Genomic DNA, 57,671 nt, shown 5'->3' with positions numbered 1-57,671 from the left:
CATATCATAAGCATAGGCCACATTGACGTCGGCCGGGTAGTTGTATGTCGTCCTGAAGCGGTCGGCGATCGGTCCGGTTTCGCGCGAATCGAGCGTGGCGATATATGCCCCCTCAAACAGCGGATCCATGGGGTGCTCCAGCCAACGGTTGGTTCCGACGACAGAAATTGCCTTTCCCGGAATGCCCTTTGATTTGAGGGCGGCAAGGATAGGCGATGGACTGCCATCGCCGCTGGCAACGATCACGGCGTCGGGCGTGTCGACGAGCGAGCCCATTTCGTCGACTGCCTTCGCACCACCGTCGCCGGCCGAATAAGGGACAGTGACCGCCAGAGTCGCGCCATAGATGCTGAGGCCGTTCGCGACCCGCTTCTCCACGGCGCTGGCGTTCGAGCCTTCCGCGACGAGCAGGACGAACTTCTTTTTGCCTTTGGCGGCGAGTCCCGCGGCGCCCGCCGCGGCACTGTCCGCTTCGCTGAGCAGCACGGCATAAACCCCGGCGCCGCCTGCGAAATTGTCGGCGAGCGCCAGAACCGGCGGACGCGTCGATCCCGACAGCGTGGCAATATGCTGGGCTGCCGGCAGTTCGGTCGGGCCGATGACGACTTTCGACCCCGTCGTTATCGCACTTACCGCCAATTTGCTGGCCTGTGCGCTGTCGCCCTTCGTGTCCTCCACCGTCAGCGTGAGCAATCCATTGCCGATATCCGTCATCGCCAGTTTGGCGGCGTCGAACATCTTCCTGCCGTTTTCCCCCGCCGTTCCGGGAGCGGACAACGGCAGCAACATCGTGATTTTTGTCGAACCGGTGCCCAGCGACTGGGTCGCCTGGGCCGGACCGGCACCAACGCCGCCTTTCTGACCGGCAGGCGCGGCAATCGCCGCCGGATCGAGCACTTCGGAAACGCCGCCCTTCGACTGGCAGCCTGACAATGTAACGGCGAGCGCAAGGGCGATTGCCCACGTCCGCGGACAGTGGACCTGTCGGCCAGCTTCCATGATTGCTCCAACCCAATGTGCCGCCGGGTATTCTTCCCGGTCTGGTCTTCAACCCATGTTACGGCGGACTTGCCGTGCCGTCTGTAGTTTCTTTAGCCATCGAACAGCCTGGCTCTGAGCGCCTTGATCTGTCTTGCTTGCCCCGCCGTCCGATAGTCGGCGCATTTCATGTATCGTGGCCCGGGCACGAACACGCGGCGCACGCAAACGCCTTTTCCCTGGGCTGGAGACCCATCCCCTACGCCTGTCGAAAAAGCAGCAAAGCCGAATGTCGCCACCGGCAACGGCCCGGTCACGTCAATCCCCTGCCTTGCCAGGATTGCCCGCGCGCGCTGGCAGTAGCGGACCGAAAGTGCCGAGAACCGGCTTTCATTGTGCCCGGCGCGATACTTCATGACGGTAGTGCACAGATCGCCCGCAGCCAGCTTGTTGGCCTGGGCAAGATATTTGACCCCAAGCGCGATGTTGGTCGCCGGTGCGCTCAGATCGTCGAGGGAGCCTCGAAAGCCAAGCATTCGCGCCGTCGCCGGCATCACCTGCATCAGGCCGACTTCGCCGTCGGCGCCCTGCACGTCAGGATCGAAACCGCTTTCGATCTCCATCACGGCATGTGCCAGCACCGGCTCGAGGCCATAGATAGATGCCTGACAGCTCGCAAACGCCTTCAAGGTCTGCCGGGTCCACTCAGTAGCCGCGTCGCAGTGCGTCGGCCGCGTCAAGTCGGATGCCTGCCGTCGTTCCACGGCAGGTCGTTCCAGCCAGTTGGCACAGGCCAACATGACAGTCTGGCCAAAGCCAACCAACGCGATCGCTCCGGCGATCGCCCTCAGAAAAGATCCGTCGGCTATCATGATGGCCAACAGGCGTGGGATACGCTTATCCCCTCAGTGCATGTACTCGACCATGCGATCGTGAAAACACTCGCATTTGTTGAGGGTATCTTCGTCGCGATAGTTCGTCTTCAGGTAGCCATAGGCCATGCCGCAGGCGACCTTGGCTTCCGATGCCCAGACGAAAACCGGCCGGGACGAGTTGATCCACTCCGAGCTGTTGGCGGCGGCAACCGATTCGTCCATCAGCTTGACCACCTGCTCCTTGAGGTCGACGATGTTGTCGGTCAGCACCAGGTTGGACGTCCCCACGACGCGACAATAGTCGGCCGAAGGGCCTTCGATGATGTCGGCGGCGTAGCCCGTCGACCCGACTGCCAGCAACAGCGTCGCAGCGGAAACCAGCAGTCTTGCAGAACGTTTCATAGTGAGCTCCCCTCGATATTAGCGATGTATAACATAGTCCTGTGACAGAGCGCCATGCCGTTAAACAAGGTTTGCCGTTGTCGTATGCTGGGTTACGCCGTCGTCGTAGAGCAGGGTGATGGTGTTGGCGACGGGGTGGTTCGTCAGCTGGGCCACTTCGACGAAATTGGCCGGATTTCCCGAACCACTGGTATCGACACTGAGCGTGCCCGTCCCCGCGTCGTAGTTCACGAAGTTGCCGACATTCGCAGGAGTCGAGTCGAACAGCGACGTCAGATCGATCTTGTCGCCCTGACCGCCATTGTAGTCGGTGATGAGATCCTTGATGTCCAGACTGTCGAGCTTGAACGTATCGGCTCCAGTGCCGCCGGTCATCGTATCCTGGCCTGCACCGCCGATCAGGATGTCGTTGCCCGCGCCGCCGATCAGCGTGTCATTACCTGCGCCACCATTGAGGGTGTCGTTGCCACCGCCGCCGGCAAGATAGTTTGCTCCCAGGTTTCCGAACAAATAGTCATCGCCAGAGCCGCCGATCAGGCCCTCGATGCCTGTAAGGATATCGCCAGTGGCATCGCCGCCGCCGATGGTGCCAAGTGCCGGGTCGATGAATGTCCCCGGTGCCCCGGCTGCATGTCCGTCATCGGCCAGATGGATCGAAACGGCTGCCACGCTGCCGGTGTAGTCGACTATGTCGGTTCCTGCGCCGCCTGAGATCGTGTCGGTGTGCGTGCTCCCTGCGATCACATCGTTGGCAGCCGTCCCGGCAAGAGCGAAGTTGCCCGATCCATCTCCCGCGACGACGTGAATGGCGAGCGGCTGCGTGCCGGTGGTATCGCCATCCTTGTCAGTCGCCGAGACTGTAAAGGCCAAGTTCTGATCGTGAGGCAAAACGTTATGCGTGAGCGAGACGTTCGAGAACTGAGCGCCTTGCCCTGAGACGTTGACCGCGCTGACCTGCAATTGGTTGAAGCTGATAGACGGATCGATGACGAATGTTCCGGTTGCCGTGATGAATATGTTACCGGACGTGGATGTATTGGTGAGAGTGTTGGTCGCAACCCAGTGGTAGGTTCCCCCCGCACCGTTCAGCGAATTGACCACCAAACTCACGGAGTCGTTCAACTCGGCATTGGTGCTGGCCGGATTATCAGTGCCGACTCCAGTTCCGGAAGTGTGGAACTCCATTGTGAAGCTTTCATTCCCGCCTACGAAGGTGTTTGAGACGCCAAATCCGTTATTGTTGGAGTTGATTCCGCCGGGGCTTGAAAACTCGATATGGCCATCGGTGGTTTCGCGCCAGTTCGGTCCGCCAGCGGGAAGGTTCTGAAGCGAATAGGTTATTGTCGTGCCAGCATCGGGCTGCAGGAGGTCGAACTGGTACGTTCCATCCGGCCTTACCGTGAGATCAAACACCTCGGTTGCACCGGCATTCGCATGGAGGGTCGTAGCGCCATCCGCCGCGGTCGTTGTGCTGTAGACGATGCCCGCGATCGCGGGACCCGTGATGCTGAAATGGTCGATGCCGTCAGCACCCGGCACCAGCGAGAACAAGCCAGCGACAGATCCCACCTCGTTCGGGATCGTGCCCGAGGTAAAGGAGCCTAGCGAGGGCCCGTCGTCATGGAAGGAGGCCTTGGAGCCGAGGTCGATCGACTGCGAGGCCGTGTCACCGTCACTGTCCGTCACCGTTGCCGTCAGCGTTACCAGGCCCGAGGTCAGGTTGATGCCTTCCGAGCTGTCGGTCGGGTTGTCGACGGTGTTCTGGTGCACCGCACGGTCCTGTGTCAGCGTTACCGCGCCGGTCGCCGTGTTGGTGCTCAGCGTGAACACCAGGAAGGCCACATCACCGCTGTGCCCGGATACATAGCCGGACACGGTGTTGCCGCTCTGCGTCAGCACCACCGCCGTGTTGGTGGCGCTGTCGATCAAGTTGGTGGCCACGCCCGGAGCCGAGATGCTCAGGCCATAGCTGGTGGTGGCACCGTCAGCGCCCTGCACAACCGTGAACACACCGGCAAAGTTCTGCGTGTCCGTGGTCGATCCCGCCGGGCCGACGCCCGAACCGGCAATGCCGTTGGTCCCCGCGGCCAGATAGCTCTCGTCGACGTTTAGCGCCGGCGCCGTGCCCGTGATCGTGATCGACGGGCCGTCATCCAGGAAGGTCACTGCGCCGCCGACGTTGATCACGCCCGTGCTCGCCGTGTCGCCGTCCGCGTCCGTCACCGTCGCCGTCACGCCGATCTTGCCGGCAAGGGTCAGCGCATCGTTGTAGGCCGCCGCCGTCGAACCGTCGACCAGGTGCTCAAGCGCGACATTCTGCACAACCGTCAGCTTGCCGTCCGAGCCGATCGACACCGTGAACGCCGTGTGCGTCGCGCCGTCGTTGTACTGGCCCTCGATCGTGCTTCCGACCTGCACCAGCGTGATCGCATGATCGCCCTGTGCCGTCGCAAGTCCGGAGTTCGCCTGTGTCACCGACAGGGCGTAGGTCGTCGTTCCGGCGCCGTCGGCGCCATAGCTCGACGAAACCGTCACGATCGCCGCAGCGCTCGTTGCCGTCATCAGCGCCGGGGTCAGCACGCCGTCCGTCGTCGGGCCGTTGTTCGTCTCGTCAAGCGTCACCGAACTGCCGACCACCGCGTTGGTGATCGACGGGCCGTCATCCAGGAAGGTCACCGCGCCACCGACGTTGATCACGCCCGTGCTCGCCGTGTCGCCGTCCGCGTCCGTCACCGTCGCCGTCACGCCGATCTTGCCGGCAAGGGTCAGCGCATCGTTGTAGGCCGCCGCCGTCGAACCATCGACCAGGTGCTCAAGCGCGACATTCTGCACAACCGTCAGCTTGCCGTCCGAGCCGATCGACACCGTGAACGCCGTGTGCGTCGCGCCGTCGTTGTACTGGCCCTCGATCGTGCTTCCGACCTGCACCAGCGTGATCGCATGATCGCCCTGTGCCGTCGCAAGTCCGGAGTTCGCCTGTGTCACCGACAGGGCATAGGTCGTCGTTCCGGCGCCGTCGGCGCCATAGCTCGACGAAACCGTCACGATCGCCGCAGCGCTCGTTGCCGTCATCAGCGCCGGGGTCAGCACGCCGTCCGTCGTCGGGCCGTTGTTCGTCTCGTCAAGCGTCACCGAACTGCCGACCACCACGTTGGTGATCGACGGGCCGTCATCCAGGAAGGTCACCGCGCCACCGACGTTGATCACGCCCGTGCTCGCCGTGTCGCCGTCCGCGTCCGTCACCGTCGCCGTCACGCCGATCTTGCCGGCAAGGGTCAGCGCATCGTTGTAGGCCGCCGCCGTCGAACCATCGACCAGGTGCTCAAGCGCGACATTCTGCACAACCGTCAGCTTGCCGTCCGAGCCGATCGACACCGTGAACGCCGTGTGCGTCGCGCCGTCGTTGTACTGGCCCTCGATCGTGCTTCCGACCTGCACCAGCGTGATCGCATGATCGCCCTGTGCCGTCGCAAGTCCGGAGTTCGCCTGTGTCACCGACAGGGCATAGGTCGTCGTTCCGGCGCCGTCGGCGCCATAGCTCGACGAAACCGTCACGATCGCCGCAGCGCTCGTTGCCGTCATCAGCGCCGGGGTCAGCACGCCGTCCGTCGTCGGGCCGTTGTTCGTCTCGTCAAGCGTCACCGAACTGCCGACCACCGCGTTGGTGATCGACGGGCCGTCATCCAGGAAGGTCACCGCGCCACCGACGTTGATCACGCCCGTGCTCGCCGTGTCGCCGTCCGCGTCCGTCACCGTCGCCGTCACGCCGATCTTGCCGGCAAGGGTCAGCGCATCGTTGTAGGCCGCCGCCGTCGAACCATCGACCAGGTGCTCAAGCGCGACATTCTGCACAACCGTCAGCTTGCCGTCCGAGCCGATCGACACCGTGAACGCCGTGTGCGTCGCGCCGTCGTTGTACTGGCCCTCGATCGTGCTTCCGACCTGCACCAGCGTGATCGCATGATCGCCCTGTGCCGTCGCAAGTCCGGAGTTCGCCTGTGTCACCGACAGGGCGTAGGTCGTCGTTCCGGCGCCGTCGGCGCCATAGCTCGACGAAACCGTCACGATCGCCGCAGCGCTCGTTGCCGTCATCAGCGCCGGGGTCAGCACGCCGTCCGTCGTCGGGCCGTTGTTCGTCTCGTCAAGCGTCACCGAACTGCCGACCACCGCGTTGGTGATCGACGGGCCGTCATCCAGGAAGGTCACCGCGCCACCGACGTTGATCACGCCCGTGCTCGCCGTGTCGCCGTCCGCGTCCGTCACCGTCGCCGTCACGCCGATCTTGCCGGCAAGGGTCAGCGCATCGTTGTAGGCCGCCGCCGTCGAACCGTCGACCAGGTGCTCAAGCGCGACATTCTGCACAACCGTCAGCTTGCCGTCCGAGCCGATCGACACCGTGAACGCCGTGTGCGTCGCGCCGTCGTTGTACTGGCCCTCGATCGTGCTTCCGACCTGCACCAGCGTGATCGCATGATCGCCCTGTGCCGTCGCAAGTCCGGAGTTCGCCTGTGTCACCGACAGGGCATAGGTCGTCGTTCCGGCGCCGTCGGCGCCATAGCTCGACGAAACCGTCACGATCGCCGCAGCGCTCGTTGCCGTCATCAGCGCCGGGGTCAGCACGCCGTCCGTCGTCGGGCCGTTGTTCGTCTCGTCAAGCGTCACCGAACTGCCGACCACCACGTTGGTGATCGACGGGCCGTCATCCAGGAAGGTCACCGCGCCACCGACGTTGATCACGCCCGTGCTCGCCGTGTCGCCGTCCGCGTCCGTCACCGTCGCCGTCACGCCGATCTTGCCGGCAAGGGTCAGCGCATCGTTGTAGGCCGCCGCCGTCGAACCATCGACCAGGTGCTCAAGCGCGACATTCTGCACAACCGTCAGCTTGCCGTCCGAGCCGATCGACACCGTGAACGCCGTGTGCGTCGCGCCGTCGTTGTACTGGCCCTCGATCGTGCTTCCGACCTGCACCAGCGTGATCGCATGATCGCCCTGTGCCGTCGCAAGTCCGGAGTTCGCCTGTGTCACCGACAGGGCATAGGTCGTCGTTCCGGCGCCGTCGGCGCCATAGCTCGACGAAACCGTCACGATCGCCGCAGCGCTCGTTGCCGTCATCAGCGCCGGGGTCAGCACGCCGTCCGTCGTCGGGCCGTTGTTCGTCTCGTCAAGCGTCACCGAACTGCCGACCACCACGTTGGTGATCGACGGGCCGTCATCCAGGAAGGTCACCGCGCCACCGACGTTGATCACGCCCGTGCTCGCCGTGTCGCCGTCCGCGTCCGTCACCGTCGCCGTCACGCCGATCTTGCCGGCAAGGGTCAGCGCATCGTTGTAGGCCGCCGCCGTCGAACCATCGACCAGGTGCTCAAGCGCGACATTCTGCACAACCGTCAGCTTGCCGTCCGAGCCGATCGACACCGTGAACGCCGTGTGCGTCGCGCCGTCGTTGTACTGGCCCTCGATCGTGCTTCCGACCTGCACCAGCGTGATCGCATGATCGCCCTGTGCCGTCGCAAGTCCGGAGTTCGCCTGTGTCACCGACAGGGCATAGGTCGTCGTTCCGGCGCCGTCGGCGCCATAGCTCGACGAAACCGTCACGATCGCCGCAGCGCTCGTTGCCGTCATCAGCGCCGGGGTCAGCACGCCGTCCGTCGTCGGGCCGTTGTTCGTCTCGTCAAGCGTCACCGAACTGCCGACCACCGCGTTGGTGATCGACGGGCCGTCATCCAGGAAGGTCACCGCGCCACCGACGTTGATCACGCCCGTGCTCGCCGTGTCGCCGTCCGCGTCCGTCACCGTCGCCGTCACGCCGATCTTGCCGGCAAGGGTCAGCGCATCGTTGTAGGCCGCCGCCGTCGAACCATCGACCAGGTGCTCAAGCGCGACATTCTGCACAACCGTCAGCTTGCCGTCCGAGCCGATCGACACCGTGAACGCCGTGTGCGTCGCGCCGTCGTTGTACTGGCCCTCGATCGTGCTTCCGACCTGCACCAGCGTGATCGCATGATCGCCCTGTGCCGTCGCAAGTCCGGAGTTCGCCTGTGTCACCGACAGGGCGTAGGTCGTCGTTCCGGCGCCGTCGGCGCCATAGCTCGACGAAACCGTCACGATCGCCGCAGCGCTCGTTGCCGTCATCAGCGCCGGGGTCAGCACGCCGTCCGTCGTCGGGCCGTTGTTCGTCTCGTCAAGCGTCACCGAACTGCCGACCACCGCGTTGGTGATCGACGGGCCGTCATCCAGGAAGGTCACCGCGCCACCGACGTTGATCACGCCCGTGCTCGCCGTGTCGCCGTCCGCGTCCGTCACCGTCGCCGTCACGCCGATCTTGCCGGCAAGGGTCAGCGCATCGTTGTAGGCCGCCGCCGTCGAACCGTCGACCAGGTGCTCAAGCGCGACATTCTGCACAACCGTCAGCTTGCCGTCCGAGCCGATCGACACCGTGAACGCCGTGTGCGTCGCGCCGTCGTTGTACTGGCCCTCGATCGTGCTTCCGACCTGCACCAGCGTGATCGCATGATCGCCCTGTGCCGTCGCAAGTCCGGAGTTCGCCTGTGTCACCGACAGGGCATAGGTCGTCGTTCCGGCGCCGTCGGCGCCATAGCTCGACGAAACCGTCACGATCGCCGCAGCGCTCGTTGCCGTCATCAGCGCCGGGGTCAGCACGCCGTCCGTCGTCGGGCCGTTGTTCGTCTCGTCAAGCGTCACCGAACTGCCGACCACCGCGTTGGTGATCGACGGGCCGTCATCCAGGAAGGTCACCGCGCCACCGACGTTGATCACGCCCGTGCTCGCCGTGTCGCCGTCCGCGTCCGTCACCGTCGCCGTCACGCCGATCTTGCCGGCAAGGGTCAGCGCATCGTTGTAGGCCGCCGCCGTCGAACCATCGACCAGGTGCTCAAGCGCGACATTCTGCACAACCGTCAGCTTGCCGTCCGAGCCGATCGACACCGTGAACGCCGTGTGCGTCGCGCCGTCGTTGTACTGGCCCTCGATCGTGCTTCCGACCTGCACCAGCGTGATCGCATGATCGCCCTGTGCCGTCGCAAGTCCGGAGTTCGCCTGTGTCACCGACAGGGCATAGGTCGTCGTTCCGGCGCCGTCGGCGCCATAGCTCGACGAAACCGTCACGATCGCCGCAGCGCTCGTTGCCGTCATCAGCGCCGGGGTCAGCACGCCGTCCGTCGTCGGACCATTGTTCGTCTCGTCAAGCGTCACCGAGCTGCCGACCACCGCGTTGGTGATCGACGGAGCATCATCGTTGAAGGTTATGGTCAGCGTGCCCGGTGCCGTCGAGCCGTCGGCATCGGTGATCACATAGCCGAGGTTGACGGTCGCATTGTTCTCGTCGTTCGGACCCTGGGCCTGAAGCACGTTTTCGAGCAGCGTCACCGTGTAGGCGCCAGTGGCCGGATCGGTCACATGCACCGTGAACAGTTCGCCGCGTGGACCCGTCGCCGTCAGCGTGTCGTTGCCGGCGTTCCAGCTGTAGGTGACGTTCTCCTGGCCGACCGTCCCGTTGGTGCCGTCCAGCGCCGCGAACGAGAAGCCGTTGGAACCGGCGCCGTCGCCGCCGACGCTGCCGCCCAGCGTGCCGTTGTAGGTCGCTTCGCTGGCGCTGAGCGGAACTTCGCCCGCGTTGGCGTCGATGTCGCCCGCCGTGCTTGCCGCATTGCCGCCAGCAAGCCCGTCGTCATCGACCGCCGCCGCCGCCGTGCCGGCCGTCGGATGGTTGGCATCCGTCACCGCAAAGCTGATGCCGGCCGTCGCCTTGTCGCCATCGCCGTCCGTCACAGTATAGGTCGCCGAGGCCGCACCGGCCCCAATGACCGGACTGTTGGCCGTAAATGAATAGCTGCCGTCAGCCTTGACCTTGATGAAGCCGTCGCCGATGTCGATCGCCTGCGAGTAGCCGTCTTGGCCGAACACCAGCGCCGTGGCGCCGATATGCGTCACCGTGGCGCCGTCGGCGCCGGCAGCGAAGTCCAGCGTGCCGGTGATCGTCGCACCCTCAAGAACATTCTGCGAAGCCTCGGCCGTAGCCGTCGGCACGTCGTCGACGATGTTGACCGACAGCGTGCCGTTGACGCTCTGCGCGTCCTGGTCGGTGAGCGTGACGGTGAAGTTCTCGAACAGGCTGTTGGTGCCCTGAACGGGCGCATGCGCCTCGTTGTCGACGAGTGTGTAGGTATAGCTCACCACACCGGTGCCGGCATTGTAGCCGGTCACCGTCAGTGTGTTGCCGAGCGCGGTGGTGAAGGAGCCGGCCGTGAACACGCCATTGGTGATGAAGGCATGATTCTCGATCGCCAGCGAGGCGATGCCGTCGGGCGACGAGATGGTGAACGTGCCGCCCTGGGTGGTGCTCTCCTTTGAACTGTCCGATCCAGCCGATTCGCCCTGTCCGCGGCTGGCCAGGAGATCGTCCTCGTTGACGGTCACGTCGCCGCCACCGGCTGCCGGCGACAAGTCACCGATCGTCGGTGTCGAATTACCGATCGAAATCGTCAATGTCGTGTGCGACAGATCTCCGTCGCCGTCCTTGATCGTGTAGGTGAACACATCCTTGACGCCGCCGGGCGTCCCGGCATCGCGCACATAGCTGTAGGAGCCATCCGCCTGCAGTGTCAGCGTGCCGTAGGTGCCGTGGATCGGCGCGTTCAGTGTGACGCCGCTGTCCAGATCCGCATTCGTCGTGCCGGCGGCCACGCCCGCAACCGTCGCGTCATCGGCACCCTTGGTGTCGGCGCCCGCCGCATTGCCGTCGCTGCCGGCGCCGCTGATCACATTGCCGTCGACCGGCGCGTGCGAACCCGCCGCCACCGCATCGGTGTCGGCAACTGCCGTCGGTGCGTCGTCGATGATATTGATGACAAGATTGCCGTTCGGTGCCGGGTCGCCATTTGCATCCGTAACCGCAACCGGGAAGCTCACATTGGTGGCGTTGCCAGCAGTGTTGTCGAGAAGCGTGTAGGTGTAGTGGATGGTGCCGATGCCGGTCGCCGCATCGTAGACATAACTCGCCGTCAGCGAGCCGGTCGCATCGGTGAAGGTCTGATCCACACCACTCAACGCATGACCGCCGAGCGAAACCACCTGCACGCCGTCCGGCGAGGTGAAGCCGATGTTGCCCGAGGTCGTCTCCGAAGACGCAGCCTCGTTCGAGCCGGCAGGCTCGCCGCCACGCGCCGGCAAGCCGGCCTCGCTGACTGTTGCCGAGCCTATGAGGTCGATCGAGGGGGTGGAATTTTCTTCTTTTTCCGCAACGCCGATTGTCAGTTCGCGCCGTTCCAACAACCCGAACTGCAAGTCTGTCGGGGGCAACAAGGCCGAAAGGCCAAACCCGTCGCCGATACCGCCGGCGGGGATTTCGAAATTCCCGCCTGCGCTGGGGGGCGAACCGCCTGGGCCGGCCGACATGGAACCGTCGGCGCCGAAAGCAACGTCGACATGGCTTGCCTCGAGAGCTGCCAGCAAGGCAACGCGGGGCACCTCGACGTCGCCAATGACGAAGGTCGGCACGTTCAAGGCGCCATCCTTGATCACGATCACCGAGCCGTCGGCCTGTTCGAGCACAAGGTTGTGGCCGTCGACCTTGATGTTGTCGATGGAAACGTTGGACGGTAGCTTTACGATGTTGCTGGCGTCAGCCACATATTCATGCGGTGCCGTCGCTGCCGGTGCGTTTGCTGTCGCCGGCGCTGCCGGCTTGACAGGCGCTCCGCTGCCAACATCGACCGGCACCGGTTCGGCCGCTGCCGGTGCGGGCTGCTGCGCCGAAGTTGCCTGTGCAACCAGGATCTCTCCCGGCGATGCCTGACCGTTATGTTCGCTGGACGCGGAATGCTCGTCCAAGGAACCCGAAAAACTGTCCAACTCGTTATTGTTGATCATTGCTGAAACCCCTCCGGCATTTCCCGGAAGAGACATTGGCCGCTTCTGCTTTGCAACAGTCCCGCAATCCATTTCATATATTCTGATATGCTTAGTTTGGCATTTTTTACACGTGGTAAACTGTGACAATATAACCTGATATATGTCGGCTTCGGTGCGACTTGCTTGGCTGAGGCAAGTCGAAGTTTCTTGGTGAATAGAAGTATAAAATTGAATAAAATTTTATAGAAAATAGACAAAGCCATTTGCGACTAAGTTATCCACCTTCATTTCCAATAATTTGAGACAAGATTGGTAGCGTCCACAGTCAAAAGGTGGGCGTTATGAAAAAAGAAAAATCAGCCCCGGGAAAAACCGGGTTCAAGGTGCTCTTGCTGGCAATCGGTCTCGTCGGCCTGGCAGGACCCTCATTCGCGAATGCCGTTTCCGGGGAGGTCGCCGCTGCCGGCACGCCCCTGGAAAAGCTCCAGGCGCCGCCCTGTCTCGGTGGAGTTTCGCTGTCGAGGCCTCAGCCCTGGCAGCCTGCGGCCCCGTACCGGGTCGGTATGGTTTTCGGCAGTTATGGCCCGGCAGTCCCGGCGGTTGCTGATCGCGGGGATGGCTCGTCAGTGGCGCGAAGCGATGCCGGGATAGATCCGCTGCAGACGGCGTCGATTCTTCCCGGCGTATTCGGGTCGGTAGCCTTGTCGATGCGCAATTTTCCCGTCTCGGCTCGCTGGGCACCCGTCTACCGGGCAATCACCAGCTGCTCGGCAGGCAGCGCCTGCGAGCGCAAGAGTGCACCGTTTGCCAGCATGGTCTCAGCCGCTCAGGGCAAGGGGTTCAGCGAGAAGCTATCCTTCGTCAACAGCAGCGTAAACCGCCTGATCGCCTACCGGAAAGACAGTGTTGTCTACGGCAAACTCGACTATTGGGCAAAGCCGTCGGAAATTCTCGAACGGCGAGCCGGCGACTGCGAGGATTTTGCCATTCTCAAGATGACGGCTCTGCTGAGGGCTGGCATTCCAGCGCAAAGCATGGCGCTCGTTGTTCTTCAGGACCGCAAGAGAGGCTTCTTTCACGCAGTGCTGTCGGTGAGCACAGGCAGCGGCACCTTCATTCTCGACAGCCTCAGCAACACCGTCGTGCGCGATAGCGATCTTCCGGACTACGTTCCGCTCTATTCGTTCAGCACGGACCGCGCCTGGATCCACGGCTCAAGACCGGGCGCAGCCCAGATGGCTGACATCAAAGGCGGCTTCGCGACCGTCGCACCGGGCGAAGGTTTTCAGCCATAGGCCTTCCGGCACGATCGTGCGGTGCGTTCAGGTGAAGGGTGGGACGTCTACCCGTGAATGCTGACGCCAAAAGTGCGCAGCGGCTTTGGGACAACGACCTGCATAAAACAAAAGGCGTGAAGCCGTCGATTGGATCCGTTTCAGCGCGACACGCCTTAGCCGCCGAAGACGAACGCCATCAGCAGCTCCGGCTCGAGTACCGGGGCCCGCACCGCATTCAACTGACCTCGGTATCGACGTTCACCGGCGCCGATGACAAAGCCGGTAGCCACCGGCGCTTCGCCATTGGCGTCAAGCCGCGCGAATATGTCGGCAACATTGAGGTCGAGCGCCAGCTTGAGGTCATGGCGCGCTTCGTCGTTTGGGGCTATTGGCAATTGACGCTTGACCAGTTGCTGGAACGGCGCGTTGAACGTCAGGATCTTCTTCGACGATGCCAGGGCAAAGGCTGGTGACGGACAGGCGACCAGTATGGCGTTGATGGTGTTGATCGACGCTAGCCTTCGCAGGGTCAGGTTTTCGTTCCCCAATCCACGCATGCAGGCCACCCTGATCGCAGATGTCAGGTTACCTGTCTGTGCCTGACTTTCGGCGATCTCATCGATGAGCATGCCGATCGTGCACTTCCGGCTTTCGGCCATCTGCTTCAGTGACGCCCAGAAAGCCCGTTCCAAACGGATGCCGCGTCGTATGCCGCCACGCGCCACAACCCGGAATTCCAGCCCAAAATCCTCGGGCGCTACCGGAGGCAGCAACCGCCCGTGACCGGCAGAGTCAGCGCTAGCGCTCACTCATTGCCTCCTGACGCGCCTTGTTGATCGGCTTCAAGAGATAGTTCAGGATCGTCTTGCGTCCGGTCTTGATGTCGACTGAACAGATCATGCCCGGAATGATCGAATAGGCCTTGCCGTCTCTCTCAAGTGTCGATTTATCCGTCGACACGCGCACTTGGTAATAGGGCTCCCCTGTCTTCTGATCGACCAGGCTGTCGGCTGTAATATTGGAGACCTTGCCTTCGATGCCGCCAAAGATCGAGAAATCATAGGCAGTGACTTTGATAAGCGCGTCCTGGTCGGGGCGGATGAACGCGACATCCCGGGGAGACACCCGCGCCTCGACGAGCAACGTTTCCGAGGTTGGCACGATGCCGGCCACGACGGCGCCGGGTTGGACGAAGGCACCGACCGTGTTCAGCTCCAGCGTGTTGACAATCCCGTCCACCGGCGACCGGATATCAGTGCGTGCGACCTTGTCGGTCGCCCCCCTTATGGTTTCGTCCACCACCGAGAGATCGGCCAGCGCCTCCGTCAGGTCGCTCAACGCCTCCTGCTGCAACTGCAGGCCGAGTTCGTTGACCTGAAGCTGGGCTTCCGTGATAGCCCCCTTGGTTTTCTTGATGGTTTCGCCGGCGAGGTTCAACTGCCCCTGCAGTTCGGTCTGCTCGCGCTCGACGCGGATCTGCTCGGTCCTCGCCATCAGCCCCTTCTTGACCATGGAATCGACCAGCGCCTTTTCCTGGTCGCTAACGGCCAGATTCTTGGTCAGGCGATCGAGATTGGCGGTGGCTTCGTCCAATTCATTCTCGCGCTGATCGAGGCGCGACTTGAGAACCGACAGCTTGACTTCGAAGTTTTCGCGGCGCGCAACGAGCAGCTTCTGCTCGTTTTCGCAGATTTCCGGCGCCGTCTTCTGGATCTCGGGGGGACAGGGAAATGACCCTTCGAGATTGCCGCTCTGCTCGAATTGCAGCCGCGCAATGCGCGCCTGCAAGGCCCGCGCCTTGGCCTGCTGCTCGCCAAGGCTGGACGTGTTGAGCGTGTTGTCGAGGCGAATGATGAGATCATTCTTCTTCACGACCTGGCCAATCGTCACTGCGATTTCCTGGACGACACCAGCTTCACTGGCCTGAATGATCTGGGTCTTGGAAGCGGGTATCACCTTGCCGTCGCCCCGTGCGATCTCATCGACTTCGGCAAAGGACGCCCAGGCGACAAAAACGACGAAGAGCGCTCCTATTATGAATATGGACGCCGACGCAAAGAGCGGCGGTCGATCTTCCCTGGCAAGCATTTCCCACGCCCCAACGCATTGGATGCATCAACATTTGTTTTATCAGGCGCTTGTTTTCTGCAACGCCTGTATAACTTGTTCCTTCGGTCCGTCAGCAACGATCTTGCCCTGTTCGATAACGATCAGGCGGTCGGCCAGTTCAAGCATGCTGAAGCGATGTGTGGAGACGATCAGCGTGGTGTCGCGGTCGAAAGCGACCTTGAGCTGCTTTATCAACTGGCGTTCCGATGCGAGATCCATCGAGCCCGATGGTTCATCCAGAAAGACGATTTTCGGTTTGGTCAGCAGCAGGCGTGCGATCGCCACCGTCTGCCTCTGGCCGCCCGAAAGATTGGTACCACGCTCGCCGACATTCATGTCGTAGCCGCGCGGGTGTCGTGAGACGAAATCGTCGACGCCAGCCGCCTTTGCCGCTTCGATGATTTGCTCGTCGGTAGCCTCCGGACAGGCCATCAGGAGATTTTCCTTGATGGTGCCCGAGAACAGGTCGCCAGCCTGCGCAACGATGCCGACGGCGGCGCGAACCTCTGACGGGTGATACTGGCGAACATCAATCCCATCCAGCAGCAGCTCACCGGAGGTCGGCAGGAAAAGCCTGCCGATCAGCCGACCCATCGTCGTCTTTCCCGATCCGATGCGACCGATGATGCCGATCCGCTCTCCCGGCTTCACCGTGAAATTCAGACCGGTCAAGACCTCGTTTTCCGAACCGGGATAGACAAACCCGACATTCCTGAACACCATCGCTCCGTTGCGAATGGGACGGTTGACGAAACCCACCGTGTCCGGTCGATCCTCCGGTTGAGCCATGATCGAGTTCACCATCCTCAACGAGAGCATGGCCTGGCGAAACCGGGACAGCGTGATGGCGATCTGGCCGAGTGGAGCCACGGCCCTGCTCGCCAGCATGACCGTTCCTATGATTGCGCCTGTCGAAACATGCCCTTCCGAGAAGGCGTAAGCGCCGGCCACGACCAGAGCGACGGTCACCAGCTGCTGTATGGACTGGGTTATGTTGCCCGCAGCCGCCGAAAGTTGCTTGATCTTCTCGGACGTGTTGGCAGCGTTCTTGGAGTGCTCCCCCCATTTTCGCAGCAGATACGCCTCGGCGCGCAGCGACTTGATCGTCTCCAGCGTGGAGATGGATTCGACCAGCAGCGCCTGGCGCTGCGAAGCTTCGTTCATTGACGCGGCGACGCGCTTGCCGATACGGCGCTGGGTAATCAAGCCGACGATGACGGACATCACAAAGGCCAACGCTGGTATGATCACCAGCCAGCCGCCTATCGCATAGATGACAAGAAGAAAGACGAAGACGAATGCCGTGTCGATGAACACACTGATGGTGTTCGAGGTGAAGAACTCCCTGACGAACTCATATTGCGTGATCCTGTTTGCATATTCACCGGTCGAGCCGGGACGCGCCGACAGTGACGAGTTCAGCACTTTTTCGAACAGAAGATACGATATCCGAATATCCGCCTTGCGCCCGGCATAGTCGATCAGGGAGGCCCTGGCCGTCTTCAAAAGCAGATCGAACAGGATGACGGCACCAATGCCAATTGCCAGAACCCACAGTGTGGATATTGCCTTGTTCGGCAGAATCCTGTCGTAGACGTTCATCGTGAAGATGGGCGAGGCAATGGCCAGCACATTGATGAAGGTCGCCGCAAGGACGACTTTCGAATAGGTGCGCCAGAAGGCGCCCATCGTCCCCGTCAGCCAATGGCGCCTTTCGATCTTCTGCGCCGAGCCGACCTTCATCCCCTCGGTGGCATTGGCATAGGTGATCGAGAAGGAAGCGCCGCCGCTGATATAGCTGGCGGCCAGCTCGGATCTGCTGATCGCGGTGCGGCCGTTCTCCTGGGGCGCAGTCAGGTATTCGCCCGGCTCAATCTCCGCGAGCAGGGCAACAGGCAGCTGGCTGGCGCGAAACAGAATGGCGGGAAGATCGACGCGTCCGCGCAGGAAATCGCGATGACTGACTTCCTTGACCTCGAGGCCGATACGCTCGGCAAGGTGCCGAATATCCTCTACCTCAATTCGCGTCTCTGAGATCGGCACCCCGGCAAACAGCACTGTCTCAGCGCTCGGCCTGCCGAGATAGCCGGCAACCGCTGAAAAGCAGGCCTTGAATGCCTCCTTGGGGGAGAGGATGTTGGGTTGCTGGTTCACGATATGCCCGTAAGGACCCTCGCTGGACCCTATGCCGTCTTACTTTTTCCTCACTGGCGCGAGGATATCGAAAGGCAGGTCGTTCTTCTGCTCCGATGGCGTCCGCGCATAGGTTTCAGTGTCTGCGGTTTCTGGTGCGTTGAACTCGGCGCGTGCATATGCCGTCGCCTGCTTTGCCGGCTGAAGGTTCATCGTCTTCAGCAACTCGCCTGTCGCCGCGAGCAACCGGTACTGGGCGAAAAGCGATGCGTAGGATGCTGTGTCCGCCAGTGTTGCCGTGTTGAACCGCGTATTCTGTGCGTCAAGCACATCGAGCAGCGAGCGCTGTCCGACTTTGAACTGCTCGCGATAAGACGAAACCAGCTTTTCACTGGAAGCAGCCTGCTGCCTCAGCGTCTTTGCAAGGTCGGCCTGCCTGAAACGGCGATCCCATGACGTGCGAACGGCTTCCTCGATTTCGCGCAGCACCTGGTGATAGGCAAGCCGCTGCTCGCTGGCACGACGGATCTGTTCCTGCTCATTGGCCTTGTCTATGCCGCCTCGATACAGGTTCCAACGCAGCACCAGACGCGCCTGAAGGTCACTGGCGTCCCCGTTGTCGCCGTCAATGTCATACCCACCCCTGGCGCGGCCTTCAGCCAGGACTTCGGGGCCATATTTCGCCCGGGCCGCATCCACCATGGAAGCAGCAGCGGCGATATCGCTGGTGGCCATGTGAACGCGCGGATTGTTCTGCCGCGCCAGGCCCAGCGCGTCATCAAGTGACCTCGGAAGTGCGGCGGCGACGTCTGCGGGCCGCGAAGCGTTGACCAGCGGTTTCCCGACGGTCTTGAAGAAGCGGATCTTGGAGGCTTCCAGTTCTTCGGTCGCCTCCTGCATGCGTGCCTTGGCTGCGAACAGACGCTCCTCGGCCTGCTGCCGATCGGCCTCGTTCAGCGCCCCGCCTGAGATGCCTTGCCGGATGTCGCCAAGTATCGCCTGATGGAAACCCAGATTCTTCTTGGCTTCGGCGACGATCGAAGCCTGCAGCATGTATTCAAGGTAGTCCTGGACGACCGACAGCCCAATGAATTCCGAGCGCTCCAGGACCCGGAAGGACGCTCCGTCGACTCGCGACGCCTGGCGGTTCAATTCCGCTCGCCGCGCTCCGCTGTCAAATAGCTTCTGTGTAACCACCAGATCCGCTTCTGCCGGATAGAGCGAATCGTCCTCTATGGACAGTGCGCGCCGGGACGAATTGTCGAGGCGACGAACTCCAGCCGATGCCTCGACATCGACGCTGGGAAGATAAAGGCCTTTGGCCTGCCGCAGTTCGAACTCGATTGCTTCGCGGTTTTCGATTGCCTGTCCAATCTCGGGATTGGATTCCACCGCAACGGCCATCGCCTCCTTGAGCGTGAGCGCATGAGCACTTCCGCAGGTCAGCATGGTAGCCGTCATCAAAAGACCAAGGCGCTTGCCAATGGTCGAGATGCTTGTCGTATTCATTTAACCCACCCTAACGTTTCCCCAGCACCCTTATCCGCGAGCGCTACAACCAAGCCAAGGCCTGCCCATCGAGAATTACCCACAGTTTCACGAAATGTGTGAGAAATTATTGAATTAGCCTCTGCTAAAAGGGGGATTCAGGCCACAAGGTTGTGAAATGTAGCAAAAATGGCACATAAGCATCGACCCCGCTACGATGGTAATCCAGACCTGCCAAGCGGAGAAAAGGACAAAAAACAGCGGGCAGTGGCCAATGCGGGCAGAATCGCCCGCTATTTGCGACTGAATCCTGAGTTGGCCGCTATAACGGCAGACTTTTCGGAAGATAGATCGGCGCCGAGAACTAGTAGATTTTCATAAACCAAGATGCGCAAATTAACCCGTGGGGACCTTGCCTTGGCGTCCTGAAGCTCGCGTTTCCCACGCAATCCATCATTTCCAACCCGCTTTGCCCACCCGCATGCCGAGATGGCTTTGGCGCCAGGCTTCATGTGCAGACCCACTCGCGGATCTTGCATTTGCCACCTGTCGCCTCGCAGGCCTGCAAGGCGAGGTCTTCCGCTTCCCGGCGGGTCTGAGCAGACTTTGCGCCCCGGGGCGTGAGCCGGTTGGTTGCCTTCTCGGCCACGGCCAGGGCACCACAGTGATTGTAAGGAAAGCCGGTCTGGTCGTCGTCGTCCCAATGACGATGGTTGCGGAACACGGCTACGACGGTGCAGGTCTGTCCGCCCGCGTTCTCACAATACTTGAGAGCGATATCCGATGCCTCTTGCCGCTTGTCGGCGCCCCAGAAGAAGCCGTATTTGACATCGGCAGTGGAATAGGCGATCGCCGCCCAGATGCCTTTTTCCTCCTGAGGCGGAGCCGGCGGCTCCGGTGGTCCTTCCACCAGATCGGCCGAGATGACTTGCCCGGCCCAGAGCAAGGCAATGCCAAGAACAACAGCCAAAGGTCCATATCTCATAGTCAGCAATCCTCTGCGGGAGCCGTCGCCATCAGCTTCGCGTGCTCATTTCGCCGCCGAAGCAACGGAGATCACCACACAGCTGTTGCCCGTCGGCAGGAGAAGGGCCTCCCCCGCGTTTTCGCCAAGCTCGTAGACCTCGACCTGCCCGAGGTGGTCGGTGATCTTGCTGCCCCGCGGAAGAACGGACGGGATGTCGGAACACGGGCTGGCGAACGGCGCCACCCGCACCATTGCCCCCTCGCAACCTGAAGCGGTGGGCGATGCAAAAACGACGCCGGCTGCGGGCCCGCTATATCGTTCCGTCGCATAGTCCATGCCGACAAAGGCCTGAACGGCATGTTTGTCGGCAGCCTGGTCGTTCCATAACGATTTGACGCTGTATTTCGTGCCAGTCGTCAAAATCTGTCCGAGCACCGGAAAGACGGTCGAACAGGCCTGAACACCGGCTTGCTTGACATGCTGGAGGAAAGGCGTGTCCGGAAGCGCCAGCGACGCCGTCGAAGCCTGTGCGGCCGTCGCGCCGCCGACGAGATTGGCGATCGCGGCATAGTTCCCGGCGGCGAAGCCAAGGCCTGCCACCACCAGTCCCAACAGCGAAAATCCGGCGACGCGTGGCCAGCGCCGGCGCGCGGGCTCGACGAGCCTCTGCCGATCCGCCTCGACGGTCGGGCTGCTGCGTTTTGCGGACATGAACTGGTCCTGTTGGCTCATGATGCTGCCCCGGTTATTTGACTGGCGAAAGGGCGTCTGTCAGCCCCTTGAGCGTTGCGGTCACGGTGATCGTCCCACCGTCGACGGTCGAGTAGGAGATCGCCGGCGTCGCATTCTGCGAGATCTGTTGGCGCATGACGGGCCCCACCGGCAACATGCCGACGCAGACCATTTCGTTGCAGCCGTTCAGGTGAACGTCGATCGCCTGGCTTCGCCCCTCGAACTTGAGCGACACCAGGCCGTCGCTCCTGGCGTTCGGCGCGGTGCGCAGGATCATGTACGGCTTGCCGGCCTGCGTGGCGGCGAGCGACCAGCTGAAGGCCATCTTGCCGGATGTGTCCTCGATCACCTGCGAGACATTGCAAACCTTCTTGCGGGCTTTGAGGTTCTCGTCGCAGATCAATGTCCAGTTTTCGAAGGGACGGATGGTGCGCTGGTAGTCCCCCAGTTTTACCTCGGGAGGGACCACCACGTCCGAGGGCTTGATCCTGTATTGCGAGGCAACCTGCCCGACAGCCGGCATGAGGCCGCCGCAGAGCGCCAGGCAAGTCAGTGCGGCAAGGCGGGCATGGCTGGTTTGCCTGTTCATTCCAGCCTCAATTCAAGGTGAAGCTGAGGCCGGCGCCGACACCGACATGTCCACCCGCGGCCGTGCCGGACAGATTGCCGCGGATGCGGCCGTCTTCGCTGGTGTAGCCCGCGCCAAACGCGAAAGCGCCGGCATCCCGCCAGAAGCCGCCACCCGCCGCGACACTCAACTTTCCGGGACGGTCGTCGTAGCGCAGCGAGGCGGCGGCGAGCCCGATTGCGGCCGCTTGCCGCGCTTCGTCGCGTACGCCGCTGATGTCAGAATTGAGCTGGCTGAGCTTCTGGTCCGTGTAATCGTTGGCCTGCTGTAAGGTCGTGACGGCCACTTTGTCGGTGTAGTCGTTGGCCGTGTCGATAGCGTAGGCCACACGGTTGTCGGTATAGCTCTTGGTCTCGGTTATGCCCTGGTTCAACTGGTTGACGTTGACCGCATCGGTGCCGGCAACACCGGGTCCGACATTCGAGATGACCACCGGCGCGTTGACGTCTCCGCCCTGCAGCGTGATGCTGTTCTTTTTGCTGCCATCCGGATTGGTGTCGTAAACCGCGGCATTCTGGGTAAGGTTTCCGACGCCGTCTTTCAGATCCTCGATCGCCGTGTTCGTGGCGAAAAGCTGGGAACCGTTTATCGCGTCGGTGCTGCCGGCGGAAACGCGTCCGGCGGCGACATTCGTGATCGTCCTCTCGGCGCCGGCATCGCCGACGCTGACGGTTCCGACCGGAGCGGTCCCGGCATAGGCGTAGGTCTTGCCGTTGATGGTGGTGCTCGAGGTGCCGACCGCGGCCTGCGTCACCGAGCCGGAACCGAGAGCGACATCGTTGGCATTGTTGGCCTTGGCACCCTCGCCGAGCGCCACGGCGCCTTGCGCACTGGCCGCCGCACCATGCCCGGCGGCCAGGCTGTCGGTGCCACTGGCCACGCTCTCCGGCCCGATCGCGACGCTGTTGGCGCCGCTGGCGGCGGAGTCGGCGAGCGTCGAATTGGCGTGGAAATACTTGATGCCGCCGCCATTGCTGATGTTGGTCAGGGCATTGTCGACGGCCGTGAAACCGTCAGAGACGGTCGAGTAATTGTTGCCCTGGATGGTGTAGGTCGGCCCGGTGATCGAGCCGTCCGGATTGATCGTTGTGCTGCCTCCGAACAGATTGGCAACGTTCTGCGACACGCCGCGAAGCTGAGAGACGTTGACGGCGTCGGTATCGGCCGAGCCGGCGGCGACATTGGTCAGCTTGCGTTCGGCGCCGACGGCGCCGACCGACACCTCGCCGGCCGAGGTTTGCGGGCCTGCCAGCGCATAGGCCGTGTAATTCGCCTGCGCGCCGACAGTTGTGACCGATTGGGCGCCCAGCGCGACGCTGTTGGCGAAGGTGCTTTGGGCGCCGGCGCCGAGCGCCACCGACTGGATACCGGAGGCGGTCGAATTGGTGCCGAGCGCCAGGCCGTCGGCCAGCATCACATGGGCGTTCTGGCCGATGGCCGTGCCACCGGCTGCGGTCTGGTCGACGATCGCGCCATTGCCGATGCCGACGCCATTGTCACCGTTGACGACCGTCGTCGGACCGACAGCGACCGACTCGGCCCCGACCGCGAGCGAGTCGCCAGCCGCCGAATTGGCATGGAAGTATTTCGTCGAGGTGACCGAGACCGCCGCGATCGCGCCCTGCAACTGACGGATCGTCACGGCATCCTGAGCCTGGGTGCCGTCGGCCACGTTGGTGATCTGCCGATAGGCGGTGGAAGTGCCGACCGACACGGCGCCAAGCAAAGTCTTGTCGGTCGTATTGTATTGGATGAAGTTGGAGGGACCGGCGGCAATCTGGCCCGTGGCCGGAGCCAGGGCGCGATCGGAGACCGAACTGGACCCAAGCGCCACGCCGCCGTCAATGCTGGCCTGGCTGTCGCGGCCGAGCGCGAGCCCGCTGACGCCTGTCGCGGTCGCCTGGTAACCGACGGCCGTCGAGCCAACGCCTTGAGCGAAGGAATCGGTCTGCGCCAGTCCGGCCTCGTTGGTGCGGGCGTAGCGGATGCCGACGCCATTGGCGTCGGTATAGGCGGTCGAGGTGTCGCCGGCGATGTTGTTGATCGTGTCGCCGAGATCGGTCACCGAGCCGCCGATGTTGGCAATCGCCGTGGTGTTGGCCGTGACCTGCTGGTTGGTGGCAAAAAGCTGCGAGCCGTTGACCGCATCGGTCGAGCTTCCGTTCAACTGTCCGGCCGCGACATTCTGGACCTGGCGTTCGGCGCCCAGCGAGCCAACCGAGAACGCGCCGGCCGGCGTGGTGCCGGCGAAGGCATAGTTGACGCCTCCGATCGTTGTTCCACCGACGGCGGTCGTTGCGCCCGACGTCGAATTCAACCCAATCGCCACGTCGCCAGCATTGTTGGCCACGGCATTTGGCCCAACCGCGACGGAATCCGTTCCAAGGGCCAGGGAATCCGGCAAGGTCGAGTTGGCGTGGAAATATTTGATGCCACCGCCGACATTGATGTTGTTGACGACGGCGCCGATGGCGTCGACTGCCTGGTTGGTGGCGAAGAGCTGTGAGCCGTTGACCGCGTCGGTCGACAGCGCGCTGATCCGCCCCGCCGCCAAGTTGGTGAGCGTGCGCTCCGCACCGGGCGCGCCGATGCTGACCGTCGAGGTCGGGGTGGTGCCCTGGAAGGCGTAAGTCGTGCCGTTGATCACAGCGCTGGGCGTGCCGACCGCCACGGCGGTCACCGAGCCCGAGCCGAGCGCCACGTCGCCTGAGCTCGCCGCCGCGGTCGCGCCATTGCCGAACGCGACATTGCCCGCAAGGCCGGCAGCGCCCGCGGTCGAGCCGTTGCCCAGCGCCACGGAGCCTTGCCCGATGGCCTTGTTGCTGTTGCCGATGGCGACGGCACCAGCGGCCTGGTTGGCGGCGGTGGCAGTCGCCGTGCCGTCGCTGTTGGCGATGTTGTTGGCGCCGCCGGTGAAGGCGCCGGTGCCACTGGCATAGCTCGGATCGCCGATGGCCACCGCGCCGTCGCCGTAGGCGGTGTTGCCGGCGCCAATGGCCACGGACTTGCCGCCATCGGCAGTCGCGCCCGTACCGATAGCGACGGAGTCGGCGGAGAGCGCAGCGGACTGTAGACCGACCGCGATGGCGTTGGTTGCCGTCGCCTGGCTGTCGCGCCCCATTGCAATGGCGTCGTCCTCAGATGCCGTCACGTCCGTGCCGATGCCGATGGCGTTGTCTCCACTGGCGCTCGTTGCAAAAGTGCTTGAGCCGACATAGACGGCGCCTATCCCGGACGCCCTCGTCCCAGCGCCGAGAGAGATGGAGTTCAGGGCGCTGCTTTGGGCGCCGCGGCCGAGCGCGGTACTGTTGAGTCCGGTGGCGCGGGATTCACGTCCGACGGCAGTGGAATTGTCGGCGCTGGCAACGGTGCCGATGCCGAGAGCAGTGCTGGCGCTTCCGCCGGCGTTGGCGCTGACGCCGGCGGCGAGAGAATTGTCTCCTATCGCGTTCGCTCCGGACCCGAACGAGGAGGCGTTTGCGCCGCTGGCAACGGCCGTGTTGCCAACCGCTGTGCTGGCGGTGCCACTTGCCTTTGAGGTAGTACCCATGGCGATGGCGTCTTGCGCGCTCGCATTGGCTTGCTTGCCGACCGCCGTGCTGTTTGTCGCGCTCGCAGTAGCGCCCAATCCCAGCGCGCTCGCGCTTGCGGCGGTCGCTATGGCGTTGTTGCCGAGTGCGGTAGCGGAGACATCCGTAGCCTGGGCTCCAGAGCCGGCCGCGACCGAGCCGATACCGCTCGACACAGCCGAATTGCCGAGCGCCAGCGCGAATTGGCCCGAGGCCGTAGCGACGTTGCCAAGCGCCGCCGAGTTTGCCGCCGATGCATTTGCCTGGGGACCAACGGCGACAGCATTGGTGCCGGCGGCCTGGGCTTGGAAGCCTACAGCAGCCGAACTGGCGCCGCCGGCCGAGGTACCGATGCCGAGCGCGGTGCTGCCGACCCCGCCGGCGTTGGCGCTGACGCCGGCCGCGAGAGAATTGTCCCCTATCGCATTCGCTCCAGTCCCGAATGAGGAGGCGTTTATGCCGCTGGCAACGGCCTCACGTCCTACAGCAGTGGAATTGGCTCCGCTGGCCTTGGTCCCCCAGCCTGCGGCTGTCGCATAATTGTTGCTGGCCGCAGAGCTGGTGCCGAGGGCAGTGGAGTTCCCTCCCGAAGCAACGGAGAAAGTGCCCAAGGCGTTGGCGCCGGCCCCGGTGGCACTGGCCTGAACGCCGAGCGCGACCGAATTGACGCCGCTTGATATCGTGCCTTGGCCCAACGCCATCGCGCCGCCAGTGCCCGTGGCCTGCGCGTTCAGGCCCAGAGCCACCGAGTATTGTGCCGACGCAACGGATGAACGTCCTATCCCGATGGCGTCGGCCTGAGAGGCTGTAACATCCGTGCCGATGCCGATGGCGCTTGTGGCAGTGGCACCTGTTCCAGCGGCGGTGCGCGCGCCAAGATAGACGGAATTGATCTGGGTCGCGAGCGACTGGAAGCCGATTGCGACGGCATTCTGGCTGCCCGCATTGGCATTGGTGCCTTGGGCGATGGAATCAGCTCCGTTTTGCACCGCTCCAGATCCAATCGCGATACCACGCACCCCGTTCGCCGTCCCGCCGCCGCCGACAAACTGTGCTAATGCCGGCGTGGCGACGCCCGCGAAAGCGATCGCACCCAGCGCCGCCGCCAGAATCCTGCCATTGCCGAGCGCACCAAGCCCATGTCCCTTGCGGCGCATGCCGAGCACGCGATGAGCCATGCGCAGCACCGCCATCAGGCGACGACGAACCGAGCGGGAGCCATGATCGGCACCCGCGATCCAGTGCCCGGCGAAATGCGCCGCACGACGCTGAACAAACGAGCCGCTCGAAATCTGATTGTCGGTCATGGTTCCCTCTCCGCTGGCCGGCATGAAATCGTCAGACAATTCCAGTCCACGGCAGGAAGACATGATTCCTGCACGTAGTATTTCACGAAATTGCTGCCGCGAGAGAAAAAAGCGAAGCAAACTGACGCAGGTTAACGGCTCGTTACCTTAGCCAACGCTTTAACACCAAGTAATCAAATAATGCCGCAACCGGCTTCTCATCTAATCTTCGAGTTAAGCTTGCTCGCTCTCGCCTGCGATGGCGTCACCTGGCGGTATTTTTTCATCACCGTGGTAAAATGGCTCTGGCTTGAAAAGCCGGCCAAATGGGCGATTTCCGCGATCGTCATGCGGCTGTCGGCAAGCAGTCTTTCGGCGAAGTCGAGCCGCAGATCGAGAACGTATTGATGTGGCGGCGCCCCGAACGTCTTGGAGAAAGCCCGCACGAAATGATAGGGCGACAGCCCGCACACAGCAGCCATCTCGCCAAGCACCAGCTTGCGCGAAAAGTTCTCGTTCAGGAATTCCTGCACCTTGCGTGCACTGCGGACGGAAAGCCCACCTTTTACGTTGAGCTGCGGCTGTCGCGCTGTCTCTGTCCCGGAAATCCATCTTGCGGGATCATCATCGCGCCGCATGTCTCGGCCTCCTGATACCTCCCCGATGGACATCAACCTGAGGGTACATTCTCAGTTCCCTCAAGCAAACAATTCGTGATTGATCGAACTGACGAGCAGCTTTCCGCCAGGTCGATTCGCAGATTGATCAGATAACGATGCGGCGGCATCCTGAATGTCCTGGCGAACCTTGCTATGAAATGATTGGGGTGAAACTTCCGCGACCGACGCGAGTTCGGCGACCAGTATCTTTCGAAGGAAATTCGGGCGGCAGCTCTTCTGGGACCAGCACTTTCGGGAATGATGTCCAAGACGTATCGAGCTGTACGCTCTTGATCGACGATCCGGGAAACGCCGCTTTCCCGAGCCTCGTCCGCATTTTTCATTTGCGTCGCCTCAGCCGCCTTGCCGCCGCTTGAAATCCCCCTTGGCCAACCCGAAATCAACCTAACGCACAGGCCTTGGATAGGGAAGAACACCCACGCGCAAGGAAAAATCTTTGTTCGAGATAAAAAAGAAAAAAATGGCCGACGAAGGACGTTTCAAGAACAACTTTTCCACCGACGGCGAGGTATCCCATCAATGCGTTTTTGTTTCATCGGCCATAGTATGAATTGGCCACGCATTTCGGCTCAGTGCTAACGCTCATATGAAGGGCGCATCTGGCCCGGGCGGGCCTGAATCTGGTTTTTGCCGCCGGGATCGGCAGCCATGCAATGACGCGGCACAGAGCCAGCCGGTTCACCGCGGATTGCTAGGAATCACCGCGACGCCTCTCGTACAGATCCCATGCAAGTTCAACAAAGCCCAGCAGTACATCCTCCTCGCTCCACCCGGCCGCGACCGCCGCCTGGACGATTTCACGGAGGATAGGTAGCAACTGGCGCTGACATTCGGCCGACATGTCGACGGCGTCACCCACAGGAGGCCCATCGAAGTTGAATTTCACCATCCGGCGCTCCCCTCGCCATCAGTCGAAGTGTTATATCGTTAAATTCATTTCGCCTGATATACAATGGTTCCGGAACCAAGCACAGGAAGCCTTGAAGGACCGAAGCGGGACAGGATGACGCCAGATCACGCCGTCTCTATGCTTCGCCAAGGGTCAGGGTGGGCCATTGTACATGAATTCCCTCGGGGTTCGACCATAGCCCCAGGAATTTGGAATTCTTCAGCTGAGCCGCGTGCCGCCGATAATGGAGGAAGAATACCTCTTCGATTGTTGCGATATAGCGGCCTCGCTCCGCTTCCCACAGTCCCTTGGCTTCGTTCGGATCGGCCTTCTCCTTCTCCGGAGCAACTCGTACTTGCCGCATGCCAGCCGTTGCGCGGCGCTGCGACCTAGATGTTCTCGCGGGTGTAGATCTCGAAGGGCAGGATCGTGGTGAAGTTGCCCCCCTCGTTCGGGGCCGACACGGCGCGGACCATGCCAGCCAGAGCCTCCTGCGCGATGCGGGCGAGCGGGTGTGAAATGACAAAGGTCAGCGTTCCGTCGAGCAGCGCCGGGCGGGTCGAATCCATAAGCTCATAGCCGACGACGACGAGGCTGCCGGCTCGCCCGGTGGAGCGCAGTGCCGCAATGGCGCCAGTGATGCCGCCGCCGGCGACATAGAGGCCGGACAGATCCGGATTTTCGTTCAGCAGCTTTTCTGTCATCTCCTGCGCGATGGCGCTCGATTCGAAGGTCAGCAGCGGCTCCAGCAGCGTGAAGCCAGGCGCATGCTCGCGGAAATAGGAGCGAAAACCGCTTTCGTTCATTTCCTGGCAGCGGTAGCGATGATTGCCGACGAGGATGCCGAGCTTGCCGGGCGCCCGGCAGACATGTTCGAACACCCAGGCCGCGGTGCGCCCGACTTTCCAGTTGTCGAGCCCGATATAGCGCACGTGCCCCGTCGCCGAAATCTGCGAGATCAGCGCAAACACCGGCACGTTGCGGGCATTGAGTGTATCGACCGCTTGCGTCACGAGCGGATGGACCGCGGCGACGACGCCGACGGCGTCGCATTCGGCGCCCAAGGCCAGCATGCGCGAGGCGACGTTCTGCGGCGACAGATCGTCGAGAAACTCGGTGCGCAGGTCTATCTCGCAGTCAGGCATCGTCGGCGCCACCGCACGTATCGCCTCGGCAATGTTGCGGTAGAAGGCGCGGCCGGGCTGATGCAGCAGGAAGCCGAACCGGTAGCGCGGCCGGGCGGCCGCTATGCGGCTGCGCAGCGCGCCCATGCCGTAGAAACCGATCTGTTCCGCCGCCAGCCTGACACGCTCGCGTGTGCTCTGGCGCACGGCACCAGAGCCGCTCAGCACCCGGTTGACGGTGGCCACCGAGACATTTGCCTCGGCGGCTACATCCTTGATCGTCGGCCGCTTGTCCTGATCCATTTCGTCTCATCAGCCTGTAGCAATTGATACGAAGATATCATTCGCCGGGCAATCCTGAGACGAATGATACAATCCATTTGGAACAAACATTCTATTCTTGATTCATTTTGGATCAAGATGTTTATCTCGGGGCAGAAGCAAAGAAGGCGCAAGCACCGCCGGCCCAGGATAGAAGCAGCACAGCGCAGACAAGGTTCTGACCCTCCGTCCAACGGCGGTGTGAGGCAGCGTGCGCGTGCGGGCCATCCCAGGCACTGCGGGTGGAGGATTGCATGGACGATCTCAAATACGGCGTGCGCGACAAGCGGGGCGACTGGAAGCCGAACGGACGCATCGAGGCCGTGCCGTTCTGGAACTGGCCACCCAAGCTGCCGAAGATCCTGGCGTGGCTGCCCGGCTATATCTGGCCTTGGAACGCCTTCCACATGGCCACGGCGCTTGTCTACTGGTTCTATATCGTCCCCAGCGTTGAGACGATGAAGACCATCAGCTGGGGCTGGGCGCTGTGGCTCTACGCGGTCAACGCAGCGGCGATCCTGGTCTTCTACGGCATCTTCGAGCTGCGCTATTACATCAGGCGCGTCCAGGCGACGCGGTTCAAATACAACCACAAATTCCCCGGCGATGCGCCGTCGGATGTCTTCTGGTTCCAGAGTCAGAACCTCGACAATTTCCTACGTTCCTTCTTCATCACCATCCCGTTGTGGACCGTGGTCGAAGTCATTTTCCTGTGGTGCTTTGCCAAGGGCTATGTGCCGTGGGTCGGCTGGCAGGATCACCCGGTCTATCTCGCGGCACTGGTGCTGATCGCGCCGGCCATCCACGAGGTGCATTTCTTCTTCATCCACCGCCTGATCCACTGGGGGCCGCTCTATCGCTGGATCCACTCGGTCCACCACAACTCGATCAATCCCTCGCCGTGGTCGTCGCTGTCGATGCATCCGGTGGAAGGGTTCCTCTATCACGCGGTCGCCTTCTGGCACCTGGTCATCCCGTCCAATCCGATCGTCGCGTTGTTCCAGCTGCATGTCGCCAGCTTCGGCGCCGTCAATGGTCATCTCGGCTTCGACAAGCTGGAAGTGACCGAGGACAAGGCCGTCGATAGCCACGCCTACGCCCACTACCTGCACCACAAATATTTCGAGGTGAACTACGGTGGCGACGGGCTGATCCCGCTCGATAAGTGGTTCGGCACCTTGCACGACGGCACCAGAGAGGGCGACGCCCTGATGGATGCCCGGTTTCAGAAAAAGAAAGAACGCATGAACGCCAGGGCGTAATCCCGGCAAGCCATCGATCACGTGACACAGCGCGCAACCGGGAGAGAGGCGCGCAGGAGAGGTCAAAGTTTTTCTAAACCCGTCTGAAGACGGCAAATGGGAGGAGACGAAAATGAAGCGTATCACAAAACTCTTGGCGGCGATCATGCTCGCGGGCGTGGCGGCGACGTCAGCCACATCGGCAATGGCCGAGTCGAAAGGGGCAAAGATCTTCGTCATCGGCGGCAAGGCGGACGACCCGTTCTGGTCGAAGGTCAAGAAAGGCGCCGACGATGCCGGCAAGGTCGCCGAACTGACCGGCGGCTCGGTCACCTGGCTCGGTCCGCAGAACTACGACAATCTCGGCCCCGACGCGGCCAAGCTGATCCGCACCGCGCTCAGCCAGAATCCCAGCGCCATCGTCGGTCCCGACTGGGTGCCCGAGGCCATGGATGACGCGTTCAAGGAAGTCGTCGCTGCCGGCGTGCCGCTCATCATCTACAATTCCGGCGGCATGGATGCAGCCAAGCGGCTGGGCGCCATGAACTATGTCGGTAACGAAGAATACGCCGCGGGTCTTGGTGGCGGCGCCTATTTCGGCAACCATGGCGCCAAGAACGTGCTGTGCGTCAACACCTTGCCGGGCTCCACCAACACGGAAGACCGCTGCAAGGGCATAGCCGATGCCATCGTCAAGAGCGGCGGCAAATCCACCCAGCTGCCGCTGCCTTCATCCAGCTTCGGCAACCCGACTGCGGTCGCCGAGGCGATCAAGGCCGCCGTGCTGAAAGACAACACCCTCGACGGCCTGATCACCATCAGCGCCGGCGACGCCAACAGTGCGGCCAATGCGATCAGCCAGGCCAATGTCGGCGAAAAGGTCAAGCTCGCTTCGTTCGACATGGACGAAACCGGCCTGCAGCGCATCAAGGACGGCACGCAGTTGTTCTCGATCGACCAGCAGCCTTACCTGCAGGGCTATCTTGCGGTGTCTCTGCTCAACGGCTTCGTCAACTATGGGCTCGACCTCCCGACGAAACCGGTGCTGACCGGACCGGGCATTGTCGACGCCGCCAATGTCGACGCGACAATGGGGGGCGCGGCGGCCGGCGCCCGCTAGCGCGCCAATCGCTGCGTGTCTGGCCCGAGGATGCATCCGAGGGCCGGACATCGCCGGCCGGCTCGCCCCAACGTAGTCCGCGCCAGGCTCTCCATTGCTCAAGCCAGGGACACTTCGATGACATCCCAAGCCCATGACCAACCCGCCGTGGTAGCGACTGCGCCACCCGCCCCGCATTCTTCGATGCCCTCGATCGGCAGCCTCGTACGGCGCCCCGAGGTCGGCTCGCTGATCGGCATGATCGCCGTGCTGGTCTTCTTCTCGGTCTTCGGCGGCGCCAATTTCATGTCGGCCGGCGGCGCCGCCAGCTGGCTCAACGTCGCCTCGGAACTCGGCATCATCGCACTCCCGGTCGGGCTGCTGATGATCGCCGGACATCTCGATCTCTCCGTCGGCTCGATGATCCCCGCCAGCTCGATGACCATTGCCATCATATCGGGCCACTACGATCTGCCGATCATCGTCGGCATCCTCGCGGCGCTCGGTCTTGGCCTCGCCGTCGGCTTCATCAACGGCGTTCTGGTGATCCGCACCAAAGTGCCGTCCTTCGTCGTCACCCTGGCAACGCTGTTCGCGCTGGCCGGCCTCACGCTCGGCCTTTCGATCATCCTGTCCGGCAGCACCAGTGTCGCGCTGAAGAGCGGACCGATCGCCAAGCTTGTGTTTGGCGACTATCTCGGCGGCAAATTCCAGGTGACCCTGTTCTGGTGGATCGCCATCGTCCTGATCGTCGGTTTCATCCTGAATTTTTCGCGCTTCGGCAATTGGATCCTGGCCATGGGCGGTGACGCGGTCAGCGCCCGCAATGCCGGCATCCCGACGGACCGGGTCACCATCGCCCTGTTCATGAGCAGCGGCCTGTGCGCAGCCTTCGTCGGCATGTCGCAGGCCATCCTCTACAACAGCGCCCAGGTGGCCGCCGGGCAGTCGTTCATCTTCAACTCGATCATCGCGGTGGTCATTGGCGGCGTGCTGCTCACCGGTGGTTACGGTTCGGTGGTCGGCATCGTTTTGGGCACGCTGACCTTCTCCATCGTCAACCAGGGCATTTTCTACACCGGCTTCGACGCCAACTGGGCGAGCCTGATCATCGGCGTCCTGCTGCTCGCCGCCGTGCTGATGAACAACACTTTCCGCAACATGGCGTTGACCTACGCGCCGCGCAGCAAATCGAGGGTCCGCTCATGACCACGCCCTTGCTCAGACTGGCCGGAATCAACAAGTCGTTCGGACCGATCGACGTGCTCCACGACATTTCGCTGGAGGTAAACGGAGGCGAGGTGTTGTGCCTGCTCGGCGACAATGGTGCCGGCAAGTCGACGCTGATCAAGATCCTTTCCGGCGTCCACAAACCGACGTCGGGCAGGATGGAAATGGATGGCAAATCAGTCGAATTCGGCAGCCCGCGCGACGCCAGCGACCATGGCATCGCGACAGTCCACCAATTCGGCGGGACGTTCCCACTGATGAGCATCGGCCGCTCCTTCTTCGTCGGCGCCGAGCCGACACGCCGCTGGGGGCCACTCACCATCTACGACCGCAAGCGAGCCAACGAGATCGCCGTCACCGAGATGCGCCAGCTCGGCATCACCCGCATCGACGACGGCGATCGCCTGGTTGGTGGATTGTCCGGAGGTGAGCGTCAGGCGCTGGCCATCGCGCGCGCCGTCCACTTCGGCGCCAGTGTGCTAATCCTCGACGAGCCGACCGCGGCCCTTGGCGTCAAGGAGGCGGCGCATGTCCTGCGCATCGTCCTGCAAGCGCGCCGCAAGGGCATCGCGGTCATCTTCATCACCCACAATGTCGTCCATGCGCTGACCGTCGGCGACCACTTCGCCGTCCTCATCAGAGGCTCCAAGGCCGCCGACTTCCGCAAGGGTGAGAAAAGCCGCGAGGCGATCACCGACCTGATGGCAGGCGGCGAGCAGATGGCCGAACTCGAAGCCGAGATCGAGAGCTTCTCGGCGAGTGACGACAGGCCTGCGCCGCACGACGCGGGCCATGCATGAACCCAGTGAAGACGCCCATCTCCTCCTCCCGGGCATCTTCCTGTGCGGCCGGCGGAACGCGTGGTTCCGCCGGCTGTCTTTTCGACCAACCGAAGAACAGAGTGCAGGGCGACGATGGCAAAGTGGATTGATGCGTGTGCGACCGATGATATCGAGGAAGAGGACCTTATCCGCTTCGATCACGAGGGCCGGACATTCGCTATCTACCGCAGCCCCGATGATGCGTTCTTCTGTACCGACGGCCTGTGCACGCATGAGAAGGTGCATCTGAGCGACGGGCTGGTTATGGAGTACAGGATCGAATGCCCGAAGCATAACGGCGTGTTCGATTACCGGACCGGCGAAGCGCTGCGCGCACCGGTTTGCGTGAACCTTAAAACCTACAACACGAAGGTCGAGGACGGCCGCGTGTACATCGAGGTCTGACATGTCCGATACCTTCACCCTTGCGGCTTGCGCCGAGATGCTCTGGCGCGACCGGCCGATGGAATGGCGCGTGCGGCGCCTCACGGAAATGGGCTTCCAGGTTGGCCTCTGGAACTGGCCCGATCACGACCTCGCAATGCTCGAGAAATCCGGCGCGACCTTCTCGATCATGAACGGCTATTTGCGCGGCCGTCTCTCCGATGACGAGGGCGCCGTCGAATTGCTCAAGACGGCCAAGGAGACGGCGGCGGTCGGCAAGCGCCTCGGCGTCGCGCGGCTCAACCTGCACGGTACTGGGCTTGGCGATGGCGGCCTGCCGGTTACACCTTGCGAGACCGTCACCGGCGCCATGTGGCTCAAGGCGCGCGACACGCTGGACCGCATCGCGGACCTCGCCGAGGCGCAAAGCGTGACCTTCACGCTGGAGAATTTGAACCTTCCCGTCGACCATCCGGGCGTGCCGTTTGGGCGCGCCGAGGACACGCTTGCGCTCGTGTCGAGCGTCAACCGGCCCGGCCTGCGCCTCAATCTCGACCTCTACCATGCGCAGATCGGTGAAGGGAATCTGATCGCCGCGCCTGCCTGCCGTGGATCGGCGAGGTCCAGGTGGCCGATGTGCCGGGCCGCATGGAGCCTGGCACGGGCGAGATCAACTATCGCGGCATCGCCCGTGCGCTGAAGGATATGGGCTACCGCGGGCCGGTGGGCATGGAGGCGTTTGCCTCCGGAGATCCCGAGGCAGCACTGCAGGCCTTCCGCGAAGCTTTCACCGTCTGAGGAACGAAATGGTCACCAAGAACAGCCGTCCCACCGTCGCCGACATCCGCGCCATGAAGGGCCGCGGACAAAAGATTTCCATGCTTTACGTCACCTCTCTCGAAGAGGCGGCGGCAGCGGATGCAGCCGGCGTCGACATGCTTTCGATCGAGGGTCGCTTCTTCTCGCCCGAGATGCGCGAGGCGGCCGGCCGCTGCTTCGTGCAGGTTGGACTGCCTTACGGCCCCGCCGGCAATCTGGTCACCTCGAAGGATTATCTGAAAACCGCCTACCACTTCATGCGCATCGGCGGCGACTGCTTCTACTGTGCCGCCTCGCTCGATATCCAGAAGGCGCTCTGCGACAATGCCGTGCCGGTCGTCGCCCATGTCGGCCTGATCCCCTCGCAATGCACCTGGACCGGCGGCTTCAAGGCCGTCGGCAGGACGGCCGAAAGCGCGCGTGCGGTGTGGGATCACGTCAAGCGGCTGGAGGCTATCGGCTGCTTCGGCGCCGAGTTGGAGGTGGTGCCGGACCGGGTTGCCGAACTGATCACCCGCAATACGCCCTTGATCATGCTCGGCATGGGCGCCGGGCCGCATGCCGACGCGCAGTATCTTTTCAGCGAGGACGTGCTCGGCCACACCGCCGGCCACAGGCCACGCCACGCCAAGACCTACCGCAACTTCGCCGCCGAATATGAACGGCTGCAGCGCGAGCGCATCGCCGCCTATCGCGAGTTCATATCCGACGTGCAGACTGGCGCCTACCCAGAGCCGCAGCACGTGGTTCCCGTCACCGACGGGGAGCTTTCTGCTTTCAAGGTTGCCCTTGGCCTCTAATGATTTGCCTGGAGGCAGGCAGCCCGCTCAATGCTGGGGCATGATCGGCTGCATTGCCTTCTGCAACCGCTCGCCGGATAGTCCCGGCAATGTTCGAAACTCTGGCGACTCATGCCCCACATCGTCGCGATCATCTCAGCGCAAAGATGGAGCGGATAGTCATCCGTCCTTCGGGCTGCAATCACGCAAATCCCAGTAGGGCGGATCACCGATTGCACTGATCAGACATGCCGCGAACGCCTTGAGCTTGGCCGATGGAGGTGGCCCTTCAGGATACGCGATGTAGATAAATTCGCCTTCGGCCTCGACGCCGATATCGATGATCTTGAGTTCACCGGTTCTGACGGCCGCTCCGACGATGAATGTGGGCAGCAAGGCTATCCCGAGACCCGCGATCGCAGCCTCACGCATGATGTCGCCATTGTTGACGAGCAGCCCGATTCGACCCCGGACGATCGCCGCGCCGTCCGGGCTTGGAAAACGCCAGTCGGCGACCCCCCGATTGGTGTAGAAAATGCCCCGGTGTCCGGCGAGATCAGCCATCGACGCAGGCGCACCATTCCGGGCGAGGTACTCGGAAGACGCAACGAGCACGCGTCTGCTCGCCGAGAGGCGCCATGCTATCAGCCTCGAATCCTGTATCGCACCATGCCGCACAACCGCATCGTACCCATCGGCAGCAGCATCGGCGCGCCGGTCGTCGAGATCGAGCGTCAGTTCGATCCCCGGATGACGCGCCAGAAATGGGTAAAGCGCCGGTCCGAGATCCATGCGTCCAAATGTGACTGGCGCGGAGATGCGCAGCGGCCCGACCAGTTCGCCACGTCGTTCCGCCATGTCGGCGCCGGCGTCCTCCACTTCCCTGACGATGCGCCGCGCTCGTGCGAGGAAGGCTACCCCATCCTCCGTCAGGGTAAGTCTGCGCGTCGTACGATGCAGCAGGGTCGCGCTCAGGCTTCTTTCGAGTTCAGCCAAACGTTCGCTCACCACCGACTTGGACAATCGTTGACGCCGCGCGGCTTCGCTGATCGAACCGGCTTCCACCACGGTCACGAACGTGCTGATGCCCTCAAGCTTCATGATTGTCCGTATTTTCCGAAATCGAGTTCCCGAATTATACGGCTAATCAGAACGAAAATCCTGCGCCATAGTCAATCATGCCCAATGTGAAAATGACGGCCACGCGGCCGCGGCAAATTGGCGGAGGTGAGATGTCAGGTTCCTGCTCGGCCTGTTTGGCATGCTTGTGATTTCACTTCCTGCCGCGGCGCAGGTTCAATCGCTGCCCCCCGGTTTCCAGACGCAAGAGATCAAGTCCGATGATGTGACATTGTATGTCCGTGTGGGCGGACAGGGCCCGGCGGTGGTCCTGATCCATGGTTTCGGCGACACTGGTGACATGTGGGTGCCGCTGGCCGCCGAACTGGCCCGCGATCACCGGGTCGTCATCCCTGATCTGCGCGGCATGGGCCTGTCGTCCCATCCAACCGATGGCTACGACAAGCGTACACAGGCGGCCGACATCCGCGCGATCCTGGCCGCGCTTGGAATCGATCGCGCCGTCATCGTCGGCCACGACATTGGAACGATGGTCGCCTATGCCTATGCGGCGCGTTATCCCGACAAGACAGAGAAACTGGTGGTGATGGACGCCCCGGTTCCCGGCATCCCACCCTGGGATGAAATCGTGCGCTGGCCCGCACTTTGGCATTTCGACTTTGGCGGCCCGGATGCCGAGCGGCTGGTGGCGGAACGCGAACGCATCTATCTTGATCGCTTCTGGAATGAATTCGCTGCCGATCCATCCAGGATCAACGAAGCAACACGCGAACACTACACCAAGTTCTACGCCTTGCCGGGCGCGATGCGCTCAGCCTTCGCGCAGTTCCGCTCTATCCGCCAAGACGCCGAAGACAACAAGGCATCGATGGTGATGAAACTCGGTATGCCAGTGCTGGCGATCGGCGGCGAAAAATCCTTTGGAGCATATGAGGCGATCGTCATGCGGAATGCCGCGACCGACGTGACCGAAGTCGTGATACCCAACGCGGGACATTGGCTCATGGATGAGCAGCCGGAGGCCACGATCGCAGCCGTTAGGACATTTCTCGACCGGAAGTGAGGCGCACAAGTCTTCCACCGGCGAGGGTTCCTTGGCTTAATATTCAATCATATCGCCCTGCCGGACAAAGGATTCCGAAGCAGTGAGAAGCAGATGGAGATGCCAGCCTGCTGTTCCGTGCTGAGATGATTCGGCCGATGCCTCGGCTGCGACACCCCGCATAACGGTTGCAGACGCTCGCCCGGTAGCGCCCGTCGGTGGCTTCGCCTCATGCCCGGGCCGCATTGCGTTCTGCAAGCGCTCGCTGGATAGTCCCGGCAATGTTCGAGACTTTGGCGACTCACTGGCCCCAAATCCTTGCGATCATCTCGGTGGTGATGGCGACCGTCGGCATCATCCACGTCGTCATGACCAAGGAGGATGTCCGCGCCGCGACCGGCTGGGTCGGCGTGATGGTGCTGTCGCCCATCATCGGCGTGCTGATCTATGCCGTCGCCGGCATCAACCGCATCCGCCGCGCCTCGATCAGCGCCCAGCGCCCGTTTGCCGGCGACGCGGTGTCCGCCAAGCATGAACGCGACGTCGCCGCCGAAGAGGCCCTGATCGTCGAGCGATACGGGCAGCGGTTCATGGGCCTGCGGACACTGGGCGACAGGGTGGCGCGGCGCGCGCTCAACCCTGGAAACGCCATCGATGTGCTGGAGACCGGCGACGAGGCCTATGCCGCCATGTGCGCGGCGATCGATGGCGCCGAGCGCAGCATCCTGCTCGAGACCTATATTCTCGACAATGATGCCGTCGGCCTGCACTTTGTCGAAGCGCTGGCCAACGCCGTCCGGCGCGGCGTCACCGTCCGCGTGCTGATCGATGCCGTCGGCGCCCGCTACTCCGTGCCCAGCATCCTGGGGCATCTGCGCAGCGCCAACATCACCGCCGATGTCTTCAACGGCAACATCGTGATCGGCTTGCGCCTGCCCTATGCCAACCTGAGGACCCACAGGAAAATCCTGGTCGTCGACGGCACGGTTGCCTTTACCGGCGGCATGAACATCCGCAAGGGCTTCTCCGCCGAGTTCGCCGGCTCCAACAGCGCCAGGGACACGCATTTTCGGGTCACCGGTCCGGTCGTCGCCGACCTCTTCTCGGTTGCCGCCGAGGACTGGCGCTTCGCCACCAACGAGGCGCTGAAGGGCGATGCCTGGCGAATTGCGCCGCTGTCGCCGGCGCCCGGCCTGCCGATGCTGGTGCGAGCGGTGGCGTCCGGTCCGGACGCCAGCATCGAGACCAATCACAAGCTGCTGATCGGCGCATTCTCCGTCGCCCGCAAATCGATCCGCCTGATGTCGCCCTATTTCCTGCCGGACCGCGAACTGATCAGCGCCCTGACCACCGCCGCAAGGCGCGGCGTGGAAATCGACATCGTGGTGCCGGCGGTGAACAATCTTTTCCTTGTCGACCGTGCGATGACGGCGCAGTTCGATCAGGTGCTGAAACATTTTTGCCGCGTCTGGCGCACGGAGGGACCTTTCGACCATTCGAAGCTGCTTTCGATCGACGGCGTGTGGGCCTATGTCGGCTCTTCCAACCTTGACGCCCGGTCGCTGCGGCTGAATTTCGAGATCGACCTCGAGATCCTCGACGCCGGCTTCGCCAGCGAGATCGAGGCGCGGATCGGGTCGGCGCTTGCCTCCGCCGTGCCGGTGACGCTCGACGCCTTGCGGGCCCGCCCGTTTCTTATCAGGCTGTTCGACCGGGTCCTTTGGCTCGGCTCGCCCTATCTTTAGGCAAAGGTTGGCTTGGGAACTCACTTGTCATGGAACATATGCCGAAGATGCCTATTTTGACTGTAGCCCGGTTCTGAATTGAAGCCAGCGAGGACGAGCAGCACGGATATGCACAGAACTGGACGCAGCCTCCCTGCAAGCATGCTTCTATCCATTCGCGACCGCAGGATGCAGAAGGCAAACGCCGGTGCGCCCAAGCGGACAGGCACGACCGGAACGCTGGTTGCCTCCTACAACGTCCACAAATGTATCGGCATCGACAGGCGGTTCGATCCCGAACGGACCAGCCGCGTCATCCGCGAAATCGATCCGGATGTCATTGCCCTGCAGGAAGCCGACAACCGCTTCGGCGACCGTGACGGGCTCCTCGACCTGTCTCGTCTGGAACATGAAACCGGCCTGGTGCCGGTGCCGATTGCCGCCAACGGCAAGGGACATGGCTGGCACGGCAATGTCCTGCTGTTCAAGAAGGGCGTCGTCCGCGACGTGCATCAGATCAGGCTCCCGGGGCTCGAACCGCGCGGTGCCGTGGTGGCGGAAATCGATCTCGACGGAAACCGGACGCTGCGCGTCATCGCAGCCCATCTCGGTCTGCTGCGCCGGTCCCGCTCGCAACAGGCTCGCGTCGTGCTGGATATCATGAACAGCCCCGACGAGAAGCCGACGCTCCTGCTCGGTGATCTCAACGAATGGCGGCTCGGCAACCGCTCCGCGCTGAACACGCTGCATGTCACCTTTGGCCCGCTGCCGCCGGCGGTTCCGACGTTCCCGTCGAACCTGCCGCTGCTCGCGCTCGATCGCATCATGGCCAACCGGCACGGAATGATCTCGGCCGTGGAGGCGCATGACACGCCGCTTTCGCGGGTGGCGTCAGACCATCTGCCACTGACGGCCTTTGTACGCTTGTAGTGCATGCTGCAGCGGATAACGCCTTGATATCCTCGGCGTCGCAAAGCGTGTAGATTTACAGTGGAACGTCTGGTTCTCCCGCGTGTTATGTGTCTTGAACTCGCAGGAGGACGAAATGAAAAAGTTGATTTTAGCTTCCATAATGGCATTGGCGGCAACGGCCGCAGTCATTGCGCCAACGCAAGCCGCAAGCTTGACTATCCAGTCCGACGACAACAGCCAGTATTCACCGGACGATCAGTCGGACGACGGCCAGGTCATCGTCCGCCGCCATCGTGACCGGTATAACAATGACAACCAATACGGTGACGATCAGAACGGCGTGCAGTTTGGTGATTACCAAGGTGGCGAGTATCGCCGCCACCATCGGCGCGATTACGACGATCAGAACGGCGGCGTGCAATTGCAATTCGGTGACTACGACGGAGGCGAGTATCGCCGCCACCATCGGCATCATCGCTGCCATATCGAACTGGTCAAGCATTGGCGTCACCACCACAGAGTGATCGAGGAAGTCCGCGTCTGCGGCTGATCTCGCTCGGAACAAACCGGCCGGCAGAAGCCGGCCGGTTTTAGTTTGTCGCATCGACCGATGGTTAGCTGCTGACGAAATACCGCTGCCATTCGAAGCCGGTGATGTGCGACGCCTGCCAGGCATCGAACGCTGCCTGGCAGGCCCGTCGGCTTTCGGCGTAATTCTGCCGAGCGCGCATTGGCGGCAGCACATGAGGGGTTCAGATGATCGCTTACGATTTCATGGGCAGGCATGCGGTCGTCGCCGGCGCCGGCGGCGGCATGGGCGAGGCGATCGCGTTGGCGCTACTCGATGCCGGCGCCTCCGTCACCGCCATCGACGTCAAGCCGCGCCCAGCGTCCCTCGCCACCTATGACGACAGGCTCACCTTCGCCCAGGGCGATCTCACCGACGCCGAGTTCGTTGAACAGACGGTTGGCACGGCGGGCCGCGAACGCGGCGGCATCGACTATCTGGCCAATGTCGCCGGCGTGCTCTGGTTCGGCCGTGACAAGTCCGCTCTCGAGATGGATCTCGACGTCTGGGACGAGGTGTTCAGGATCAATTTGAAATCCTTCGTGCACACCGCGCGCTCGGTCGTGCCGCATATGCGCTCGGGCGGCCGTGGCGGCGCCATGGTGCATTTCTCGACCATCCAGTGGTATCGCGGCGACGCCAATCCGCAAGACGCCTATCAGGCATCGAAGGCCGGCGTCTGCGCGCTCTCCAAGTCGCTGGCCATGCAGCTTGCCGGCGAGCGCATCCGCTCCAACGCCATCTGTCCCGGCATGGCGCTGACCCCGCTGCAGGCGCGCTGGGACACCGAGGAAAAGCGCTCGGCCGTGGCGAGCTACGCACCGCTCGGCCGCATCGGCACGCCGCAGGACATGGCCAATGCGGCGCTGTTCCTGCTCTCCGACGCCGCGAGCTACATCACCGGCATCGAACTCGCCGTCGACGGCGGCCTCTTGATGCGCATGTAGCCGGCGTCCGCTGCCGGGCTGCGATAGCGGCAACCGAGGCAAATGACCGGCCGGCAAGGCCTGTCAAACCTGTCCAACTGTTAATTCGACTTGGGCCGGTTTCGGCCATATGGGTTGATGGGGGTGAAAGATGCCACCATGGACCAGCAACTGGAAATGCCTCTGCAGACGATTGTCGCACGACGCCGTTCGCGCGGCTGGATTCCGTGGCTGATCTTTCTTGCCGTCGCCGCCGCCACCTGCGCGTACCTGTACCAGCGCCCTGAGGTCGCCGCCAGACAGCCGGGCAACAGGAGAGGCGCGCAGCCGATGTCGATTGGCGCCGCGACCATCGAGAAGGGTACGATAGACGTCACCCTCAACGCGCTTGGCACGGTGACCTCGCTCTCCACCGTCACGGTCAAGCCGCAGGTCACGGGCCCGCTCGTCCAGGTGAATTTCAAGGAGGGCCAGGACGTCAGCAAGGGCGACCTGCTGGCTGAGATCGATCCGCGCCCCTACCAGGCGGCGCTGGCCCAGGCCCAGGGCCAACTGGCACGCGACCAGGCCCTGCTGAAGGACGCCCAGCTCGACCTTGCTCGGGACCAGACACTGGTGAACCAGGGTGCTGCGACACATCAGACGCTCGACGCCCAGGTTGCCCTCGTCGCGCAGGACGCCGGCTCCATCCAGGTCGACCAGGCCATGGTTCAGACCGCCACGCTCAATCTCGACAATTGCCGCATCCTGGCTCCGGTCGACGGACGGGCCGGCCTGCGCCAGGTGGATGAGGGCAATTACGTGACGCCGAGCGATGCCAATGGCATCGTCGTCATCACCCGGGTGCAGCCGATCAGTGTCCTGTTCACCGTGCCCGAGGACGAGTTGCCGGAGATCGCGCAGCGCATGCAGCAGGGCGCCACGCTGCCCACCACCGCCTTCGACCGCGCCGGAGAGAAGAAGCTCGCCGACGGCCAGCTTGAAACCTTCGACAGCCAGATCGATCCAAGCACCGGCACCATCAAGCTGAGGGCGGGCTTCGCCAACGAAACGCGCATTCTCTATCCGAACCAGTTCGTCAACGTCGAGCTTCTGGTGGACGAGCACAAGGACGTGGCGATCGCCCCGGTCGCCTCGATACAGCGCGGCCAGCCCGGCACCTTCGTCTACCTGGTCAATCCCGACAGCACGGTCTCCGTGCGCAAGGTCACGCCTGGCGTCACCAATGGCGAGCACGTCGAGATCCTGTCGGGCCTCAACCCCGGCGACCGCGTCGTCGTCGATGGCGCCGACAAGCTTCGTGACGGAGCGCATATCAACCTGCAACAGGACGGCCAAACACAGGCTCCGACACAGTCACCCCCGCAGACATCAACGCCTGCGCCGGCAGGGACAGCACCTCAACCACAGGCGCAGCCACCCGATCAGCCAGCATCCGAGACGCCGAAGCCCGACGACACCGGCAGGCACAAGGGCCAGGGCCGCAAGCATCGCCATGCGGAGTCCGGGCAACAGCAATGAGCCCGTCGCGAGCCTTCATTCTCCGGCCGGTGGCAACATCGCTGTTCATGGTAGCGATCATGTTGTCCGGCCTGCTGGCGTACCGCTATTTGCCGGTCTCGGCGCTGCCCGAGGTCGACTATCCGACCATCCAGGTGCAGACCTTCTATCCGGGCGCAAGCCCGGACGTCATGACGTCCTCGGTCACAGCACCCCTGGAAGTCCAGCTCGGGCAGATCGCCAACCTGAACCAGATGAACTCGGTGAGTTCGGCCGGCTCCTCCGTCATCACCCTGCAGTTCAGCCTGGCGATCTCGCTCGATGTCGCCGAGCAGGAGGTGCAGGCGGCCATCAACGCCGCCGGCAATCTGCTGCCGGCCGATCTGCCGGCGCCGCCGATCTACGCTAAGGTCAATCCGGCCGACGCGCCGGTGCTGACGCTCGGCCTGACATCGGACACGATGCCGTTGCGCGATGTGCAGCAGCTAGCCGACACAAGGCTGGCACAGAAGATCTCGCAACTGGCGGGCGTCGGTCTCGTCAGCCTCAGCGGCGGTCAGCGCCCCGCCGTGCGCGTTCAGGCCGATCCGCGTAAGCTCGCCGCCTATGGCCTCAATCTCGACGATCTGCGCACCACGCTGGGCAGCGCCAACGTCAACACGCCGAAGGGCAATTTCGACGGGCCGTCGCGGGCCTACACCATCAACGCCAACGACCAGTTGAAGAGCGCCGACGAATACCGTTCGCTGATCGTCGCCTACAAGGACGGCGCCCCGGTGCGGCTGAGCGATGTGGCCACGGTGGTCGACGCCACCGAGAACAACAGGCTGGCGGCCTGGATGAACAGCACGCCGGCGGTCATCGTCAACATCCAGCGCCAGCCCGGCGCCAACGTCATCGAGGTGGTCGACCGCATCAAGGCGCTGCTGCCGCAATTGCAGGCGTCGCTGCCGAGCGCCGTCAACGTCAAGGTGTTGACCGACCGCACCACGACCATCCGCGCGTCCGTGCGCGATGTCGAATACGAACTCACACTGGCGATCATCCTCGTCGTGCTGGTCATTTTCGTCTTTCTGCGCAGCGCCCGCGCGACGCTCATCCCGAGCCTCTCGGTGCCCCTGTCGTTGGTCGGCACGCTGGGGGTGATGTATCTGTTCGGCTTCAGCCTGGACAATCTTTCGCTGATGGCACTGACCATCGCCACCGGCTTCGTCGTCGATGACGCCATCGTCGTCATCGAGAACATCGCGCGCTATGTCGAGGAGGGTGCGACGCCGCTGCAGGCGGCGTTGAAGGGATCCCAGCAGATCGGCTTCACCATCATATCGCTGACCGTTTCACTGATCGCGGTGCTGATCCCGCTGCTGTTCATGAGCGATGTCGTCGGCAGGCTGTTTCGCGAGTTTTCGATCACCCTCGCCACCACCATCCTGATTTCCGCGGTGGTGTCGCTGACGCTGGTGCCGATGGCATGCGCCAAGCTGCTCAAGCCGTTGTCGGCGGTACGCGAGAACGCCCTGCAGCGCGCCAGCCGCGCCTTCTTCGACTGGGTGATCCGAGGATACGGCCACGCACTGAGCTGGGTGCTCGACCGGCAGACGCTGATGCTGCTGGTGGCGGCGGCCACGCTGGTGCTGACGGTGGCACTCTATGTGATCATCCCCAAGGGGTTCTTCCCCGTACAGGATACCGGCGTCATCCAGGCGATCACCGAGGCGCCCCAATCGGTGTCCTACGCCTCGATGGCCGAGCGGCAGCAGGCGCTGGCGGCGATCATCCTGAAAGACTCCGATGTCGACAGCCTGTCGTCCTTCATCGGCGTCGACGGCACCAACACCACGCTCAATGTCGGCCGCATCCTGATCAACCTCAAGCCGCATGAGGAGCGCACCGCCGACATCACTGAGGTCGTCGCGCGGCTGAAACAGGAGGCCGCTTCGGTACCGGGCGTCACGCTCTACATGCAGCCGGTGCAGGACCTGACCATCGACGGCACGGTCAGCCGCACGCAGTATCAATTCGTGCTGCAGGACGCCAATCCGGACGAACTGGCGCAATGGACACCGAAGCTGCTTGCCAGGCTGAACACGCTGCCGCAGCTCGCTGATGTCGCCAGCGACCTGTCAAACAGCGGCCTTGCCGTCTTTGTCGACATCGACCGCGACCAGGCCGCCCGCTTCGGCATCACACCGGCAACCGTCGACAACGCGCTCTACGATGCTTTCGGCCAACGCATGGTCTCGACCATCTACACCACGTCCAGCCAGTACCGCGTCATTCTCGAGGCCGCCGCCTCCCAGAATTCGCTCAAGGCGCTCTCGTCCGTCTATCTGCCGTCGTCGACAGGTGGCGCACCGGTGCCGCTGTCGGTAGTGGCAAGCACCCATGTCGCCACCACGCCGCTGCAGATCACCCATATGGGGCAATTCCCCGCCACCACCGTCTCGTTCAACCTGGCGCCCGGAGTGTCGCTGGGCGAAGCGGTCGGCGCGATCCAGCAGGCGCAAAGCGAGATCGGCATGCCGCTCAGCGTTATCACCAGTTTCCAGGGCGCGGCGCGCGCCTTCCAGGCTTCGCTCGACAACACGCTGTTCCTGATCCTGGCGGCGGTGATCACCGTCTACATCGTGCTCGGCGTGCTCTATGAGAGCTTCATCCACCCGATCACCATCCTGTCGACATTGCCTTCTGCCGGCATCGGCGCGTTGCTGGCGCTGATGATCGCGGGCGAGGACCTGACCATCATATCGATCATCGGCATCATCCTCCTGATCGGTGTCGTCAAGAAGAACGCCATCATGATGATCGACTTCGCGCTCGACGCGCAGCGCAACGAAGGCAAGGCGCCGCGCGAGGCCATCTACCAGGCCTGCCTGCTGCGCTTCCGACCAATCCTGATGACCACACTGGCGGCGATGCTGGGCGCGCTGCCGCTGATGCTCGGCACCGGCGTCGGCTCGGAACTGCGCCATCCCCTCGGCGTCACCATCGTCGGCGGCCTGCTCGTCAGCCAGTTGCTGACTTTGTTCACCACTCCGGTCATCTACCTTTGGTTCGATCGCCTTGCCGCCCGGCTGCAAGGCATCCAGCCCGACCTTCCCCGTGCGTATGGTGCGGACACCACCCCATGAACCTGTCGGTTCCCTTCATCCGGCGCCCGGTCGCAACGACCTTGCTGACCCTCGGGCTGCTGGCGGCCGGGCTGGTGGCGTTTCCGCAATTGCCGGTGGCGCCGCTGCCGGCGGTCGACTACCCCGTTATTTCAGTGCAGGCCTCGCTGCCGGGCGCCAGCCCCCAGGTCGTGGCCAACACCGTCGCCAGCCCGCTCGAGCGGCATCTCGGCGAGATCGCCGACGTCAATGAGATGACCTCGTCGAGCAGCGTCGGCAGCGCGCGCATCACCTTGCAGTTCGGGCTGGACCGCGACATCGACGGCGCCGCGCGTGACGTGCAGGCGGCGATCAACGCCGCGCGCGCCGACCTGCCGTCGAGCCTGCGCTCCAACCCAACCTATCGCAAGGTCAATCCGGCCGACGCCCCGATCCTCACCCTGTCGATGACATCGGACACCCTGTCTAAGGGCCAGCTCTTCGATGCCGCCAGCACAGTGCTGGCGCAGAAACTCTCGCAGGTCGACGGCATAGGCGAGGTGTCGGTGGGCGGCAGTTCGCTGCCGGCGGTGCGCGTCGAGCTCAATCCGCAGGCGCTCTACAATTACGGCATCGGGCTGGAGGATGTGCGCGCCGCCCTCGCCTCGGCCAACGCCCACAGCCCCAAGGGCGCCATCGATGTCGGCCAGCAACGTTATCAGATCTACGCCAATGACCAGGCCAACCAGGCGGATGCCTACCGTTCGCTGATCGTCGCCTACCGCAACGGCGCGCCGGTCAGGCTTTCGGACGTCGGCCAGGTCAATGATTCCGTCGAGAACATCCGCAATGCCGGTCTCGCCAACGGCAAGCCGGGGGTGCTGATCATCCTCAACCGATCGCCCAACGCCAACATCATCGCGACGGTGGACCGGGTGAAGGCGCTGCTGCCGACGCTGCGGGCCTCGATCTCGCCGGCCATCGACCTGTCTCTGGCGGTCGACCGTTCGACCACCATCCGCGCTTCGCTGAGCGAGGTCGCACAGACACTGATGATCGCCATAGGCCTGGTGATCCTCGTCGTCTTCGCCTTCCTGCGCGACGTTCGCTCGGCACTGGTGCCGATCGTGGCCGTACCCGTATCCCTGGTCGGCACGCTGGGAGCCATGTACCTGCTCGGCTTCAGCATCGACAATCTGTCGCTGATGGCGATGACGGTGGCCACCGGCTTCGTCGTCGACGACGCCATCGTGGTGCTGGAGAACATCGCCCGCCACACCGCTTCCGGCATGGGCCGCATGGAGGCGGCGATCAAGGGCTCACAGGAGGTCGGCTTCACCGTGCTGTCGATGAGCCTGTCGCTGATCGCCGTCTTCATCCCCATCCTGCTCATGGGCGGCATCGTCGGCCGGCTGTTTCGTGAATTCGCCATCACGCTGTCGGCCGCGATCCTGGTCTCGCTCGCCATTTCGCTGACCACCACCCCGATGATGTGCTCGATCCTGCTGCGCGGGGAACGGAGCCGCACCCATGGCCGGCTCTACCGCTGCAGCGAGCGCGTTTTCGACGGCATGCTGGCCGGCTACCGCCGGTCGCTGTCCTGCGCGCTCGACCATTCGCTGCTGGTCATGGCCGTGCTGGCGGCAACTCTTTGTCTCAATGGCTACCTCTATGTCACCATCCCCAAGGGTTTCTTTCCGCAGCAGGACACCGGACGACTGACCGGCTCGATCCAGGCCGACCAGGCGACGTCCTTCCAGTCGATGTCGCAGAAGCTCAGCCAGTTCGCGGGCATCGTCAGCAAGGATCCGGCCGTCGACACTGCGGTCGGCGCCACCGGCGGTGGCCAGACCAATTCCGGCTACATGTTCGTGTCGCTGAAGCCGCTGGCAGAACGCAAGATCTCCGCCGACCAGGTCATCGCCAGGCTGCGGCCCAAACTGGCGGTAGTGCCGGGCGCAACCCTCTTCCTGCAGGCGGTGCAGGATATCCGCGTCGGCGGGCGCCAGTCGAATGCCCAGTACCAATACACCTTGCAGGGCGACAGTTTCGACGAACTCGCCGAATGGGCGCCGAAGCTCGCCGCCGCGCTGCAAACGGAACCCAAGCTCACCGACGTCAACAGCGACCAGCAGAACAAAGGCCTGGAAGCCGACGTCACCATCGACCGCGATACGGCGACACGTCTCGGCATCACCGTCAGCCAGATCGACAACACGCTCTATGACGCCTTCGGCCAGCGCCAGGTGTCCACCATCTATGTGGCCCGCAACCAGTACCACGTCATCATGGAGGTGGCACCGCAATACTGGCAGAACCCGGACGCGCTGCAAAAGGTCTATGTCAGCACGTCGGGCGGCTCGGTGCATGGTTCGCAGGCAAGCAATGCGGTGGCCGGCACATTCCTCGCGCCGGGGCAGTCCGGCAGCGCTACGGCGGCAGCGACGGACGCCGCGCGCAACCTGGCCAACAATTCCATCACCAGCACCGGCAGGACGGCGGCCTCGACCGGCTCGGCGGTCAGCACCGGAGCCGAGACCATGGTGCCGCTCTCGGCCGTCGCGCACTACGGTCCCGGCAGCACGCCGCTGTCGGTTAACCACCAGGGTCTGTTCGTCGCCACCACGCTGTCGTTCAACCTGGCGCCCGGCGTCGCCCTCAGCGACGGGGTCGCGGCCATCAACGCGGCGGCGGACCGCATCGGCATGCCGGCGACCATCCATGGCAGTTTCCAGGGCACGGCCCGGGTGTTCCAGGATTCGCTGTCCGACCAGCCGCTGCTGATCCTTGCCGCGCTCATCGCCGTCTACGTCGTGCTTGGCATTCTCTACGAGAGCTACGCCCACCCGCTGACCATCCTCTCCACTCTGCCCTCGGCCGGCGTCGGCGCGCTGCTGGCACTGTCGGCCTTCGGCATCGAGTTCAGCATCATGGCGCTGATCGGCATCATCCTCCTGATCGGCATCGTCAAGAAGAATGCGATCATGATGATCGACTTCGCGCTGGCCGCCGAGCGCAACGAGAATAAGTCGGCACACGACGCCATCTACCAGGCGTGCCTGCTGCGCTTTCGCCCGATCATGATGACGACCATGGCAGCGCTGTTTGGCGCCGTGCCGCTTGCCATCGGCCTTGGCGAAGGCAGCGAGCTGCGCCAGCCGCTCGGCATCGCCATCGTCGGCGGCTTGATCCTGAGCCAGATCCTGACCCTCTACACGACCCCGGTCATCTACATCTATGTCGACCGCTTCGGCCGCTGGTGCCAGAGGCTGCGGTCGCGGGCATGGCACCCTTGGCAGCCAAGTGCACAACCGGGAGAATGAGGTGGCATCGGACGCTGGCGAATCCGCATTGGCGCTCAGCTGATTGGGGCGACCGGCCGAAGCAGAGAGTCCGAATCTTCTGCTTCGCGATCACAACCTGTCAACTTTCCGTTCCTTGCCATGCCTTGGCTCGGGACGCCTCTATATCGATACCGCGGGCTACGAACCGCCGGCGATGACAGGATCATCGCGACGCGACGGGAGCAGATTGTCCGTGTTCGAAAAAGCGATATCCACACCGCTTTTCCCGTTGAAGGGAGGCGCGACCATGCGCAATTTTACACCAAGGATCATAGCAATCGCATCGCTTCTGGCGGCGGTGCCATTTTCGAGTGCTTACGCAGTGCACCGCCACAGGGTCGAACCACAGGCCATGTCCGTTGAGGCGAGAGCGGTCCTGGATCAGTTGCAGGGCGTCAAGCAAGGGATTGTCGAGGCAAGGGATGCAAAGGCGATTACCCCCGAGCAGGAGCACGATCTGATGATGAGGGCCAACGCCATCCATCGCTCGGCGACAGGAGACGGCTCATACCAGGGTTTGCTCAGCCAGATTGAGGACCTGGATCAGCGGCTGCAAGACGATTCAGGCGGCGGCTTCTACATCGGCGACGGCGCCGATGGCGGCTATTATCCCAACGGCTGACGCAGGCTGACAATAATCGCATGGCGCCTTCCGGCGATTTCGGAGGCGCCGGCTTTTTCCGATACGAGCCTCGCTTGCGCGCTCGGCGTGATCACCCAAATCTTCAGCGGAATGCCCGGCGCCGTCGTCTAGGTCATTGCAAATACTTGGCGGCATGCTGGCCCGACTTTTGCTTGGTCTCTTCGGGTAGTGAGCCGGGATGGAACGTCTGGACACAAGCGGCGAAGGCTGAAAATGTGGTCACGTCGTCTGGGTTGCAGAGGCTCGCTCGGAACACAAGGAGGATATGCTGAATCTGGAAGACATTGCCGGCCATCCGGCCCTGCATCGCTATGTTCAGGCACAGTCGCTGGCGCTGATCCGCATCTATGAAGAGAGCCCGCGGCTGGCTTCCATTTTCGCCACGCAGCAGCGTTGGCTGATGGGCCATGTCGGCCTTGCCATGCATTTCAGGCGTGACCCGCTCGACCGCAGCAAGCAGCTGACGGTGTCGCGCTTCATCGAGGTCGTGCACCAGCATGCGGTGGCCAGCCGCAACACGGCCGACGCTTTCATCAAGGAGATGCTGCACTACCACATCGCCGAGTATGTGTCGGGCGGCGACGGCCGCACGCACCCCCTGCAGCCGACGGCAGTCACGGTACAGACTTTCACCGGTTGGGTCCTTGCCCATCTGCAGACGCTGGATCAGCTCGACGGTGCCGATCGGCTGGCCAGGTTCCTGGAACGGCCCGACATGGTTGCCAGGCTGCAGCCTCTGGTGGCGGACGGGCTGCTTTCCTCCAAGCCGGTGCGCGAACCCAACCAGACCTTTTCCCTGTTCATCTGGCTCAACAATGGCGGCATCGTCATGGACTGGCTGATGTCGGGCATCGACCCCGATCATGCCGGTCTCGACCGGATTCCGACCAGCGTGGTTTCGATCGGAGACTTCGCCAGATGGCTCAAGCTGTCGCGGACCCACCTTGCCCGCAAGCTGCGCGCGGCCGAGAATCTCGGCAGCATCGGATGGCTCGGCCAGCGCGGCCATTCGGTGATGTGGGTGTCGAAGACGTTCTACCAGGAGTACATGACTGTCCAGGCCGCCAAGCTGGCCATTGTGGCCGCCGCATTCGACGCCTGTTTTTCGCAATCAGGGGCCTGCTGAACCCTGGCCTTGATCTAAAGCATGTTGCCTAAAAGTGACCCTGGTTTTGGGGCAACGAGAGCGGCATCCCCCGTGCGGGGGATGCCGCAAGCGGATTCCCTCAGTCGATGTCGAACGAAACGCCCTGCGCCAGCGGCAGCGCCTTGGAATAGTTCACTGTGTTGGTGGCGCGCCGCATATAGGCCTTCCAGGCATCGGAGCCGCTCTCGCGGCCCCCCCCGGTTTCCTTTTCGCCGCCGAAGGCGCCGCCGATCTCGGCACCCGACGTGCCGATGTTGACATTGGCAATGCCGCAGTCCGAACCGTCGACACCGAGGAAGCGCTCGGATTCCTGCAGGTCGCGTGTGAAGATCGACGACGACAGGCCGGCGCCGACCGCATTGTGCTCCTCGAGCACGGCGTCGAAATCCGAATATTTCATCACATAGAGGATCGGCGCGAAGGTTTCTTCCGTGACAGGGGCCACCTGCTTGGGCATTTCGACCAGCGCCGGATGCACGTAATAGGCATCGGGATGGCCGTTCTCGACCCGGGTGCCACCGGTCACCTTGCCGCCGTGTGAACCCGCTTCCTTCAGCGCTTTCTGCATGGCGTCGAAGGCAGCCTTGTCGATCAACGGCCCGACCAGCGAAGAGGTCTCCAGCGGATTGCCGACCGAGACACTCTCATAGGCCTTCTTCAGCCGCGGCAGCAAAGCATCATAGACGCTGTCATGCACGAACAGGCGCCGCAGCGTCGTGCAGCGCTGGCCGGCCGTGCCCATCGCGCCGAAGGCAATGGCGCGCAGCGCCATGTCGAGATCGGCGGTCGGGCAGACGATGCCGGCATTGTTGCCGCCGAGTTCGAGCACCGCGCGGGCAAAGCGCTTGGCCAGGCGCGGGCCAACATCGCGGCCCATGCGGGTCGAGCCGGTGGCCGATACCAGAGGCACCTTGGGGTGGTCGACCAGGATCTCGCCGACGGCGCGGTCGCCGATCAGCACCGGCGCCAGGCCTTGCGGCGCGTCCGTACCGAAACGCTTTACCGCGCGGGCAAAGATCGCTTCGCAGGCGAGCGCCGTCAGCGGCGTCTTCTCAGATGGCTTCCACACCACCGCATCGCCGCAGACCAGCGCCAAGGCGGCATTCCACGACCACACCGCGACCGGGAAGTTGAAGGCGGAAATGACGCCGACGACGCCAAGCGGATGCCAGGTTTCCATCATGCGATGACCCGGGCGTTCAGTGGCGATGGTCAGGCCGTACAATTGCCGGGAGAGGCCGACGGCGAAATCGCAGATGTCGATCATCTCCTGCACTTCGCCGAGCCCCTCGGACGGGATCTTGCCGACCTCGATCGAGACGAGCCGGCCAAGCTCGGCCTTGTGTATACGCAGTTCCTCGCCGAGCAGGCGGACCAGTTCGCCACGCCTCGGGCCCGGCACCATGCGCCAAGCCTGGAACGCCTGGTGCGCGGCATCGATGGTCTTGGCCGCGTCAGCCGGCGAGATCGTCTTCAGCGCCGCGATCTGCTCGCCCGTCACAGGGCTGCGCACGATGAGGTCGCCGCCGACAAGCGCGTCCTTGGCCACACCCAGTTTCGCCAGAAGTTCGGCCGTTTCCTTCGCTATCGTCATTTTTGTCCCTTTCAGATCCCGTCGCCATCATTGGGCACCGGGTCCAGCCTGCGCCATGTCGCCCGCGTGCCGAAAGGCACTTCAGGCATTGTCATGGCGTGGCATTACTCGTTTCAGGGGAAAATCGCCACCCCGGCATGGTCCAAGCCGTGCGCAGACCGTTGAACCAGACCGCGATCAGTCATTTCGCCGTGCGGACAGGTCCTCGTACAGCACCGTCTTTCATCAGCCGGTCGATATGCATGCGGATATGGGCGGCTTCCGCCGCCGTGTTGGCCAGCGCGATGGCACGGTCGAAGGCGACACGCGCCTCCTCGCCGCGGTCAAGCTGCATCAAAAGGCCACCCTTGAGGCCGAAGAAATGGAAATAGCCGGACAGCCTCTGTTCGAGCGGCTCGATCAAGGCAAGCGCCTCTGCCGGTCCGCGCACCTTCGAGACCGCGACGGCGCGGTTGAGCGTGACCACCGGCGACGGCTGCATCTGTTCGAGCAGGCCATAGAGCAGGTCGATCTCCACCCAGTCGGTGTCCTCGGCCTTCTCGGCCCGCGCATGCAGCGCGGCAATCGCCGCTTGCACCTGATAGGGGCCGGGTTTGCGATGGCGCAGCGCCTTGTCGACCAGTGCCAGCCCCTCGTCGATCATCTTGCGGCTCCACAGGCCGCGATCCTGATCCTCGAGCAGCACGATCTCACCGTCTCCGTCGAAGCGGGCCGGCGCGCGCGCATGCTGCAACAGCAACAGCGCCGCCAGCCCCATGATCTCCGGCTCTGTCTGAAACAGCCGCAGCAACAGCCGCGCTAGCCGGATCGCCTCCTCGCACAGCGGCGCGCGGGCCGGCGCCTCGCCGCTGTTGGTCGAATAGCCCTCGTTGAAGATCAGGTAGACCATGGCGGCGACAGCGGCGAGCCGTTCCGACCGCTCGACCGCGCCCGGCGTCTCGAACGGCACGCCGGCTTCAGCGATGCGCCCCTTGGCGCGGGTGATGCGCTGTTCCATGGCGCTTTCGCCGACCAGGAAGGCGCGCGCGATCTGCTTGACGGTGAGGCCCGAGACGATGCGCAGCGCTACTGCGATCTGCTGCGTCGGTGGCAGATCGGGATGACAACAGATGAACAGCAGCCGCAAAATATCGTCGCGGTAATGTGCCCCGTCCAGCCGGTCGGCGATATCGCTCTCGGCATCTTCCAGGTCGGAGATCTGGTCTTCCTCCGGCATCGGCGCCTGCTTGGCGCGCTTGCGCACCGCATCGATTCCGCTGTTGCGGCCGACAAAGATCAGCCAGGCCGCCGGGTCGCGCGGCGGCCCGTTCTGCGGCCAGTTCTTCAAGGCCCTGAGACACGCATCCTGGAAAGCTTCCTCCGCCGTATCGAGATCGCGGAAATAGCGCAGCAGCGCGCCCATTGCCTGCGGGCGGGCGCCGCTGATGGCCGAGCTGATCCAGGCGAGGTCGGTCATACGGCAACCTTGGTGGGATTGAAGACCGAGACCGGCCGAATCTCATAGGAACCGCCGCTCGGATTGACTTCGGAAAGCTCGCGGGCGAACTCGACGGCCTCATCGAGATCGGCGCATTCGAGCGTGTAGAAGCCGAGGAACTGTTCCTTGGTCTCGGCGAACGGCCCGTCGATGACGACCGCTTCGCCCTTGACCTTTCTCAGCGTCGTTGCCGCCGTGGTCGGCAACAGCCGCGCTACCGGACCAAGCCGGCCGGCCTTGGCATATTTGTCCTGGACGTCGAGAAGGTTGGCCATGACTTCGTCATCCTGCGCCTTGCTCCACGAGCTGACGACGTCTTCGGAAGCATAGCAGAGGATCGCGTAGAGCATGGTTGGTCCTTTTCTCTGTCAAAGGACGAAACAGTAAGACCGATCCCGACACGACGTCGATAAAAAAATCCCCATGCCGCGGATTTGGCGACCGCCTCTTGGCGCCAGTCAGCCCTCGCGCGTCTTCAGCCATCTCAGCACGAGGGCTTCCTCGTCGTCGAGACCGTCTATCGAGCGCTTGCGCTTGTTGGCGTCGGCCATTTCGTCGAGCAGTTGGCCTTGCAACCACGCCTCGAAGACCTGCGGATGGATGTAGCATTTGCGGCAGACGGCGCGCGTGTTGCCCAGCCGCTCGGCGACTTTGTCGATGACGCCGTTCATCACCCGCTTTTGCTGCGCCTGGCTTTCCGGCAATTCCATATGCGCAAACAACGACGCAGCGTGGATGGTGCCGCCCCAGGTGCGGAAATGCTTGGAGCTGAACGCATCGCCAACGGCCTCGCGAATATAGCGGTTGACGTCCTCGGAACGAACCGGCCGCCTGTTGCCGTCTTCATCGAGATACTGGAACAGCTTCTGGCCCGGCAAATCCTGGGCACCCCGCACAATGCCGGCGATGCGGCGATCGACCAGCTTCAGTTTCCATTCCTTGCCGGACTTGCCCTTGAAGGCAAAACGCAGGCTCGAGCCCGAAATATCGACATGGCGATCGCGCAGCGTGGTCAGTCCGAAACTCTTGTTGTCGCGGGCGTAGGCGGCATTGCCGACGCGGATCATCGTGTTGTCGAGCAGCCAGACGACGGCGGCGACGACGCGCTCGAGCGGCAGGCCGTGACGGCGCAGATCACCGTCGATCCTGCGCCGCAGGTCAGGCAGGCTTTCGGCAAAGGCCACAAGGCTCGAATATTTGGCGCCGTCGCGTTCTTCGGCCCATTGCGGATGGTAGCGGTATTGCTTGCGGCCACGCTGGTCCCTGCCGGTCGCCTGGATATGGCCATCGGCGTCGGGCGAAATCCACACATCCGTCCAGGCCGGCGGAATGACGATCGCCTCGATGCGCGCCCTCACGGCGACCGGAACTGCCCGTCCGTCCGGCCCCTTGTAGGAAAACCCGTTGGCTGTCTTCAGCCGCCGGATGCCGGGCTCGGCATCGCTGACATAGCTAAGCGAGGCATGATCGGCCGAGCTTTGCGCCCCGTTCTTCGGCACCGCGTTCTTCGGCACAGCGTCTTCGTCAGCCGATCGGCTGTGCGACAATCCGGATTTTTGCAGCATGTCTGCTCCGCGCAATATCCGTAGATAAGCTGCGGGCCGATTGCTGGTTCCACATCCCGTCCGAAAAGCCTGCGGCGACGATCACGCCCGGCCTGCCTTCACGCCTTTTCGAGCACGACCGGAATGACGTCGACAGCCTGCTCGCCGACCTGTCCGCCGGTGGTCTTGAGCACGCCGACGATCGGCGCCACGTCCGAATAGTCGCGGCCGTGGCCGACGGTGATGTGGTCGTTGCTTGCCCGCATGCCGTTGGTCGGATCGAATTCCTGCCAGCCGGCATCGCGCCCGCACCAGACCTTGACCCAGGCATGCATGGCATCGGCGCCTTCCAGCCGAGGCTTGCCCTTCGGCGGAATGGTGCGCAGGAAGCCGCTGACATAGCCGGCCGGGATGCCGAGCCCGCGCAGGCCGGCGATCATGATGTGCGAAAAATCCTGGCAGACGCCGCGCCTCAGCTTGAAGGCATCGCTGGCCCGGGTTCGCACCGTGGTCGCCTCGCCGTCATAGGTGAAATCGCGATGGATGCGATTGCACAGGTCCATCGCCGTGCCGGCGGCCGAGCCGCCGACACTGTCGTGCGCATAGAGGGTGATCGCATCATCGAGGCCGGCATGAGTGCTGCCGGTCAGGAAATGGTGCGGTGTATCAGGCGCCAGCGACCGCACCGCAGTGAGTTCCTGCCTGAGCCGGCCGATATCCGGTGACACGTCGAGCCCGGGCTCGGGCCGCGACACCGATACGCGCGCGCTCATCCTTATGTCGAGCGCGTCATGCGCGTCGCGAAAGGCGATCGAGGTGACGTTGTTGCCGAAGAAGTCCGAAAAGTCCGAACGTTCGTTGGGCGCCGGTGCAAAGGACAATGACGCGGCGATGACGCGCTGCACCCCGGAAATCGTCGATGGCAGCACGCGGATCTGATGGCGGCCGCCGCCGGCCGCCGCGGCGTAGTCGTAATGCAGATGGAGCCGGATGTCGTAAAGCATGCTCTACTTTTCTTGTCTTGGCGCAGGTCCTTAGCCGAAATAGGCTTTGGCGAGGCTGTTGTAGAGGCCGCCGATTTCATAGGCGAGATCGTCCAGTGCCTTTGCCGTCATGTCCGAAGGCTCCTTGATGGCGATCTGGGTGTTGAGCTGCAGGATCTCCTTGGCCGCCGGCGACATATGCCCTTCGCCGCCGAGCGACGGCAACAGGCCGATCTCGGCCTTCAGCCTTTCGAGCTGGAACAGGATCGAGCGCGGATTGAGCGGGTCGAGCGCCAGAAGATCGATCACCGTGCGCCGGCCGGCCTGCACCGGATATTGCCGGCGGTGGGTCATGACGCTGTCGCCGATCTCCAGCATCATGTCGAGTGCACCATCA

39 protein-coding genes and 2 pseudogenes (2 of these 41 running past the window's edge) are annotated in these 57,671 nt (G+C 63.1%); 18 read left to right on the top strand and 23 right to left on the bottom strand.

The genetic code is table 11. The annotated features are described in order from the left end of the window. The 4 genes from AC1RZR_RS11920 to AC1RZR_RS11905 form a co-directional block, all read right to left on the bottom strand. Positions 1 to 999 carry the 5' portion of a type 1 periplasmic-binding domain-containing protein gene (locus tag AC1RZR_RS11920; protein ID WP_477279935.1) on the bottom strand. It extends 201 nt beyond the left edge of the window, so only the first 999 of its 1,200 coding nucleotides appear in the window; its start codon is at positions 997 to 999; the stop codon falls past the left edge of the window. Positions 1,000 to 1,091: 92 nt separating this feature from the next. Continuing rightward, complete coding sequence (locus AC1RZR_RS11915) at positions 1,092 to 1,742, bottom strand: lytic transglycosylase domain-containing protein (protein ID WP_477279933.1); 651 nt, start codon at positions 1,740 to 1,742, stop codon at positions 1,092 to 1,094. 141 nt (positions 1,743 to 1,883) lie between these two features. Continuing rightward, complete coding sequence (locus tag AC1RZR_RS11910) at positions 1,884 to 2,255, bottom strand: hypothetical protein (protein WP_111542723.1); 372 nt, start codon at positions 2,253 to 2,255, stop codon at positions 1,884 to 1,886. A gap of 60 nt (positions 2,256 to 2,315) precedes the next feature. Then, positions 2,316 to 12,143 carry a DUF5801 repeats-in-toxin domain-containing protein gene (locus AC1RZR_RS11905; protein ID WP_481828556.1) on the bottom strand — a complete coding sequence of 3,276 codons (9,828 nt, stop codon included), beginning with the start codon at positions 12,141 to 12,143 and terminating at the stop codon, positions 2,316 to 2,318. A 323-nt stretch (positions 12,144 to 12,466) separates the two neighbouring features. Between AC1RZR_RS11905 and AC1RZR_RS11900 the strand changes: the two genes are divergently transcribed. Continuing rightward, positions 12,467 to 13,420: a transglutaminase-like cysteine peptidase gene (locus tag AC1RZR_RS11900; protein ID WP_481828555.1), complete on the top strand. Its 954-nt coding sequence runs from the start codon at positions 12,467 to 12,469 to the stop codon at positions 13,418 to 13,420. Between the two features lie 155 nt (positions 13,421 to 13,575). Here AC1RZR_RS11900 and AC1RZR_RS11895 read toward each other — a convergent pair whose 3' ends face one another. The 12 genes and pseudogenes from AC1RZR_RS11895 to AC1RZR_RS11840 form a co-directional block, all read right to left on the bottom strand. Beyond that, positions 13,576 to 14,211: a ribbon-helix-helix domain-containing protein gene (locus AC1RZR_RS11895; protein WP_477277405.1), complete on the bottom strand. Its 636-nt coding sequence runs from the start codon at positions 14,209 to 14,211 to the stop codon at positions 13,576 to 13,578. Continuing rightward, positions 14,201 to 15,490 (bottom strand): HlyD family type I secretion periplasmic adaptor subunit, encoded by a 1,290-nt coding sequence (locus AC1RZR_RS11890; RefSeq protein WP_477277407.1) that lies wholly within the window; start codon positions 15,488 to 15,490, stop codon positions 14,201 to 14,203. Before AC1RZR_RS11890 ends, AC1RZR_RS11895 begins: the two co-directional genes overlap by 11 nt. Positions 15,491 to 15,532: 42 nt before the next feature. After that, positions 15,533 to 17,665, bottom strand: coding sequence for a type I secretion system permease/ATPase (locus AC1RZR_RS11885; protein WP_477277409.1), 2,133 nt, complete (start codon positions 17,663 to 17,665; stop codon positions 15,533 to 15,535). A 39-nt stretch (positions 17,666 to 17,704) separates the two neighbouring features. After that, positions 17,705 to 19,153, bottom strand: coding sequence for a TolC family protein (locus AC1RZR_RS11880; protein WP_477277411.1), 1,449 nt, complete (start codon positions 19,151 to 19,153; stop codon positions 17,705 to 17,707). Positions 19,154 to 19,640: 487 nt separating this feature from the next. Next, positions 19,641 to 20,117, bottom strand: a complete 477-nt coding sequence (locus tag AC1RZR_RS11875; protein WP_481828554.1) for a DUF4189 domain-containing protein — start codon at positions 20,115 to 20,117, stop codon at positions 19,641 to 19,643. A gap of 45 nt (positions 20,118 to 20,162) precedes the next feature. After that, positions 20,163 to 20,831 carry a hypothetical protein gene (locus AC1RZR_RS11870; protein WP_477277415.1) on the bottom strand — a complete coding sequence of 223 codons (669 nt, stop codon included), beginning with the start codon at positions 20,829 to 20,831 and terminating at the stop codon, positions 20,163 to 20,165. A 13-nt stretch (positions 20,832 to 20,844) separates the two neighbouring features. Beyond that, positions 20,845 to 21,420, bottom strand: a complete 576-nt coding sequence (locus AC1RZR_RS11865) for an invasion associated locus B family protein (protein WP_477277417.1) — start codon at positions 21,418 to 21,420, stop codon at positions 20,845 to 20,847. Positions 21,421 to 21,427: 7 nt separating this feature from the next. Further along, positions 21,428 to 25,858 carry a YadA-like family protein gene (locus AC1RZR_RS11860; protein WP_481829053.1) on the bottom strand — a complete coding sequence of 1,477 codons (4,431 nt, stop codon included), beginning with the start codon at positions 25,856 to 25,858 and terminating at the stop codon, positions 21,428 to 21,430. A 111-nt stretch (positions 25,859 to 25,969) separates the two neighbouring features. Next, positions 25,970 to 26,185 (bottom strand): annotated as a pseudogene (locus tag AC1RZR_RS11855) (hypothetical protein); the annotation flags it as partial. A gap of 347 nt (positions 26,186 to 26,532) precedes the next feature. Then, complete coding sequence (locus tag AC1RZR_RS11850; RefSeq protein ID WP_477277419.1) at positions 26,533 to 26,952, bottom strand: helix-turn-helix domain-containing protein; 420 nt, start codon at positions 26,950 to 26,952, stop codon at positions 26,533 to 26,535. Between the two features lie 733 nt (positions 26,953 to 27,685). Continuing rightward, positions 27,686 to 27,883 carry a hypothetical protein gene (locus AC1RZR_RS11845; RefSeq protein WP_477277421.1) on the bottom strand — a complete coding sequence of 66 codons (198 nt, stop codon included), beginning with the start codon at positions 27,881 to 27,883 and terminating at the stop codon, positions 27,686 to 27,688. 389 nt (positions 27,884 to 28,272) lie between these two features. Continuing rightward, positions 28,273 to 29,310: a LacI family DNA-binding transcriptional regulator gene (locus tag AC1RZR_RS11840; protein ID WP_477277423.1), complete on the bottom strand. Its 1,038-nt coding sequence runs from the start codon at positions 29,308 to 29,310 to the stop codon at positions 28,273 to 28,275. A 272-nt stretch (positions 29,311 to 29,582) separates the two neighbouring features. On the opposite strand from AC1RZR_RS11840, the gene AC1RZR_RS11835 reads away from it, so the two are divergent. The 7 genes and pseudogenes from AC1RZR_RS11835 (at position 29,583) to AC1RZR_RS11805 (ending at position 35,722) form a co-directional block, all read left to right on the top strand. Further along, entirely contained in the window at positions 29,583 to 30,590 is a 1,008-nt protein-coding gene (locus AC1RZR_RS11835; protein WP_477277425.1) for a sterol desaturase family protein, read from the top strand. 112 nt (positions 30,591 to 30,702) lie between these two features. Next, positions 30,703 to 31,689 (top strand): sugar ABC transporter substrate-binding protein, encoded by a 987-nt coding sequence (locus tag AC1RZR_RS11830; RefSeq protein ID WP_477277427.1) that lies wholly within the window; start codon positions 30,703 to 30,705, stop codon positions 31,687 to 31,689. 183 nt (positions 31,690 to 31,872) lie between these two features. Beyond that, a complete protein-coding gene (locus AC1RZR_RS11825) occupies positions 31,873 to 32,877 on the top strand; it encodes an ABC transporter permease (RefSeq protein WP_477278136.1) in 1,005 nt (334 codons plus the stop codon). After that, positions 32,874 to 33,698: an ATP-binding cassette domain-containing protein gene (locus AC1RZR_RS11820; protein ID WP_477277429.1), complete on the top strand. Its 825-nt coding sequence runs from the start codon at positions 32,874 to 32,876 to the stop codon at positions 33,696 to 33,698. Before AC1RZR_RS11825 ends, AC1RZR_RS11820 begins: the two co-directional genes overlap by 4 nt. A 114-nt stretch (positions 33,699 to 33,812) precedes the next feature. Beyond that, complete coding sequence (locus AC1RZR_RS11815; protein WP_378920784.1) at positions 33,813 to 34,124, top strand: MocE family 2Fe-2S type ferredoxin; 312 nt, start codon at positions 33,813 to 33,815, stop codon at positions 34,122 to 34,124. 1 nt (position 34,125) lies between these two features. Continuing rightward, positions 34,126 to 34,901 (top strand): annotated as a pseudogene (locus tag AC1RZR_RS11810) (TIM barrel protein). An 8-nt stretch (positions 34,902 to 34,909) separates the two neighbouring features. Beyond that, the gene (locus AC1RZR_RS11805; RefSeq protein ID WP_477277433.1) at positions 34,910 to 35,722 is read left to right on the top strand and encodes a 3-methyl-2-oxobutanoate hydroxymethyltransferase; all 813 of its coding nucleotides are present in this window, start codon (positions 34,910 to 34,912) and stop codon (positions 35,720 to 35,722) included. A gap of 159 nt (positions 35,723 to 35,881) precedes the next feature. On the opposite strand, the gene AC1RZR_RS11800 is transcribed toward AC1RZR_RS11805, so the two are convergent. Further along, positions 35,882 to 36,805 (bottom strand): LysR family transcriptional regulator, encoded by a 924-nt coding sequence (locus AC1RZR_RS11800; protein WP_481829052.1) that lies wholly within the window; start codon positions 36,803 to 36,805, stop codon positions 35,882 to 35,884. Positions 36,806 to 36,962: 157 nt separating this feature from the next. Between AC1RZR_RS11800 and AC1RZR_RS11795 the strand changes: the two genes are divergently transcribed. The 10 genes from AC1RZR_RS11795 (at position 36,963) to AC1RZR_RS11750 (ending at position 51,655) form a co-directional block, all read left to right on the top strand. Next, positions 36,963 to 37,844, top strand: coding sequence for an alpha/beta fold hydrolase (locus AC1RZR_RS11795; RefSeq protein ID WP_477277435.1), 882 nt, complete (start codon positions 36,963 to 36,965; stop codon positions 37,842 to 37,844). Positions 37,845 to 38,104: 260 nt separating this feature from the next. Next, on the top strand, positions 38,105 to 39,568 hold the full coding sequence (locus tag AC1RZR_RS11790) for a phospholipase D-like domain-containing protein (RefSeq protein WP_477277437.1): 1,464 nt from the start codon (positions 38,105 to 38,107) through the stop codon (positions 39,566 to 39,568). A 108-nt stretch (positions 39,569 to 39,676) separates the two neighbouring features. Further along, complete coding sequence (locus AC1RZR_RS11785) at positions 39,677 to 40,477, top strand: endonuclease/exonuclease/phosphatase family protein (protein WP_379102420.1); 801 nt, start codon at positions 39,677 to 39,679, stop codon at positions 40,475 to 40,477. Between the two features lie 115 nt (positions 40,478 to 40,592). Further along, complete coding sequence (locus tag AC1RZR_RS11780; protein WP_477277439.1) at positions 40,593 to 41,009, top strand: hypothetical protein; 417 nt, start codon at positions 40,593 to 40,595, stop codon at positions 41,007 to 41,009. A 206-nt stretch (positions 41,010 to 41,215) separates the two neighbouring features. After that, positions 41,216 to 41,974 carry an SDR family NAD(P)-dependent oxidoreductase gene (locus tag AC1RZR_RS11775; RefSeq protein WP_477277441.1) on the top strand — a complete coding sequence of 253 codons (759 nt, stop codon included), beginning with the start codon at positions 41,216 to 41,218 and terminating at the stop codon, positions 41,972 to 41,974. A gap of 138 nt (positions 41,975 to 42,112) precedes the next feature. Then, entirely contained in the window at positions 42,113 to 43,474 is a 1,362-nt protein-coding gene (locus tag AC1RZR_RS11770) for an efflux RND transporter periplasmic adaptor subunit (protein WP_477277443.1), read from the top strand. After that, positions 43,471 to 46,584, top strand: a complete 3,114-nt coding sequence (locus AC1RZR_RS11765; protein ID WP_481828553.1) for an MdtB/MuxB family multidrug efflux RND transporter permease subunit — start codon at positions 43,471 to 43,473, stop codon at positions 46,582 to 46,584. The genes AC1RZR_RS11770 and AC1RZR_RS11765 overlap by 4 nt, the downstream gene beginning before the upstream one ends. Beyond that, entirely contained in the window at positions 46,581 to 49,865 is a 3,285-nt protein-coding gene (locus AC1RZR_RS11760) for an efflux RND transporter permease subunit (RefSeq protein WP_477277446.1), read from the top strand. Before AC1RZR_RS11765 ends, AC1RZR_RS11760 begins: the two co-directional genes overlap by 4 nt. Before the next feature lie 214 nt (positions 49,866 to 50,079). Then, entirely contained in the window at positions 50,080 to 50,508 is a 429-nt protein-coding gene (locus AC1RZR_RS11755) for a hypothetical protein (RefSeq protein ID WP_477277448.1), read from the top strand. Between the two features lie 286 nt (positions 50,509 to 50,794). Then, complete coding sequence (locus AC1RZR_RS11750; RefSeq protein WP_477277450.1) at positions 50,795 to 51,655, top strand: hypothetical protein; 861 nt, start codon at positions 50,795 to 50,797, stop codon at positions 51,653 to 51,655. A 100-nt stretch (positions 51,656 to 51,755) separates the two neighbouring features. Here AC1RZR_RS11750 and amaB read toward each other — a convergent pair whose 3' ends face one another. From amaB to AC1RZR_RS11720, 6 genes are all read right to left on the bottom strand, one after another. Then, positions 51,756 to 53,270, bottom strand: coding sequence for an L-piperidine-6-carboxylate dehydrogenase (gene amaB / locus AC1RZR_RS11745; protein WP_477277452.1), 1,515 nt, complete (start codon positions 53,268 to 53,270; stop codon positions 51,756 to 51,758). Between the two features lie 181 nt (positions 53,271 to 53,451). After that, positions 53,452 to 54,726, bottom strand: coding sequence for an RNA polymerase sigma factor (locus AC1RZR_RS11740; RefSeq protein ID WP_477277454.1), 1,275 nt, complete (start codon positions 54,724 to 54,726; stop codon positions 53,452 to 53,454). Beyond that, positions 54,723 to 55,097, bottom strand: a complete 375-nt coding sequence (locus AC1RZR_RS11735; RefSeq protein ID WP_379102443.1) for a YciI family protein — start codon at positions 55,095 to 55,097, stop codon at positions 54,723 to 54,725. The genes AC1RZR_RS11740 and AC1RZR_RS11735 overlap by 4 nt, the downstream gene beginning before the upstream one ends. Positions 55,098 to 55,205: 108 nt before the next feature. Continuing rightward, positions 55,206 to 56,312 (bottom strand): DNA topoisomerase IB, encoded by a 1,107-nt coding sequence (locus AC1RZR_RS11730; protein WP_481828552.1) that lies wholly within the window; start codon positions 56,310 to 56,312, stop codon positions 55,206 to 55,208. 98 nt (positions 56,313 to 56,410) lie between these two features. Further along, the gene (locus tag AC1RZR_RS11725) at positions 56,411 to 57,295 is read right to left on the bottom strand and encodes a transglutaminase family protein (RefSeq protein WP_477277459.1); all 885 of its coding nucleotides are present in this window, start codon (positions 57,293 to 57,295) and stop codon (positions 56,411 to 56,413) included. A 30-nt stretch (positions 57,296 to 57,325) separates the two neighbouring features. Further along, positions 57,326 to 57,671, bottom strand: the end of a protein-coding gene (locus tag AC1RZR_RS11720) for a circularly permuted type 2 ATP-grasp protein (protein ID WP_477277461.1). Its footprint extends 2,066 nt past the window's final position; the window shows 346 of its 2,412 coding nt (coding positions 2,067-2,412); its start codon lies beyond the right edge, outside the window; the stop codon is at positions 57,326 to 57,328.

Source organism: Mesorhizobium bavaricum (assembly GCF_056781655.1).
The sequence above is the reverse complement of the archived record's forward strand: the minus strand, read 5'-3'. Positions and strand labels throughout refer to the sequence as shown.

Bases quoted from the DNA above. Each gene is read 5' to 3' on its own strand.
- AC1RZR_RS11910 (WP_111542723.1), bottom strand. From the start codon at position 2,255: ATGAAACGTTCTGCAAGACTGCTGGTTTCCGCTGCGACGCTGTTGCTG.
- AC1RZR_RS11905 (WP_481828556.1), bottom strand. From the start codon at position 12,143: ATGATCAACAATAACGAGTTGGACAGTTTTTCGGGTTCCTTGGACGAG.
- AC1RZR_RS11900 (WP_481828555.1), top strand. From the start codon at position 12,467: ATGAAAAAAGAAAAATCAGCCCCGGGAAAAACCGGGTTCAAGGTGCTC.
- AC1RZR_RS11890 (WP_477277407.1), bottom strand. From the start codon at position 15,490: ATGCTTGCCAGGGAAGATCGACCGCCGCTCTTTGCGTCGGCGTCCATA.
- AC1RZR_RS11880 (WP_477277411.1), bottom strand. From the start codon at position 19,153: ATGAATACGACAAGCATCTCGACCATTGGCAAGCGCCTTGGTCTTTTG.
- AC1RZR_RS11875 (WP_481828554.1), bottom strand. From the start codon at position 20,117: ATGAGATATGGACCTTTGGCTGTTGTTCTTGGCATTGCCTTGCTCTGG.
- AC1RZR_RS11870 (WP_477277415.1), bottom strand. From the start codon at position 20,831: ATGAGCCAACAGGACCAGTTCATGTCCGCAAAACGCAGCAGCCCGACC.
- AC1RZR_RS11865 (WP_477277417.1), bottom strand. From the start codon at position 21,420: ATGAACAGGCAAACCAGCCATGCCCGCCTTGCCGCACTGACTTGCCTG.
- AC1RZR_RS11850 (WP_477277419.1), bottom strand. From the start codon at position 26,952: ATGCGGCGCGATGATGATCCCGCAAGATGGATTTCCGGGACAGAGACA.
- AC1RZR_RS11845 (WP_477277421.1), bottom strand. From the start codon at position 27,883: ATGGTGAAATTCAACTTCGATGGGCCTCCTGTGGGTGACGCCGTCGAC.
- AC1RZR_RS11840 (WP_477277423.1), bottom strand. From the start codon at position 29,310: ATGGATCAGGACAAGCGGCCGACGATCAAGGATGTAGCCGCCGAGGCA.
- AC1RZR_RS11835 (WP_477277425.1), top strand. From the start codon at position 29,583: ATGGACGATCTCAAATACGGCGTGCGCGACAAGCGGGGCGACTGGAAG.
- AC1RZR_RS11830 (WP_477277427.1), top strand. From the start codon at position 30,703: ATGAAGCGTATCACAAAACTCTTGGCGGCGATCATGCTCGCGGGCGTG.
- AC1RZR_RS11825 (WP_477278136.1), top strand. From the start codon at position 31,873: ATGCCCTCGATCGGCAGCCTCGTACGGCGCCCCGAGGTCGGCTCGCTG.
- AC1RZR_RS11820 (WP_477277429.1), top strand. From the start codon at position 32,874: ATGACCACGCCCTTGCTCAGACTGGCCGGAATCAACAAGTCGTTCGGA.
- AC1RZR_RS11815 (WP_378920784.1), top strand. From the start codon at position 33,813: ATGGCAAAGTGGATTGATGCGTGTGCGACCGATGATATCGAGGAAGAG.
- AC1RZR_RS11805 (WP_477277433.1), top strand. From the start codon at position 34,910: ATGGTCACCAAGAACAGCCGTCCCACCGTCGCCGACATCCGCGCCATG.
- AC1RZR_RS11795 (WP_477277435.1), top strand. From the start codon at position 36,963: ATGCTTGTGATTTCACTTCCTGCCGCGGCGCAGGTTCAATCGCTGCCC.
- AC1RZR_RS11790 (WP_477277437.1), top strand. From the start codon at position 38,105: ATGTTCGAGACTTTGGCGACTCACTGGCCCCAAATCCTTGCGATCATC.
- AC1RZR_RS11785 (WP_379102420.1), top strand. From the start codon at position 39,677: ATGCACAGAACTGGACGCAGCCTCCCTGCAAGCATGCTTCTATCCATT.
- AC1RZR_RS11780 (WP_477277439.1), top strand. From the start codon at position 40,593: ATGAAAAAGTTGATTTTAGCTTCCATAATGGCATTGGCGGCAACGGCC.
- AC1RZR_RS11775 (WP_477277441.1), top strand. From the start codon at position 41,216: ATGATCGCTTACGATTTCATGGGCAGGCATGCGGTCGTCGCCGGCGCC.
- AC1RZR_RS11770 (WP_477277443.1), top strand. From the start codon at position 42,113: ATGGACCAGCAACTGGAAATGCCTCTGCAGACGATTGTCGCACGACGC.
- AC1RZR_RS11765 (WP_481828553.1), top strand. From the start codon at position 43,471: ATGAGCCCGTCGCGAGCCTTCATTCTCCGGCCGGTGGCAACATCGCTG.
- AC1RZR_RS11760 (WP_477277446.1), top strand. From the start codon at position 46,581: ATGAACCTGTCGGTTCCCTTCATCCGGCGCCCGGTCGCAACGACCTTG.
- AC1RZR_RS11750 (WP_477277450.1), top strand. From the start codon at position 50,795: ATGCTGAATCTGGAAGACATTGCCGGCCATCCGGCCCTGCATCGCTAT.
- amaB (WP_477277452.1), bottom strand. From the start codon at position 53,270: ATGACGATAGCGAAGGAAACGGCCGAACTTCTGGCGAAACTGGGTGTG.
- AC1RZR_RS11740 (WP_477277454.1), bottom strand. From the start codon at position 54,726: ATGACCGACCTCGCCTGGATCAGCTCGGCCATCAGCGGCGCCCGCCCG.
- AC1RZR_RS11735 (WP_379102443.1), bottom strand. From the start codon at position 55,097: ATGCTCTACGCGATCCTCTGCTATGCTTCCGAAGACGTCGTCAGCTCG.
- AC1RZR_RS11730 (WP_481828552.1), bottom strand. From the start codon at position 56,312: ATGCTGCAAAAATCCGGATTGTCGCACAGCCGATCGGCTGACGAAGAC.
- AC1RZR_RS11725 (WP_477277459.1), bottom strand. From the start codon at position 57,295: ATGCTTTACGACATCCGGCTCCATCTGCATTACGACTACGCCGCGGCG.